This is a genomic window from Methylotenera sp. (assembly GCF_029945705.1).
Lineage (GTDB): Bacteria > Pseudomonadota > Gammaproteobacteria > Burkholderiales > Methylophilaceae > Methylotenera.
Genome location: NZ_JAQSDC010000058.1, coordinates 1 through 57,671, shown reverse-complemented (window position 1 = coordinate 57,671; position 57,671 = coordinate 1). Strand labels below are relative to the sequence as shown.

Below are 57,671 nucleotides of genomic sequence, written 5' to 3'. Positions count from 1 at the left end.
ATTGCGATAGCTTTAATGGGAATGCCATACGCTTTTCTACACTTAGAAATTGCCCTACTCTGTCACCAAACTGTTCATGAAATTGCGTTAAGAACTCTTCATCACTCAGTTCCAGCAATGCATTTACGTATTCTTTTTTACCTGTCCAAACTAATGAGAAGTCATGCTCTCCATTAGGCAATAAAGCCATGGGGCCATTAGCAGTAAAGCGCTCATAAGCAATATTGTTGTGTGGCAATTCCGCCCTTATCTTAGAAATCAGCGCATCATGGCCATACTCTTTGGTTTCTTTCACTAGCCCTGCAATTTCGTCTAAGCTGCGACCGCCATCTGCCAATACTACTAAGCGACTATTTAATGCACGTGACTCACCTTGATAGGAATAACTCACACTGGCATGAGTACCTGTATGAGCGATATTCTCAGCTAAAGCTTCAAATACAAAATTCACTAAAGGTTGACTTGCAAGTGACGCATCCAGCGCCTCACTTAACTTACCATAAGACAGTACATAGCCCAGCGCCTCTTGCTTATAATCACGCGCTTGTAATTTTGAGCGACCAAGGCTACCTTTTTGTGACACATGGATAGTATTAATAGCGGTAGCGCTTGCAGCTAAACTACCCCAAACACCTAGCTTTTCCAGAATGCGCTTACTACCATATGACAAAGCCAGTGCTCGACTCTCACTATAAGCTGCACCTTGTTTGCGCGCCTCAAGCACCGTCACAGCCAAGCCTTGCTTTGCTAGCAATAACGCTAACGTTGCACCTACTGGGCCGCCACCAACGATGACAATGCTCTTTAAAATATCGCTCATTTAGTCCTTCACGCCTACTTAATTAGCCATTAAGGCTTCAATATCAGCCACTGATTTAAGCGCATTTTTAGTCAAAACTTCACACCCGTCTTTGGTCACCAATACATCATCCTCAATACGAATGCCAATATTCCAGAAGGCTTCTGGTACATTTTCCGCAGGGCGAATATAGCAGCCAGGCTCAACAGTCAGCGTCATATTTGGCATTAGCATGCGCCAATTGCTAGCTTTATCTTTATATTCACCTGCATCATGCACATCCAAACCCAACCAGTGCCCAGTGCGATGCATGTAAAACTGGCGATAATCCCCATTCTCTAGCACTGCCTCTTTGCTGCCTTTGCAAAGTTTCAAATCAATAAAGCCTTGCACCAAAACCTCTAATGCCGCTTCATGCGGCGCGTTCCAATGGTTGCTTGTATTAACCTTTGCAATTGCCGCAGCTTGCGAAGCCAGCACTAACTCATAAACATCTTTTTGCGCAGCGCTAAACTTACCGTTCACAGGAAAAGTGCGCGTAATATCTGAGGCGTATCCATCTAACTCGCAACCCGCATCAATCAACAATAAATCACCATCATTCAACTTTGCGTTATTCGCGTTGTAATGCAGCGTGCAAGCATTGGCGCCGCCTGCGACGATGCTTGTATAAGCTGGCGCTTGCGCGCCATTACGGTAGAACTCGTGCAAAAATTCCGCTTCTACTTCATATTCCATGATATTAGGTCTAGTAAAATTAGACCCGACAAACTGCATTGCACGGTTATGTGCGGCGGCGGCAATATTGGCTGAACGACGCATTAAATCAATCTCGAATGGTGATTTAATCAAACGCATTTCATCCACTAATTGACGTATATCACTCACATCGTCAGGCACATGAACACCGCTGCGAGCTTGCGTACGCAAGGTGTTCATCCAGCCCATTACACGTACATCCCAGCTTGTGCTTTCACCTAAACTAAAAAATAGCTTAGGTTGATTCGCCAACAACTTCAGAACAACTGCATCTAACTCGTTAATTGAGTAGGCTTCATCAAAACTGAATTCAGTTTTAGCGGCCTCCGCACCATAACGAAAGCCATCCCAAATCTCTCGCTCCATGTCTTTATCGCGGCAAAACAATATTGTTTTGGGCATCGCACCAGCCACTAGCACCACGACAGATTCAGGCTCTTTGAAACCTGTTAAGTAGTAAAAATAACTATCAAAACGGTATGGATAATGACTATCGCGATTGCGAATGGTTTCTGGCGCGGTGGGAATAATGGCAATGCCTTCGCCCATTACACTCAGTAATTTAGATCTACGTTGTTGAAATTCAACTATATGACTCATTGAGTCTGTTCCTTTTTCATTCGTTAACTCGCTCGCAGCTTTAACGCTTCATCAAGCATATTCAAGCGTTCAGGCGTACCAATATCATGCCATACCCCTGGATAATGTTCAGCAGTCGCCTGATTCCCAGCAATCGCTTGCCTTAACAAAGGCGCAAGTTTTGCTGGTTCACCTCGTGTCACACTGGCAAATAAATCTGGGTGATAAACACCGACGCCTGAAAATGTCAGCATCTGCGGACCTGTATCTTTTAACTTACCAGCTTCAATTGCAAAATCACCATTTGGATGTTGCGGCGGATTATTCACCAATACAAGATGCGCATGGTTATTGGCCTGTAAGGCATGCGTTAAAACACCAAAGTCAATCTCGGTAAACGTATCACCATTGACTACTAAGAATGGTTCAGATCCTAGCAGAGGCAGAGCATTGGCAATACCGCCCGCTGTTTCTAGCGCTGTTTTTTCAGGGCTGTATTGAATATGCAAGTCCCACTCACTGCCATCACCTAGCGCTTGCTCAATCTGCTCACCCAAATGCGCATGGTTAATCACCACCTCTTTGAAACCAGCTTTCGCTAATCGTTCCAAATGCCAAACAATCAGTGGCTTTCCACCTACTTTTAGCAATGGCTTAGGGGTATGGTCGGTCAGCGGACGCATACGTTCGCCACGTCCTGCGGCTAATATCATGGCTTTCATGGCTTATTTTCCAACAAGTTAAACCACGTATTTAGGACGCGGTACTCGGCCTTCAAGCGCATCTAAGAGTCGTAACATTGGGCGCAATTCCACATAACGCTCGCAAACTTTACGCAGATAATGCATGACCAGTGGCATGTCTTTTAGGTAGCCATCTTTGCCGTCACGATGGTAAAGCCTTGCAAATATACCCAGCACTTTAATGTGACGCTGCGCACCCATCCATTCAAAATCGCGATAGAACTCGCTAAAATCACTGGCTACAGGTAAGCCTGCTTTTTTAGCAGGCTCCCAATAACGCACCGCCATATCGATAATCTGCTCTTCATCCCACTGAATATAAGCATCTTTAAGCAAAGAGACTAAATCGTAAGTAATCGCACCATGGACGGCATCTTGAAAATCTAATATGCCAGGTGTATTTTCATGCGTCACCATCAGGTTGCGTGAATGATAATCACGATGTACTGTGACTTGCCCTTGTGACAAGATGTTTCTATTTAACGACGCAAAGGTTTGTTGCAGCCAACCTTGCTGCTCGGCGTTAAGCGTTTGACCTAAGTGCTTATTCACATACCAATCAGGAAATAACTGCATCTCGCGCGTTAATAGTGCTTCATCATAGGCAGGTAAATCATGGTTTTTGCTCGCTAATTGCAATTTGATGAGTGCATTCGTAGCATCGCCATAAAGCATTTGTGCCGTTTCATTATTCAAATGCTGCAAATAAGTGTCATTGCCTAAGTCACTCAATAACAAAAAGCCATTGGCTAAATCTTGCGCAATCACCTTCGGCACATTCAAACCTGCATCTAGAAACTGCTTAGCCACTTTTACAAATGGCGTGCAATCCTCTTGTGGTGGCGGTGCATCCATGGCGATTAAGGTTTGATTTCCTAAATGCGGGCTGGCTAAATTCACCCTAAAATAACGCCTGAAGCTAGCATCTGCCGATGCGGTTGTTAGCTTGAAATTTGCATCTGGTAAGGTCTGACTTAACCAAACGTTGAGTTGTTGTTGTCTATCATCCACAGCTATCTATCCAATGTTATATAATGTTGCTTTATTGCGCTTTGTACACTAAAAATACAAAAATCATTAAAGGGGCAAAACGATTTATTGATTGCCAAAAAGTCCAATTTATGAGATTTTATCACTGATAAAATAAAACCGTCTGCCTATATACTCGTGCCATACATTCCAACCCTATTCAATATGTTAACTTCATGCTAAAAAGCCGTTTTTTAAGTGGCTTAACAGCGGCTTTATTACTTTGCAGCTTACGCTCACATGCCGAAAGTGAAGTCATTCCTGTTGAATCAGCCTCTATCGGTGACTCACTGGGTTTAGCTGACACAGCTGACGAATCAAATGCTGTAGAAGCCAATGCAGATGCACTTGTTATTGAAGGCGATAAACTAGAATTGCATCTTGATAGAGAAATGCGAGCAATTGGTAACGCTAAAATCAGCCGTGGTAAGCAAAATATCACAGGTGATTTAATAGATTACAACGTCCAAAATGACGAGTTAAGCGTCACTGGTAATGCCAGCATCAATGTTGGCAATGCACAAATTACAGGCCCTGAGCTACACATGCACTTGTCTGAAAGCATAGGGCAAATGAAAGACGCATCAATCAGCATTTTAGGCGATACAAAAGATGAGTCTAAAAAAATCCAATCTAACGTTAAAAGCTCTGAAAAATTTTCTAAAAGCTTAGGTAGTTTGCAAAGCCAACAAATAGGTGGACCTAGTGCATATTCGTCAGTAACAGAAGTATCTGAAGGTAACTCTTCTCAAAGCACTTTAGGGCTTGATTCTGATGAAAGTAGCTCATCTCGCGCATCCAACGCCAGAGCGGATGCTAAAACCATTATTTTTGAAGGTCAAGACAGAAAAACGCTAAAAAACGCGAGATTTACTACTTGCGCTGCGGATGTCGATGATTGGTATATTAAAGCTAATGAATTAAATTTGAATGATTATAGTAAAGCTGGCGTAGCTAAAAATGCTTATATTGAATTTAAAGGTGTGCCGCTAATTTACACGCCTTGGATTAGCTTTTCATTTAGCAATCAACGTAAAAGTGGCTTGCTTGCTCCGGCCTTTGGCACGACGTCTAAAAGTGGTTTTGAATTAACTACACCGTTTTATTGGAACATCTCCCCCAATATGGATGCAACATTTGCAACTCGAGTTTTAAGCAAACGCGGCGTTCAATTACAAGGAGAATTTAGATATTTGGAAGATAGTTTTTCTGGTATTGATAACATTGAATACCTGCCAAGTGATGATCTGTCTGGTCAAAATCGTTACTATGCCAACTTTAAACACCAACAGAGCTTTGGCAATGGCTGGTCCGCTGGTTATAGTTTGGAAAAGGTATCTGATAACGAATATTTTGCAGATATGTCAACGCGAATCGTCACTACTAGCCAGGTTACTTTGCCGCAGCAATTTAATATAGATTATGCCGATGATGTTTGGCGCTTTAATGCGCTTGCACAAAAATTTCAAACTTTAGATAACTTGTCATACCCCTATGAACGCTTGCCGCAATTAACACTTAATGGCAACAAAGATTATGGCAGTTTTAATGCAAATTTATACACTCAACTAGTTGCATTTGACACTAATAAAAACGCACCCGCCACGGTCACTGGCTCGCGTTTTACAATATACCCAAGCATTAGCTTACCAATGACTCAATCATATGGCTACATTACGCCTAAAATTGGTATTCATCATACTAGTTACAGTCTCAGTAACGACCCTAACAGCAATAACTCTCAAGAACGAACACTACCGATTGTGAGCGTTGATGGTGGCTTATTTTTTGATCGTGACTTCAAAGTTGCCAACCGCGACTACACACAAACCATAGAGCCAAGAATGTTTTACGTCTACATTCCTAAAGTAAATCAATCAGGCATTCCTATTTTTGACACAAGTGACACTGACTTAAATTTCAGCTCTTTGTTTAGTGAAAATCAGTACACTGGTAACGACCGCATTAATAACGCTAATCAATTAAGTCTTGCTTTAACTTCTCGCTTAATTGAGTCTGATACTGGCATAGAACGCCTATCTGCATCCGTTGGCCAACGCTATTACTTCGCAGATCAAACTGCCTCTCTACCTGGCGCCACTTTACGCAGCAGTAATAGTTCAGACATTATTGTAGGCCTAAGCTCTTATCTAAAAACCAGCTGGAATATCGATGCATTTTGGCAATACAATACTGACGACTCTAGATCAGCACGCACCACAATCTCTAGCCACTACAGCCCAGAACCTGGCAAAGCACTTAATCTAAGCTATAGCTATAGGCGTGATACTCCAGGTGCACTAACAAGCGATGGCTTGGATCAGTTTGACATTTCAACTCAATGGCCTTTAGGCAAGGGCTGGTTCGGTGTTGGTCGATTCAATTACTCACTGAAAGACAGCAGTATCATCGAAACACTGGCTGGGTTAGAGTATGATGCAGGTTGCTGGCAAGCTAGATCCGTAATTCAACGCGTTAGCACGGCAACTGCTAATGCCAACTATGCATTATTTTTCCAACTTGAGCTTGGTGGATTAGCCTCAATTGGCACCAATCCTCTATCGGTCATCAAACGTAATGTTCCAGGCTATGTGAATTCAAGTCGCATCCCTGAAACCAACCAACAACCTTATTACGAGTAACTATTTTGCGCACATTGATTAAACATACAGCGATTAAACATACAGTGAATAAATATTCAGCGACTGTCCGTGCAATTCAATTTATATTGCTTGCTAGCGTGCTTTTTATCGCCAATCAATTTAACGCGCAGGCAGCAGATATTGTTAAATTGGATCGTATTGTCGCAATTGTCGATCAAACGGTGATTACTGAACAAGAGCTGGAAAACCGCATTGCCACTGTCACCGCGCAATTTAAAAAACAAGGCACAGAGTTACCTGAAGAAAGTGTCTTGCGTAAACAAATTTTAGAACGTTTAATTACAGATACCCTACAAATTCAGTATGCTGCACAAATTGGCCTTAAAGTTGATGACAATCAACTAGATAAAACAGTTGAGAGAATTGCAGAGCAAAACAACTTAACACTGACTGAGTTTAGCGAGGCATTAGCCAGAGACGGCGTCAGCATGCGTAAATTTAGGTCTGATATTCGCAATGAAATAACAATTGCACGATTACGTGATCGCGAAGTAGACGGCCGCGTGAATGTTAGCGAATCTGAAATTGACAATTACTTAACCTCACAAGCCTCGCTTAACGAAAACACTGATGAGTTCGAGATTTCGCATATTTTGATTCGTACGCCTGAAGAAGGCGCTACGGAAGACATTCAAAAAGCTAAAGCCAAAGCCGATGAGGCTTTGAGCCAATTAAACTCTGGCGTCAGTTTTGCTAAAGTATCAGCCAGTTTTTCTGATGCGCCTAACGCCTTAGAAGGCGGTAGTTTGGGCTGGAAAAAAGGCTCACAAATGCCTGCATTGTTCTTAGACGCATTAAAAAACATGCAAGCAGGCGAAGTTTCAGCACCTCTTCGTAGTCCAAATGGCTTTCACTTGCTCAAACTGACTAATAAGCGCGGTGGCAACTCTCCGCTTGTGATACAGCAAACGCATGCACGTCATATTCTTATCAAAATTACCGAGGTAATGTCTGATAAAGAAGCCGAGACCAAAATTAATACGATTAAAGAGCGTCTTGATAATGGCGAAAAGTTTGAAGTATTGGCTCGCCAATTTTCAGAAGACTCCACAGCCTCAAACGGCGGTGATTTAAACTGGGTAAATCCTGGCGACACTGTTCCTCCTTTTGAAGCTGCCATGAACGCACTTAAAGATGGACAAATAAGCGCGCCTGTACGCAGTCAGTTTGGTTGGCATATTATTCAAGTCATAGAGCGCCGCTCACAAGACATGAGTAAAGAATCTGCACGCTTAAAAGCACGTCAAGAAATTCGTACGCGTAAAGCAGACGAAGCTTATCAGGATTGGATTCGTGAGTTGCGCGACCGCGCTTTCGTTGAGCTTAGACTTGAAGATAAGTTTTAAGTCGCCCTAATTACACGTACATTTTGCTGCTTAACTTAACGTGACAAAACCACTTCCACGCATTGCCATCACTGCTGGCGAACCTGCTGGCATTGGCCCAGACCTTTGCGTATTGCTAGCACATCAGCCACTTAACGCCGAAGTGGTCATGATTGCGGATGCCAATATGCTACGAGAACGAGCTAAAGCGCTTAATGTAGATATTCAAATCCAAGCGTATTCTGCTGAGTCGCACACGGCACATCTCGGCAACGGCATTATTACTGTGTTACATCAAACTATCAGCAAGCCTGCGGTGGCTGGGCAATTAGATGCACGCAATAGTCAATATGTATTGCAAACGCTAAAAACTGCCGCGCTAGGATGCGTAAACCAAGAATTTGATGCCATGGTCACGGCACCCGTGCACAAAGGCATTATCAATGATGCGGGCATTGCATTTAGCGGTCACACAGAGTTTTTAGCTGAGTTAACCCATACGCCACAAGTTGTGATGATGCTAGTTGGTAGCGGCTTGCGCGTTGCCCTTGCCACGACACACTTAGCGCTAAAAGATGTACCCTCTGCCATTACCAAAAGTGGCTTAGAAACTACTATTCGTATACTGCATCATGATTTAGTGCAGAAATTTGGCTTGAGCAACCCACGCATTTTGGTGGCAGGCTTAAATCCACACGCAGGTGAGGACGGCTATTTAGGCCGTGAAGAAATCGACATTATCAACCCTGTGCTAGAAAAATTACGCTCCGAAGGCATGCAGCTAATAGGCGCACTGCCAGCAGACACCCTATTCGCAAAACACCACCTCAGCAAAGCTGATGCTGTGCTTGCCATGTACCACGACCAAGGCTTGCCAGTGCTCAAGCATGCGAGCTTTGGCGAAGGCGTCAACGTTACGCTAGGCTTGCCCATTATCCGCACCTCGGTTGACCACGGCACAGCTCTCGATTTAGCTAGTACAGGCAATATTGAAATCGGCAGCATGCTAGCCGCCATTGAGTTGGCGATTACGCTAGCCAATAACCACTTAAAAAGTTAATTAACCACATGAAACACGTTGCAAAAAAGCGCTTCGGCCAAAACTTCCTGACTGACCAAGGCGTAATTTCTAGCTTAGTAGAAGCAATTTCACCCAAAGCGGATGACTTGATGGTGGAGATTGGTCCAGGTTTAGGCGCGCTAACCAAGCCATTACTACAAAGATTAAAACTTTTGCATGTAGTAGAAGTTGACCGTGACATTATCAGTTGGATGCAAACAGAATACGGCAAACCAGCCTACGCCAACAACGCCATCGACATTCACAATGCCGATGCGCTCAAATTTGACTTCACCAGCTTAGGTAAAAATCTGCGTGTCACAGGCAATCTGCCTTACAACATCTCGACGCCAATTCTATTTCACCTGCTCGATAACGTAAGTGCCATAACCGACATGCACTTTATGCTGCAAAAAGAAGTGGTTGAGCGCATGGTAGCTTCGCCGTCTACGGCAGCATACGGGCGGCTTAGCGTCATGTTGCAGTATCGCTTACAAATGGATTATTTAATCACCGTACCACCAGAAGCTTTTGAACCTGCACCTAAAGTAGAATCTGCTTTTGTGCGTTGTGTACCTCATGCCGTGCTGCCATTTGTGGCAAAAGATGAAGCCATGTTTGCAAAAGTTGTACTCTCTGCATTTGGGCAACGTCGTAAAACCTTACGCAATACGCTCAAAGAGCTATTAAATGACGAAGGCTTTACTGCCCTCAATATTGACTCACAACAACGCGCAGAAAATTTAGCCGTTTCAGACTTTGTCGCCATTGCAAATTATTTAAGCACCCTGTAGGAGCGACGTACCATCGCGAATGCAACGATGCAAATCGCGACGGGGCGTCGCTCCTACAATAAAATTTTGACAGCCTCCGAATCTTAGCTAAGTAGAGTGCTGTTATAATTTAAAAAATTCAAATAAACCTAACTACTCACGGGAGAGATATTTTGCGAATTATTCTTTTAGGCGCACCAGGCGCGGGCAAAGGCACACAAGCCACCTTTATTAAACAACACTTCAACATTCCACAAATTTCAACAGGCGACATGCTACGTGCCGCAGTTAAAGCAGGCACTCCATTAGGCTTAGAAGCAAAAAGCTTTATGGACAGCGGAGGTTTAGTGCCAGATGCAGTAATTATCGGCATGGTAAACGAGCGCATTAAAGAAGCAGATTGTGCAAACGGCTTCTTATTCGACGGCTTTCCACGCACCATTCCACAAGCTGAAGCGATGAAAAACGCAGGCGTCACAATTGATTACGTAGTAGAAATCGACGTACCAGACAGCGCGATTATGGAGAGAATGACAGGTCGTCGCAGCCACCCAGCCAGCGGCCGCACCTACCATGTAAAATTCAACCCACCAAAAGTAGAAGGCAAAGACGACATCACTGGCGAAGACCTAGTACAACGCGCAGATGAAGCACCAGACGTAGTGAATAAACGCTTAGTGGAATACCACGACCAAACAGAACCCTTAGTTGAATACTATGGCAGCTGGGCAAAAAGTGGTTCAGTTGGCGCACCGAAACATGTAAAAATTAATGGTTTGGGTGAGTTGGAAACGATTAAGGCTAATATTTTTGCGGCTTTGGTTTAGGCTAAATTTTATATTTCGTTTGTGGTCAAAACTGACTGTTAAAGGAGTTCTGAATTGGAAGGAGTAACTTTTAAAGTTCAGGGTTCAGGTATAGAACCCTATGAGGTAAAATTTCTCAGAAGCTCAAAAAGTGGACTATCCGCATACTGCTCCTGCCCTGCTGGTGAGAATGGAATGACGTGTAAGCATCGCCTTTCTATTCTTGATGGTAATCAAGAAAATATAGTTAGCTCCAATGGAGCTGATGTAAAAATCGTACAGTCTTGGCTATTTGGAACAGATATTGAAAAGATTTTGCTGAAAATGCGCCATCTTGAGGCTGAAGTTGAAAAGGTAAAGAATGAGCTATCTTCTACAAAAAAAGCGCTCGCAAAAGCAATGCGAGCCTAATCAGAGCAATTCAGGAGTTTTATGGACGAGCTGGAACATTTGAAATCTATGTGGGCAGTTAAAGCCAAAAGAAAAACAGATTTAATTGTACCCAAAATAACTCATCAAAATGGCGAAAACTCACTTAACAATGACTTTTGGGCTTTCAAAGTTCCGTATGCCTTTCGAGCCGCACTGGATATAAAATACGAAGAGCGAAAAAAGGATAAGAAATCATATCTAGTCTGGACACAGGGTGCCATTTTAGCGTTTAAAAATGGTGACTCCATTCACTCGAGAGACGGAAGTAGAACTGTGCAAGTTAACTTAGCTAACCCTATGGGTTGGGATGCTGAAAAAAAAGAAATGTATCAAGGAGGTGTAGCTTACACAGAGTATGCTGCATCCGACAACTCTTTTACTAAGCAAGGTGAACACTCATGTACACAAATGCAATTTCTGGAACTTCTAATACACGGCTCATATAAGCCTGTGTAGCCAAGTAGGGTGGGCAACTTGTTTGCCCACGTATCTCAATTACCTAAATCTGTACCGCGTGGGCAATAAAAACTTTGCCCACCCTACAAAATCTCGCATCAACCACCCAATCCCCTGCTGCCGCGCCTGAGTTGTTTAGGCTTAATGGGGGATTTCGTCTGGCGGCTGTCTGAGCGAAGCGAGTTTCCGCTTGACGCCCATTAAGACTAAACAACTCAGGAAACAAGCGGAAGGGGGTAGCCTTTTCTTTGGTTTCTTTCTTTTGGCTAAGCAAAAGAAAGAAACTCGCAAGTCGCGCGAAAGCGACAAGCCTCCAATACTCATAAACCCAAAATTCAAAATGGATTCCCGCGTGCGCGAGAATGACGACAAGCCCGCTTGAGGCGGAATTACTGAAAGGCATTGTGCCTTATGGGAATTCACTTAGGTGCAATGCCCTTCGCTTATTGCCCCCCCGCAATGTATAATTACGCATCCAAATAAACACTTAAGCTACCCTCATGCAACAGCAATATCCTTTCAAAGAAGTCGAACAATCTGCCCAAACTTACTGGGAGGCAAACCAAACCTTCGCCGCTACAGAACAATCTGATAAACCAAAATATTACTGTTTGTCTATGTTTCCTTACCCTAGCGGCCGCCTGCACATGGGACATGTTCGTAACTACACGATTGGCGATGTATTAAGCCGTTTTCATAAAATGAAAGGCTTTAACGTGATGCAACCAATGGGTTGGGACGCGTTTGGCTTGCCTGCTGAAAATGCTGCGATTAAAAACAATACTGCCCCTGCAAAATGGACGTATGAAAACATAGAACACATGAAAACCCAGCTTAAACAGTTGGGTTTAGGTGTGGATTGGAACCGTGAAATCGCTACTTGTAAGCCTGAATATTACAAATGGGAACAATGGTTATTTACTGAGTTGTTCAAAAAAGGGCTTATCTACAAAAAAACTTCTACCGTAAACTGGGATCCAGTGGATGGCACTGTTCTTGCGAATGAACAAGTGATTGATGGTCGCGGCTGGCGCAGTGGCGCGATGGTTGAAAAGCGCGATATTCCTCAATACTTTATGAAGATTACGGCTTACGCTGAAGAGTTGCTAAACGATTTAGATAAGCTGGATGGCTGGCCTGAGCAAGTAAAAACCATGCAACGCAACTGGATTGGTAAAAGCTTTGGTTGCGAAGTGGAGTTCCCTCTAACTACCCCCTCTCCCTCTCAGGGAGAGGGCTGGGGTGAGGGTGCAACGCTAAAAGTGTACACCACACGCCCAGATACCTTAATGGGCGCGACTTACGTGGCTGTTGCGGCAGAACATGCTTTAGCAACACAAGCCGCGCAAAACAATCCTGTATTAGCTGACTTTATCGCAGAGTGTAAACGCGGTAGCGTGGCAGAAGCCGACGTTGCAACTGCCGAGAAAAAAGGCATGGCCACAGGTTTATTTGTAACACACCCATTGAATGGCGAGCAGTTGCCAGTGTGGGTGGCTAACTATGTATTAGCGAGCTATGGTGAAGGCGCTGTGATGGCGGTACCAGCACATGATGAACGCGATTTTGAGTTTGCGGGTAAATACAACTTGCCGATTAAAGCTGTGATTAAAAATACTGACGCTGATGTTTTACCTATGACAGAACACGGCGTGTTATTTGATTCATCTGAATTTGACGGCTTAGATTTTGATGCGGCGAGTGCAGCGATTGCTACTGCCTTATCTGCAAAAAACCTTGGTAAACGTCGCACGCAATATCGCCTTCGCGATTGGGGCGTTTCACGCCAACGCTATTGGGGCTGCCCTATTCCTATCGTTCACTGCGAAAAATGCGGTGAAGTACCAGTACCTGCTGAACAACTGCCAGTGGTGTTACCTGAAGATGTGGTAATGGATGGCGTTGGCTCACCAATTAAAAAAGATCCAAGTTTTTATGAAACTACTTGCCCTACTTGTAATGGTAAAGCCACGCGTGAGACTGATACTTTAGATACGTTTTTTGAATCTTCATGGTACTTCGCGCGTTATGCGAGCTTTGATAGCACAACTGCGATGGCTGATGAACGCGCGAACTATTGGTTGCCTGTAGACCAATATGTAGGCGGTATTGAACATGCGATTTTGCATTTACTTTACGCACGCTTCTTTAACAAGTTGATGCGTGATGTTGGTTTGATTAAGAACGATGAGCCTTTCACAAACTTACTCACACAAGGTATGGTGCTGAAAGACGGCACAAAAATGAGTAAATCTAAAGGCAACACGGTTGATCCGCAAGAGTTGATTGATACTTACGGTGCAGATACTGCTCGTTTATTCATGATGTTTGCTGCGCCACCTGAGCAAAGCTTAGAGTGGGCTGACAGCGGTGTGGAAGGTGCAAATCGCTTTTTACGCAGATTATGGAAAGCGGTATACGATCACAAGCATGACCACCTTGAATTAGGTCAAGTCGCGGCTTACACAACAGGTGATTTATCGGCTGAACTTAAAGCGATTCGCTTGCAATTGCATAGCACCATTGAAAAAGTGGCTGATGATTATGGTCGTCGCCATAGCTTTAACACGGCGATTTCATCGGTGATGGAAATGATGAATGCTTTAGCGAAGCTTGAAGGCACGGATGATGTCACTCGTAGCGTGCGTCAAGAAGTATTGCAAAATGTGGCGTTATTGCTATCGCCTATCGTGCCGCATATTTGCCAAGCGATTTGGGCTGAGTTGTGTCCACAAAGTCATATTTTGGAAGCTGGTTGGCCAGTGGCAGATCAATCTGCTATGGTGCAAGATAGCGTAGAATACGTGATTCAGGTGAATGGTAAGTTGCGTGGCAGCATCCAAGTCGCGAAAACTGAAACGAAAGATGCACTAGAGAAATTAGCTTTGCTGCAGCCTTTCGTGCAAAAATTCATTGAAGAAAACATGTCAGTTCGCAAAGTGATTGTCGTGCCAAATAAACTCATTAACGTGGTTGTGGGGTAAGTTATGCAAAGCATCGTACGCCGTTTCAGTGTTGTATTTTTATTTGCGCTAGCACTTTCTGCCTGTGGCTACCAGCTGCGTGGCGTGGCCGATTTATCTTTCAAGAAATTGTATATTCAAGGTGCGCCTTTGAGCATTTCAAAGGATTTGAAAAAATCTCTAAAGACTAACGGTATTCAAGTGGTGGGTAGCGCAGAGGAAGCCGATCTGCTACTTGAATTATTGAGTGAAACCAACGAAAAACGGATTCTATCCTTGAGTGGAACGGGTGTAGTGCGCGAATACGAACTAAACTATCGCGCCAGCTTTAGAACGCGTGCGCCAGCTAGCCCAACTTGGAGCCAGCCACAAACCGTGCAAACGCGCCGCAACTATTCATATAACGATAGTGCCTTGCTTGGTAAAGCTGAAGAAGAAGCTAGGCTGAATCTTGATATGCACAATGATGCAGTGCGCGAAATGTTGCGTCGATTAACGGCCATTAGGCCAACCGCCAAATAAAAACTTCACATGCAATTAGCATTAGCGCACTTAGAAAAACACCTCGCACAAAGCTTAAAGCCGCTTTACATTTTAGTGGGCGATGAGCCACTTGCGCAACGTGAAAGCCTAGATGCGATTAGAGCCGCCGCCCGCGCGCAAGGTTATGATGAGCGGACCAGTTTAACGGTTGAGCGCTATTTTAAGTGGGAGCAAATTCAATCTTATGGGCAATCCATCTCACTGTTTGCTAGTCAGCGTTTATTAGAAATCAATATCCCTTCTGGCAAACCTGGTGTGGATGGCGGCAAAGCAATACAAGCTTTAGCCAACAAAGCGATTCCCGACACTTGCGTGGTGATTATTCTGCCAAAATTAGAGCGCGATGCTGCTAATAGTGCATGGTATAGCGCACTAGAGAAAAACGCGGTCACCCTCTCTTTAAACGAAGTTGACGCGGCGAACCTGCCAAAATGGATTGCCAACAGGCTGGCATTGCAAGGTCAGCACACCAGCCAGCAAACCTTAGAGTTTTTAGCGCATCAGGTAGAAGGTAATTTGCTAGCCGCTAATCAAGAAGTGCAAAAGCTAGGCTTGCTATATCCGCAAGGCGAATTAAGCGATGCGACTGTGCGCGAGGCTGTGCTAAACGTTTCGCGATACGATGCATTTCAATTAGGTGAAGCGGTGTTAGCAGGTGACGCGGCAAGAACTGTGCGCATACTGCAAGGTCTACAAGACGAAGGCGAAAATGCCGTTGCTGTGATGAGTCCACTCATGTGGGTGCTGCGTCCTCTAGTACGCATCAAGCAAGCCGAAATGCGTGGTGAAAATATCATGAACGCCATGACCAACGCCCGTATTTATGGCGATAAGCAAGCTTTAGTGAAACGCGCCTTGGCTAGATTAAACCTGAAGCAACTGGAAGCTGCTTTGCAAAAACTGGCCGATATTGATAAAACTGCCAAAGGTGTGATGCTGGGTGATGCTTGGCTGGAAATTTCACGACTTTGTTTTGGGCTAGCGCGCGTGCGCTCACGTTAGTACATCATCACAATAAAAAAGTATAATCGCTTATGGACATTAAAAATTACATGCAAAACATGGGTGTTGAAGCCCGCAAAGCCTCTCGTTTAATGGCGAGTGCCGATACCAATGTTAAAAATCTAGCCCTTACGCATATTGCCAAGGCAATTTTGCGTGAAAAAACAGCCCTGCTCGCTGCGAACAAGCTAGATTTAGATGCAGCACGTGCTGCTGGTCTTGATGACGCCATGTTGGATAGGCTTGCCATCACTGAGAAATCGATCAATACCATGGTGGAAGGCCTAAACCAAATCGCCAGCTTGGCAGATCCAATCGGCGAAATGACCGACTTTAAATATCGCCCGAGTGGAATACAAATTGGCAAAATGCGCGTGCCCCTTGGCGTGATTGGTATTATTTACGAAGCCCGCCCCAATGTAACTGTGGATGCTGCTGGGCTTTGCATTAAATCTGGCAATGCAGCAATTTTACGTGGTGGCTCTGAAGCGATTCATTGTAACCAAGCTTTGGCAAAACTGGTACATGAAGGCTTGGCTGCGGCTGGCTTGCCAACGTCTGCCGTGCAAGTAGTGAAAACAACTGACCGCGCTGCCGTAGGCGAATTGATCACCATGAAGCAATATGTAGATGTGATTGTGCCTCGTGGTGGCAAAGGTCTAATTGAGCGAATTTCTAACGATGCGCGTATTCCAGTGATTAAGCATTTAGATGGTAATTGCCATGTGTATGTGGATGATGATGCCGATTTTGATAAAGCGCTACGCATTCTTGAAAACAGCAAAACGCAACGTTTAGGCACTTGTAACACGGCTGAATCACTATTAGTTGCGCGCTCTGTGGCTAAAGAAATGTTGCCAAAACTGGCTGATATGTTGACTTCACACGGTGTTGAAATTCGAGGTTGTGCGGAAACTTGTGCTCTTGTTAATAAAGCAATAGCAGCGACAGAAGAAGACTATTACACTGAATATTTAGCAGCCATTATCTCTTGTAAAGTGGTCGACGGTTTAGATGAAGCGATTGCACACATTAACCAGCATTCAAGCCAACATACCGAAGTGATTGTGACGGAAAACTACACCAAAGCACGTCGATTCCTGCGTGAAGTAGATTCTAGCAGCGTGATGGTGAACGCATCCACTCGCTTTGCAGATGGTTTTGAATATGGCTTGGGTGCTGAAATTGGCATATCCACAGACAAACTACACGCACGTGGCCCTGTTGGTTTAGATGGCTTAACCTCGCTTAAGTATGTGGTGTTTGGCGACGGTCACGTAAGAGCTTAAAAGGTCTAAAAGTGCAAACGATAGGCTTGTTGGGGGGCACGTTTAACCCCATTCATTTCGGTCATTTGCGTATGGCGCAAGAGCTGGCTGAATTACTAAGTTTGAACACCGTAAAATTCATACCATCAGCCAATCCCCCTCACAAACCACTACCGCTAGTTTCTGCAGAACACCGCACCGCCATGGTGCAATTGGCCATTGCTGATAACCCACAATTTCAATTTGATGGTCGAGAGTTAAGTAGACTTGGCGCCTCATACACAATATACACTTTAGAAAGCTTGCGCAGTGAACTTGGCAATGATGTAAGCTTGATATTAATCATGGGTAGCGATGCTTTTACCAAGTTTAATACATGGCATCGCTGGCAAGAGATTATCAAACTATGCCACATTGCCTTGGTGCAGAGACCTGCGCCTACCAATAAAGATGTGTTAACCAAAGAGTTAGAAACTTTCTTGCACAATCATTACACAGAACATGCGGACGATTTGCATGATACTAGCGCTGGCCTAATCACGATGCAAGCGATTACCCCACTGGAAATATCTTCTACGGCCATACGCCAAGCCTTACAACTCAAGCATTCTGCGCGTTATTTAATGCCAGAAAACGTATTGAATTATATTGCTGCTAAGCAACTATATAGCACGGTTTCAGCTTAATCATATTTTACCAACCGCCTGATAAGCACTATTAACGCACTTACATTTTTACGCTTTGCTTCGAATAGTGTTAAAAGTCATCATCTCAAGGGAACTCTCATGTTGAAACAGTCACGCTCTAAATGCTTAAGACTAATGTTAGTAGCAGCAATCAGCTTGCTCGTCACTGCCTGCGGCACTAACCCAGTAACGCATAAAAAAGAGTTTCAACTAGTTTCAGAATCGCAAGAAATCTCAATGGGCGCGCAAAACTACGGCCCTGCAAGACAATCTCAAGGCGGCGATTACATCATAGACCCTGAACTGACTGCTTATGTGCAAAGCGTAGGCAATAAGCTTGCTGCCGTTTCCGACCGAAAGCTGCCTTATGAATACACAGTGTTAAATGATTCCGTACCCAATGCTTGGGCGATGCCTGGTGGCAAAATCGCGTTTAATCGTGGCTTGCTTTATGAGTTAAATAGCGAGGCCGAACTCGCCGCTGTGATGGGGCATGAAATGGTGCATGCCGCTGCACGTCACGGTGCAAAAAGTATGGAGCGCGGCATTTTCATGCAAGGTGCGATGATTGCCGTTGGCATAGGCGCGCAAAATACTGATTATGCGAATTTAATTGTAGGTGGCGCTCAAGTTGGCGCGCAACTTGCCACCAGTAAGTACGGACGCGATGCCGAAAGTGAGGCGGATTTATACGGCATGGAGTATATGAAAAGAGCGGGCTACGACCCTACCGCAGCAGTCACATTGCAAGAAACGTTTGTGCGATTAAGCGCTGACCGTAAAAGTAGCTTTATTGATGGTTTATTTGCCAGCCATCCGCCATCAGAAATTCGCGTGAATGACAACAAAGCCACACTGGCAAGAATTGGTGCTGGCGGCGATTGGGGTAGAGAAATCTACGCGCAAAAAGTAAACAAGTTAAAGTCAACGCAAGCAGCTTATAAAGCTTATGATGAAGGTGTAAAAGCGCTCGCTGCAAAAGATACAGTAAAAGCCACTACAATGGCTAAGCAGGCAATTGCTGGCGAGCCTCGTGAAGCACGCTTTCAAGAGTTGCTTGGTGACATTGCCTTATCCCAAAAGAAACCTGCCGAAGCCTTAACTTACTACAACAAAGCTATTCAAATGCAGCCCGACTACTTTAAACCGCATGTGCAAGGCGGCATTGCCTTGTTCGACTTGGGACGCAAAGCTGAGGCTGAACAATATCTCGCAAAAAGCAATACCTTATTACCCACAGCGCCTAGCCACTTTCTGCTAGGTAAAATGGCAGAAGAGCGCGGCGATATGCAAGGCGCACTTAAAAACTATGCGGTTGCAGCAGACTCTAACTCTGAAATTGGCAAACAATCTAGTGCAGAATATGTACGTTTAGATTTACCGCAACACCCTGCAAAATATCTACAAGCAGCAGCGCAAGCGGATAACTACGGGAATCTATTCGCCGTAGTCGCCAACCCAACACCACTCGCCGTTAACCACGTACAAGTGAGAGTGGTTCAATACGATGCAAAAACTGGTCGCGCCATTGCCCAAAGTCAGCCTATGTTGGTTAGTGGTGGAATTGCTTCGAACAAGCGTGGGCAAGTAGCTGTAAATGGCGTGCGCATTACAACTCAACAAGAACTGCAGCTATATAAAGTAGTGGTTGAAGCGGCGGAGTTGGCTCAATGATTAAGCGCATTGAGTTAAGTCAGCCTACTAGCAAAGTAGGGTGGGCAATTCGTTGCCCACGCGTTACAACTTCGGAAACCCCAGTATCCGCGTGGGCAGAAATCTGCCCACGCTACTTGGCTATTGTGCATTGAGGTTGTAAATTTAACATGTGTCATAAAAAGGAAATAAAATGCTAAAAAAAACATATACGAAAGCCATTATTTTATGCTTGGCTTTATCACTCTCAGCAATAGCAACTGCCGGAAATAAAAAAACAGCAGAAAAAGCAGATGACCCAACACCATTAGGTCTCGTATTTGGTAAAACAACGATAGAAGAAGCCTTAATTATCTTAAAAAAAGAAGGTGGTACAATTACTAATAGTGGAAACCGAAGAATATGTGGCGACACTTTAAACCCTTATGTTGAAGGCTACTTTCTCAATGGTGTTAACATTCAAGGTGTGACCGCAACAAAAGTATGGTTCTTAAATGGTGTTCTCATGGAATTAACCTATGAATTATCAGGAAATTTTGAACAATTTAATGACCAGTTAAAAACCAAGTATGGTGACCCCTCGAAATCCTTGGAAATTGGTGGTATGTCACGCTATTCATGGTTATTTAAGAACATGGAGTTAGCTTTTGAAATTACATTCAGCAGTATTACAATGGACTATTCTAACCTTCAACTTTTGCAAGAGTCACAATCGATTGATGGAAAAGTGTGTGCCGAAGCACATAATAAAGCAATGAGGCAAATACAAAAGGGGTTTTAGCCAAGTAGGGTGGGCAACTTGTTTGCCCACGTATCTTAATTATCAAAATCTGTAACCGCGTGGGCAATAAAAACTTTGCCCACCCTACCAAATTACGTATCAACCACCCAATCCCCTGCTACCGCGCCTGAGTTGTTTAGGTTTAATGGGGGATTTCGTCAAGCGTCTGTTTGAGCGGAGCGAGTTTCTGCTTGATGCCCATTAAGGCTAAACAACTCAGGAAACAAGCGGGAGGGGGTAGCTTTTTCTTTGGTTTCTTTCTTTTGGCTAAGCAAAAGAAAGAATCTCGTCAGTCGCGCGAAAGCGACAAGCCACCAATATGCTACAACCTAAAATTCGAAGTCACTAGATTCCGACCTACGTCGGAATGACGAATAATGACGGAAGCTACTCTTGGTTAGGTTTGCAAAGACACGAGATTTCTCAAATGCTTTTTGCGCTTTCAAAACTTAAATTGCGCGCTACTTTCCCACTTCACAACACTCAAACATGGCGCCGTAATACGTTGCTGTAAGCTAACTAAATTCTCTTCAAACATCGAAAAGTTAGGTTCTATCTCGTTCGCAACCCAACCTGCTAATTTCAAACCACGCGCTTGAATAGCTTCTACTGTTAATAGTGCATGGTTAATGCATCCCAACCGCATGCCCACCACTAAAATCATTGGGATATTGAGTTGTACAGCTAAGTCCGCCAAGGTTTCTGTCTTGTTTAAAGGTACGCAAAAGCCACCCGCGCCTTCAATAATCACAACTTCGGCTAAGTCTTTTAACTTCTCATAAGCTCGGGCTATCACTGCTAGGTCAATTTCAACACCTGCCTGTTCGGCGGCAATATGCGGTGCGATAGCAGGTGAAAAACGATAGGGATTCACTAAATTTAACTCAGCATTAATATTGCTCGCTGAAATTAAAGCAGTGACATCTTCGTTAATAAGCTCGTTTTTATCGTTCAACTCACACCCAGAAGCAACAGGCTTCATACCAACCGTTTTTAGACCCTGCGCCACAAAGTGTTTCACTAAAGCACTTGCCACATAAGTTTTACCTACGTTGGTATCCGTACCAATGACAAAGTAACTTTTCATGGTGATATTGTTTTTGTAGGAGCGGCTTTCAGCCGCGAAATGATGGTAAGTGTACGCACGATTCGCGGCTAAAAGCCGCTCCTACTCTTAAAGATGATGGGTGAAACGCCATCATCAAATTTCGGTTTATCTGCGCCACGCCAAGCATGCCCGTAGACGACTTCAAATGTAGCCGGCAGTTTCCCATCTACTCGAAATTGCTCGTAGTTCGCTTCTAAGTTCTGTAGGAAGCCGCGACCAAGTAGGCCACGCGCACGCCCATCCGTGGCGTTATGCGCGCCTATGCTTTTTAAATCACGCATGACGCTTTTAACATCATCGTAAGTCAGGGTGAATCGCTCTACATCTAGCACAGGCGCACTAAAACCAGCACGTACCATTGCATCACCAATGTCGTGCATATCGAGAAATCTACTCACACTGGTCGTGCCATTTTGCCCGCTAGTGGCAACGCGTAGCTCTTTGAGCGTATCGGGCCCAAAGGTGCTAAACATCAATAAGCTTTCTGGCTGCAATACGCGATGAAACTCTTGCAAAGCCGCATCTAAATCATTGCACCATTGAATCGCCAAATTTGACCATACCAAACCAACACTGGCGTTGGCCAAAGGCAGTGCTTCAATATCCGCACACAATAGATTTTGTGTAGCACCACCGAGCATGCTCTTCACTTGACCGATTAAGCCATTATTTGGATTGGTACTGCGCGTTTTTTGCAGCATAGGTAACGCAAAATCCAGTGAAATCACTTGGGATTTTGCAAAACGTTTTTGCAACGCATGGCTAGCCAACCCTGTGCCACAACCCGCGTCTAATATGGTGTGTGGGGTTAACTTTACTAAATCTAGCCGGCTGAGCATTTCTTCTCGCACTTGTTTCTGCAATATTGCAGCGGCATCATAAGTATTGGCGGCACGGCCAAATGAAGCGCGCGCGCGCGCTTTATCAATGTGGTAACTATCGTTTACTTTTGCATCCATATAATTAAGCGCTTGCAGGTTCTAGAAATTGAACAACAGCATCTATGAACTGCTCTTGATGCGATAGGAATGGAGCATGCGAGGCGCCAGAAATCACGCGTAAGTAGCCCACTGGTAGGTTTTGCATCATCCAATGCGCGGCTTGCACAGGCGCTAGCGTATCTCTATCACCATGAATCAATAGGGTTGGCTTTCTTAGGTGGTCAATTTCTGAACGTAAGTCGGTTTCCAGCAATATGCCCAAGGCGCGCTGTAATGTTTGTGTCGTTGGTGCTGGGCGTTCTTCAAGTTTTCTACGCAATAACCTTACTGTTAACCTTGCACTTTTATCGCCCATGCATTGCAGTGTTAAAAATTGCGTCAGCGTTTTATGGTAATCAGCATCCATACTGTCTGCAAAGCGCTCAAATACTTCTGGCGCAATGCCTGATGTCCATTTGGCTTGCGTCATGAACTCTTCTTTATTTACAAAACATGGCGTAGATCCAACCAGTACTAATCTGCGAACCGCATCAGGCTGATCTAGCGCGATGCGCATGGCGACTTGGCCGCCCCACGACCAGCCAATCATATCCGCATTCGCAGGCAGCATTTCTGCTACTTTTTCTGCAATGATGTGTAAGTGGTACGGCTCAGTTGGGCGACTTAAACCCATACCTGGTAAATCAACAATATGTAGCGTAAATAGCTTACTCAAGTTCTTTATAATCGGCTGCCACACCGCGCCACTCATACCCCAACCGTGCAACAGTACTAGGTTTGGCCCACTGCCGGTTGTTTCCATATAGATGTTAGCGGGAACAATTTTCATAGGACTTGCTCTGCTTGTTGGATTGCCGAGATTAGTTGCTTAATATCATCTAGCGAATGGGCGGCTGATAAAGAGATGCGCAACCTTGCGGTGCCAATAGGCACCGTTGGCGGGCGAATGGCGGGCACTAATATGCCTAAGCTTTGTAAGTGCTCACTTAACGCCAATGCCTCAAGATTATCGCCAACCACTAATGGTTGAATCGAGGTTTCAGACGGCATCAGTTGCCATTTTTTGCATTGCAGATGATCTTTAAAATATTGAATCAAGCTGCGTAAGTGTGTGCGTAAGTCATCACCCTGCTCAATCAATCTGACCGAGGCGGATAGGGTCGCAGAGAGTGCTGGCGGCGCTGGTGTTGAATACACATAACTTTTAGCGGTTTGAATCAAATAGTCAATCACCACACTTTCACCCGCAACAAAAGACCCTGCCACACCCGCTGCTTTACCTAAAGTTGCCATCATAATGATGCGTGGAGATTTCAGTTTTAAATGATTCAGCGAGCCTTGACCATGCTCGCCCAGCACACCAAAACCGTGTGCATCATCAATATATAAATATGCATCGTATTTCTCGCAAAGCGCTAAATATTCAGCCAATGGCGCAATATCGCCATCCATACTAAATACCGCATCAACGGCAATGAGCTTATGTCGTGCGCTGCTAGCTTTAAGTAAGTTTTCAAGTGCAACCACGTCGTTATGCGCAAAGCGATTGAACTCGGCAAGCGAATAATAACTGCCATCATTCAAACAAGCGTGATTCAACTTGTCGGCAAAAATCGCATCACCACGCCCTACTAATGCGCCTAATGCGCCGATATTCGCCATATAGCCTGCGGAAAATAACAATGCGGCCGGCATATTTACAAATTTGGCTAACTGCTTTTCTAAGTCATCATGGTAACGATGGTGGCCTGTCACCAAACCAGACGCGCCGCTACCAACACCTGAATCACCAGCCGCTTTTTGCATAGCAGCAATTAGAGTTGGGTGGTTCGCTAAGCCCAAATAGTCATTACTACAGAATGACAGATACGGCTTACTATTCGCAACAATATGCTCAGCCTGTGGCGAGTCGAGCAAACGCCGTTGGCGCAGTAAGCCATCCGCTTTGCGTTTATCTAACGCGATTTGTAAAGAAGCCAGCATGTTTAATGGTTACCCTAAATTTTATTAATGCCTAATTTTTCGAATAATTTTTTATCAGTCGAAGCTTCTGGATTTGCTGTGGTCAGTAATTTTTCGCCGTAGAAAATACTGTTTGCACCCGCTAAAAAGCACATACTTTGTATACCTTCACTCATGCTTTGGCGACCTGCTGACAAACGCACAAAGCTATTAGGCATAGTGATACGCGCCGCGGCAATGGTACGTACAAACTCAAATGGATCTAACTCTTCGGTGCCGTGTAATGGCGTACCTTCAACTTGCGTGAGTAAATTGATTGGCACGCTTTCTGGTGGACGCTCCATATTCGCCAATTGCGCTAACAAACCAGCGCGCTGGTTACGCGTTTCACCCATGCCGATAATACCACCGCTACACACGTGAATATCTTGGCTACGCACGCGATCCAATGTGTCTAAACGGTCTTGATAAGTACGTGTGGTAATCACATCGCCATAGAATTCTGGCGCTGTATCCAAATTGTGATTGTAATAATCCAAACCTGCTTCTTTTAACTGCTCAGCTTGACCATCTTTTAACATGCCCAAAGTCGCACAGGTTTCTAAACCCATGGCTTTAACTTCGGCAATCATTTTCAACACAGGCTCTAAATCGCGCTGTTTAGGGCCGCGCCATGCCGCGCCCATGCAGAAACGGCTGGCACCATTGTCTTTAGCTTCTTGTGCGGCTGCGACCACATCTTCTAGCTTCATCAAAGGCTCATTTTCCACCTCAGTGTGGTAACGCGCCGCTTGTGGGCAATAGCCGCAATCTTCAGAACAGCCGCCTGTTTTAATCGAAAGCAAAGTACTCACCTGAACCGCATTCGGATTAAAATTCGCACGATGTACAGTTTGCGCCTGGTACATTAGATCGCTGAAAGGCAGCTCAAACAATGCGACAATATCCGCTACACTCCAACGGTTAACTGTGTTGGTTTCAGAGGAAGAGTTAAGATTGGCTTTTAGACCATCCGTATTAATCACGGCATGTGTAAGGCCTTGTTGAGAGGTTTCGAGCATGTGCAGTTCCTTTTAAGAAGCTATAATTTATAGCAAGATTATACCTTGTCAATGAAAAGTGACGCAAATATTGAACATGCGATTAAAATTTAAGCAGCTTCTACATAACGGTGTTTCGGCTAAGCTGTTTGATCGCTTACTCAAACAGCGTTGCCTGTTATGTACTACCGATGAAGGCGGGGAATTTGGTTTATGCGACGCTTGCTACAAAGACTTGCCATGGCACACCGCGCCACAATGCCCACAGTGCGGTTTGTCTTCAAATGGCTTGGTATGTGGCAGTTGCTTACACTCACCGCCTGACTTTGATGCTACACACAGCTTATTCACTTACGACTTTCCGCTAGATGTCATGATGCAACGTTACAAATACGGCAGCATGCTCAATTTAGGACACATTTTCGGCAAGATGTTGAGCAATAAAACCAATTTAGCCAATGTAGACTTAGTAATAGCCATGCCTATGCACCCTGCGCGCCTTAAAGAACGTGGCTTTAATCAAGCACTAGAAATCGCTAAAATTATCACTAACAACAACCCTGAAAAATTAGATTACCTTTCAGTACAACGCCAAAAACTCACGCCGCCACAAGCTAACCTGCCTTTGAAAGAGCGTGTTAGAAATATCAAAGGTGCATTTACAGCCAGTAATCATTTAAACGGTAAACGCATCGCCATTATCGATGACGTGATGACCACAGGTGCTAGCCTAAACGAGTTAGCTAAAACATTAAAACAAGCTGGTGCTAGCCATGTAGAATGCTGGGTTGTAGCAAGAACGCTGCCAAAGTAACTAACTTGCTGTCATGCTAATGCAGGTGACAATGAATAAAGAAAGTGCCATTTTAAATGTTCCACATCGTATTATTTGAGCCAGAAATTCCACCAAACACAGGCAACATTATCAGACTATGTGCCAATACTGGTGCGGCTTTACACTTAGTTAAGCCTTTGGGATTTAGCCTTGATGATAAGCAGCTCAAACGTGCGGGCTTGGACTATCATGAATATTCAACCTTGCAAGTGCATGAAAATTGGGATGCCTGCAAAGCGGTACTGGCTGGCAAGCGCTTATTTGCCATCACCACAAAAGGTAGTACACGACATAGTGAGATTCAATTTCAAGCGGATGACGTATTTGTATTTGGCCCAGAAACACGCGGATTGCCTGAAGAAATTCGTGCGGAATTTACCCCTGAGCATCGTGTGCGTTTGCCGATGTTGCCAGAAAGCCGTAGCTTGAATTTATCCAACTCTGCCGCGGTGTTATTGTATGAAGCTTGGCGGCAAATTGGCTTTACGAATGGCGTTTAAAATACTTTGATTTTTAATAGCTAATTGTTTAATCTATAGCTTCCAGTGAATGGGAGTTAACTATTATGAAAGTCACTCTTTTTTTCCTGCTAATTATCACAATTAGTGCCTATCTGTTTTACGTTAAAGTAATAGCGAATAAACAAGCTAAAGCGCCGCAAAAAAAAGTTAAATCCGCAGAACCTAAACCGCAGTACAGATGCGTATTCATCACCACCAGCCTGAGTGCTTGTAAAGCTGCACAGGCCTTGTCATTGCAACCAATATTAGTGAACGTAGCGCCTGTATTGCCACTTCAGGCGTGTGACTCGATGAAGTGTGACTGTAAATTCACAAGGTATAGTGACCGCCGCTTGGATAAGCGTAGAGACTTTTTGAATGTGGCTAGACAAATCACTGGCGATGCCAATAACCGCCGTGAAAAGAGAGAGTGCCGCAAAGTGCAATACAATTACGAGCTATAAAACTTAGCCTTAAAACAACAACTTTACTTATTTTCGACGCATACCACGCAAGGTAAATAGTAGAATAATTGATGGCAACCACACCCATAGGAACTCTGACTTCATCACAGTAAAGCCACGCTCGGTAAAGAAGCGACTAACGCCTATCGGCGAAACTGCAATCGGCCGAAAATCAAAGAATACGCGTTCATTAGAATAAGGCCAGTATAGCGCCACACCTAAACCACCATTGGTGCACATATCTAATAAGGGATGCGAAACAGTGGCTAGAAAAACCATTAACCCAACCAGCCACGCTTTACTTTTGAGTTGGCGGCTAAAGCACGTAGCAACAATGGCAACAAACAAGGCAAAGGCAATCGAGTGTGCAAAGCCTCTGTGACCCCATTGTGATGAATATGGAATGCCGAATTTAAAGGCTAACGTATCGAAGTCTGGCAATATGGCGCAAAACGCCGTCAATACTAATAAGCGACGATTAATGGCCTTACCTAAGCCTAAGCTTGCGGCAATGGGAACAACTGCGTGGGAAAAGATGGATGGCACTAAAATGCCTCTTGTTTTTGCCCACGTCCGAGTAAGTCTGTCACTGCATCCTTTGCACTTTTACCGTTAGAAAGCGCTTGATTGACTTCGTATGTAATAGGCATATCAACGCCTATGGTGTTGGCACGACGCATCACCTCACGCGCTGTATTCACGCCTTCAGCCACATGACCTAAACCTTGCAGAATATCTGCCAATGACTTACCACTCGCTAATTGCAAGCCAACTTCACGGTTTCTGGAATATTGACCAGTACAGGTTAAAATCAAATCACCAGCACCTGCCAGCCCCATAAAGGTTTCAGTGGAAGCGCCTAGCGCCACACCAAAACGCGTCATTTCAGCCAAACCGCGCGTAATCATGGCGGCGCGGGCGTTATTGCCAAAACCCATGCCGTCAGAAATACCGGCGGCAATTGCCATCACGTTCTTCACCGCTCCGCCAACGGAAACGCCAATCACATCGGTGGTATGGTAAACGCGCAAGTTAGCGCCATGAATCAGCAATGCCGCCTCATTAGCAAACGCTTCATTGTTAGCTGCAAGTGTCACCGCTGTAGGCAAACCTCGTACCAACTCTGCAGCAAAACTTGGGCCTGAAAGCGCACCCCATTTTTGCTCACTGCCAAGCTCCTCTAAAGCCACTTCATAAGGGAGTTTGGCCGATAATGGCTCTAAACCTTTATGCGCCCAAATAATCGGTAGCTTACATCCAAGCGCTTTGATGTCTTGAAGGATGCCTCTGAAGCCAGCAGTTGGCACTACAGACAAAATTAAATCAGCACCTTGCAGTGCAGTGGCTAAATCATCTTCAACCTGAAGTTGATCGTTAAATTTAAAATCGCCTAAATACAGCGGATTAGCACGTGCCTTACGCATACCAGAAACATGGCCTGCATTTCGTGCCCAAAGTGATACTTGATGCCGCTGGCTAATATTCATTGCCAGCGCTGTTCCCCACGCGCCAGCGCCTAAGACTGCAATTTTAGCCATTTATTCAAAACCCCATGTTGCCGACAGCAAAATATAACCTGTAACACCATCGCGATGTTTGACTTTAAGCCAGCCATTATTAAGTTTGCTATCAGCCACTTCTAGCACCACATCTTTTTCTACGGTAGCCACTAAATTCGAAGTGGCATCAGCAGACTGTCTGATTTCAGCTTTACTTGCAGTGACCATTACCGTGCGTTTATTAGAAAGCTGCTTAGCTTCTACCCAGTTAAATGCACCTTGGGCATCACGCACTTTAAGCCAATCACCCAAATTAACAATCACTTCTACGGGATAATTTTGGCTTAACAACAAAACTTTTTTAGCAGCATTAGATGGCGCATCATAAAGCACAGCTTTAGAAACAGCGACTGAACGAAAATCTAGCGCTGATGCAGTTGCTGGCATGAGCGCTAGAATAGATAAAACAATCAGTAAATTTTTGCTGCTTCTAAACATAGAAAATATCATAGAGTAAAGCAGCGATTAAACTATTGTTTAGTTGCAGATTGAGCCGCTTCTGCTTGTTGTTGTTTTTGCTGCGCGAATAATGCTTCAAAATTGATTGGATTTAATAATACTGGTTGAAAACCAGCACGTACCACTAAATCAGAAACGGCTTCGCGTGCATATGGAAACAAAATGTTTGGGCAAGTAATGCCTACAATCATCTCGATATTTTCTTCTGGCACGTTGCGAATTTGGAAAATACCCGCTTGTGTGACTTCAACCAAAAATACAGTTTTATCTTCGATTTTTGAAGTAACAGTCACCTTAATAGCTACTTCAAACACGCCCTCTTCAAGCACTTGCGCGAAGTTGCCTAGTTCAATGCTTACTTGTGGTTGCGTACGATCAGTAAAAATTTGTGGTGCATTTGGAATTTCTAACGAAGCATCTTTCACATAGATTTTTTCGATGCTGAAGCCTGGTTGAGCTTGTTCTTGTGCTGCGATATCTTCTTGAGCCATGATTTTCTTAGTTTCTAATTAAATAAAAGGTTAAATGAATAGTTTTTGTATTTTAACAGAGTTTAGACAATAGTCTTTATATCGCCAATAGCGGATCTAATCCACCGGCCAAATCTAGCGCGCGTAAATCATCAAAACCACCAATGTGACGGTCATCAATATAAATCTGCGGCACAGTGCGGCGACCTGTTTTTTGCATCATTTCATCGCGTTTTTCAGGTTGCAAATCAATGCGAACCTTATTGATGTCAGTGACACCTTTGCTAGTTAACAATCGCTCTGCATTGATGCAATAAGGGCATACAGCGGTTGAATACATAGTCACTTTAGCCATTAACTTACCTCTTTTTCAGTATCATCATTTGCTGCTTTTTTACTGCTCGCAGCCTTACTAACGGTTGATTTCTTTGCAACAGCTTTAGTCACAACCGGCAACTTAGCCTCAAGCCAAGCCGACAAGCCGCCCTGTAAATTATTCACCTGCGTAAATTCCGCTTTGCGTAAAATGTCACAGGCTTTAGCTGAACGCATGCCTTTCTGGCAGTTCACCAACACTGTTTTATTTTGATATTTTTTAAGCTCGCCAATTCTAGCTTCTAAACTGGCAAGCGGAATATTTGTTGCATCTGCAATGTGCCCACTGGCGAACTCCGCCTCATCACGCACATCCAACACAAATGCATTAGAACGATTAATTAACGTCACCGCTTCTGCTGGACTTAAATTTGGCACGCCACCTGCGCTTTTTCTGAACGATGGCAATAACAACATAAAGCCTGAACCAATAGCCAAACCAATTAATAAGATATTACTTTTAAAAAATTCCACGAACTTCCTCTCAATTATTTACCCATATATTAGCACTCAAAATATGGGGCTAATGACCGCCAAATTCAATGTCATTAGAACACTATATTTATGGACTAACTTTTACTGACATTTATACTCACAGTGATAAAGTAATTTTACGTGTAATTGCGCTAAAATAGTGACATTCTATGCACATTATTCAAACAAATATTTAGGTTTAATATATATGTCAGCACCACAAAATATCACCCCAGTATGCTTACTCATTTTAGATGGCTTTGGCTATCGTGAAGAGTCTTCAGACAATGCCATAGCGCAAGCCAACAAATCCAATTGGGATAGCTTATGGTCGCAGTTTCCCCACACTTTAATAGATGCTTCTGAGCATTATGTGGGTTTGCCAGATGGCCAAATGGGCAACTCAGAAGTGGGTCACCTGAATATTGGTGCGGGTCGCGTGGTATTTCAGGACTTTGAACGCATTAACAATAGCATCGCCAGTGGCGAGTTTTTTAATCATCCTGAGTTATCTGCGGCTTTAGAAAATATCAAGCAAAATGATAAAGCGCTGCATATATTTGGCTTGCTTTCTGATGGCGGTGTGCACAGCCATCAAGAGCATATTCATGCCATGATAGAGATGGCGGCAAAACATGGTTTAAACAAAGTTTATATTCACGCATTTTTAGATGGCAGAGATACGCCGCCGATAAGCGCCACGCCTTTTATTGAGGCTTTAGAAAACAAATGTACAGCGCTTGGCGTAGGTAAAATTGCCTCTATTAGCGGCCGCTTTTACGGCATGGATAGAGATAAGCGTTGGCCTCGGGTTGAAGCGGCTTATCAATTATTTACTGAAGGTGTTGGTGGGTTTACTGCTGAATCCGCCATGATTGGATTGAATGATGCCTATGCACGCGGCGAAAATGATGAGTTTGTAAAAACGACAGCTATTCATCAAGCTGGCGAAAAGCCGATTCATTTAGAAGATGGCGATTTAGTGGTTTTCATGAACTTCCGATCTGACCGCGCACGTCAATTAACACATGCGTTGTTAGCCGAAAATTTTGATGGCTTTCATAGACGCCACGTGCCTAAGTTATCAGGTTATTTCACGCTCACCATGTACGATAAAAATGAAACTAATGCGACCGTCATTTTTCCACCAGTTGATGTTAATAATACCTTTGGTGAATATATTTCCAACCAAGGTTTAACGCAATTGCGCATTGCCGAAACTGAAAAATATCCGCATGTGACTTTCTTTTTTAACGGTGGCGAAGAAAAAGTGTTTGCTGGTGAAGACCGCATTTTAGTGCCTTCACCAAAGGTAGAAACTTACGATTTACAGCCTGAAATGAGCGCTTTTGAAGTCACTGAAAAGCTTGAAGAGGCGATTTTAAGCAAAAAATACAATGCCATTATTTGTAACTATGCCAACGGCGATATGGTGGGGCATTCTGGCAATTTAGCTGCCGCCATCAAAGCAATTGAAACTTTAGACACCTGCATAGGACGCGTGGTGAATGCCATGCAAAGCATAGGCGGCGAAGTGATTATTACTGCTGACCATGGCAATGCAGAAACCATGTTTGACGTTGAAAATAACCAACCGCACACGCAACATACGCTCAACAAAGTGCCACTGATTTATATTGGACGTAAGGCCGCGCTTTCTGCCAATGGCGCACTATCAGACCTTGCGCCAACATTGCTCACCATGATGGGCGTTGCTCAGCCTAGTGAAATGACAGGTAAAAATATCATTACTTTTACCGCTTAACATGAAGTACAGGCATACTAAAGCTAGGTTAGCTTGCGCCTCACTGTTGGTGTTGATGCTTGCTTGCGTGCCCTATGCATACGCGAGTAAAAAAGAGCAGTCAAAACAAAATTTGAACGATGTGCAGCAGCGGTTAGAAGCGCTGAAAAAGGAATTAGATAACTCGCAAGAGGCGCATAAAGACGCGGCTGATGCGCTAAAAGAAAGTGAAGTGGCGATTAGCGCAGCCAACAAAAAACTGTTCGAAATCAACCAGAAACAGCAACAAAATAAAAAAACACTGTCGCAGTTAAAGTCTGAATCTATCAGCACCAATCAAGCGCTTACGCAGCAACAAAACTTGTTAAGCTCACAGCTATATCAGCAATACATTCACGGCCAGCAAAGCTACCTACAAATGATTTTGCAAAGTGAGAACCCAAGCGACATCGCGCGCGATGTGCAATATTTCTCATACGTTGCCAAAGCGCGTGCTTCACTCATCAGCAAAATGCAAGGCAACCTGAATAAAATCAGCAAGCTCAATGATGCAACAGCTTCGGCTCTAAAAGAAGTTGCAGATTTAAAGCAAAAGCAAGTCGATGAGAAACGTGCTTTAGAAAGTCAAAAACAAGAAAAATCTAAAGTGGTGAGTAATCTGTCTCAACAAATTGCGTCGCAACGAAGTGAGATTAAAAAATTAACGCGCGATGAGAAACGACTTTCTGAATTGGTAGAACGCTTGGCGAGAATTATTCCGCCTACTCCCAAAAAGGTTCGCCCTAAACGCGAACCTGCAAGAACAGCCACTTCGGTTGAAACCCCAACAAGCAATAAGCCACCTAAAGAAGTCTTGGCGAACAATACAGAACCTAGCTTGGAATTCTCTGGTATAAGCTTTGCGGCACTTAAAGGCAAGTTGCGTTTACCCGTGCGTGGTGATGTGACCAATCGCTTCGGCTCAAGTCGCGAAGATAGCGGCATTTCTTGGAAAGGCTTATTCATTAAAGCGAATGAGGGCGCAGAAGTGAAATCTGTTGCCACTGGCCGTGTCGTGTTTGCTGACTGGTTGCGCGGATTTGGTAATTTGATTATTTTGGACCATGGTAATGGTTACATGAGCCTATACGGCAATAACCAAGCAGTACTAAAACAAGTAGGAGACAATGTGCGGGCGGGCGATGTCATTGCATCGGTTGGCAATAGTGGCGGCAATCAAACCAATGGGCTTTATTACGAGCTGCGCAGCCAGAGCCGGCCGTTTGATCCACTTAGTTGGAGCCGAGTAAATTAGAACAACTTAAATTAGAAACTAATAATACTAATTCAATAAAAAAGCACGCCTAAGCGTGCTTTTTTATTGAATAGCGATATTGCTGCTACTTAAAAATTTATTACTTAGCAGCTTCAGGAGCTGCTGGTGCCGCTTCAGTAGTCGTTGCAGCTGCTGCCGCAGCATCAACCGCTGCCGCGTCTAGAGTAATGCCTGGAACGCGCTCTTCGGCAGTTGGCTCATAGCCGCCTGGGCCTGATGATGCTTCTGCAGCTGGCGCTACTGGAGCTGGTGCTTCAACAGCTGGGTTTGATACAGGTGCTGGAGCTTCAACTGGCGCAGCCGCTTTTTCACCACAAGCTACCAACAATAAACTTGTAACACTTGCTACCAACAAAGAACGTAAAAGTACTGACATAGTATTTCCTTTTTTTATATTTTAAAAAATCAAAAATCCTTGAACGAAACAAGCTTCAAGGATTTAAATAGCCTGCAGAATTCGCAAGCGTTCATTCTAACTCAACTTTAATTCTTTGTAATTAAATAGTTAACTCCACTATTTTTCAAAGTTTCTTATGATTTTTCAAAGTTACTTATGATAGTTACCAAAGTTATTTATGCTGGAATGCGTAAAGATTGACCTGGATAAATTTTATCTGGGCTGCTTAACATCGGCTTATTAGCTTCAAATATTTTCATGTAATCATTGGCATTACCATATTGCGCTTTAGCAATATGCGACAGCGTATCACCACTTACCACCGTATAAAATACTGGCTCACTAGCCGCTGCCACTACACCCAATTGATCTTGCACATTCTCTACACCTGCAACATTACCGCAGCAAAGCAAGATTTTCTCTTTATCTTCTTGTGTTGCGGCCATGCCTTGCACAATCACCGTGGCTGATGCGCCATCAAAGCCAATCGCCAAGTCTTGCGCATTTAAATTCATTTTTGTTACGTAAGCCGCAATAGCATCGGCCGCAGCCTTATTTGCGGCATCAACATTGACTGGTGTTGGGTCTGCTTTTGCAACAACTTCAGCGGCTTTTGCATCACCAATACCTAATAATTTTTCACCTGCATTTTTAATAAATGAAAACATGCCCATTTTGTTTCTCCTCAAGTTAAGTGACATCTAAGTATAAGTGCCATCTAGTAAAAATAAATCAATTTAACAATCTATACCCCAATATATGCATGGTCAACTGTAGCCCAATGAATTCACACTTATTTACAATTAGCCTAAGTTCATTTAAATAGATGTTTGAGCCAGCTCTATTTGCGCCTTCACAGCAGCGCCTTTGGCGTAAGCCTCAACTTCATATAGATTTTGCCGATATCCTCTGCGCGCTGCCCATAGATACTTAAATAGGCTCATGCCAGACAAATATTGCTCAACATGAGTTAGCTCATGCGCCAATAGCTCAATACCTTGCGGCGTATTGCATTGATAAGCATGCTCACGAAAATAAATACGATGCCCTAACACCACTGCACACATGCTTTTACGTAACCAAAAAGGTGTGCGACCTTCAATAAGACGCGCCTTTTGTAAGGTGCAGGTCTGGAAATAAGGCTGATATAACTGAAACTCAGCTGCGCTTAATGGTCGCCCTTGTTGCAACATCAACCTTACTCGCCAATCAAATGTAAAATCACTCTGCGCGTACTTGCCACATGCCTGTGCTCATATAAAAAAATGCCTTGCCACTGCCCTAACGCGGCTTTCCCATCAATAAGCGGTATCGATAAACTGGTTTGTGTCAGCGCCGTGCGCACATGCGCAGGCATGTCATCTGGCCCTTCAACCGTATGAATAAACAAGGGATCACCATCGGGTACTAAGCGCTTAAAGAACGCCTCCATATCAACCAGCACATCATGATCATAATTTTCATTAATCAAAAGACTGGCGGAAGTATGTTGAATATAAAGCGTGATTAGGCCTGTATGAAAACCACTTTGCGCAACCCAAGAAGTTATTTCTTGGGTAATGTCGTAGAGTTTTCTACCTTGCGTACTGATGCTGATTTGATCTGTAATTTGCTGCATAGAAACTCAATTAAATTTTCATTTAGATTGTTAATTATCACTTAATTTATTTTACCAACAACCCACAGGAAAACCAAAATTGGCGCCAAACCCAGAGCGATGACCAAAATGTGATCCAAATGCTCCGTAGCCATAAGGGCGCCCATAGTAGCCGTAACCACAGAATGGGTCATACATGCGCTGCTGCCTGTCTTGCCATTGCTGTTGTTTAAGTTTTTCTAGCTCCACACGTTTAGCTTTTTCACGTTGATTGATTTCTTCAGCAACATTATTCTTAAGCGCGAGCTCTCGACTGGTGTGAATGTAATCTAGCACTTTGTTATCAACGCCTTGTTTATTTAGGTCGACAACTTGGCTTGGTGTTAAGTCATATGAAGAATTGCTGGCGCGAATTTTCTCTATCAGATCATCGGCAGTCACGCCACTTTTTGTCAGGTTGATCAAATCATCTAAACTCAAGGTCGCGATTGGCTTGGGCATAATTCTGGCGAGCTCTTCTTCTGAGATTCTGTCTATTTTTTGCGGGTTGGCACTTGAATATTGGTTATTGCTTGCGCAGGCGGTCAGCGCCAAACATGCTGCAAAAATAAAAATTGGTTTATAGCGAAAGATAAGTTTAGTCATCATGAATCTCCTTCACGTCATAGACGACGTTTTGCATTAATAGCGTTTAAAGCTGGTGAAGGTGCAGTAATCTGAGCGTCATAAGCATGCGTTTTAAACGGGTAACGTGCTTGTACTTTTTTCACATACAGCCTAGTTTCAGCAAAAGGTGGAATGCCTTTATATTTATTCACAGCACCCTCACCTGCGTTATAGGCCGCCACAGTGAGCGCAACATCACCTTTAAAATAAGCTAATAACCAGCGTAAATAAGCAACGCCACCTTTAATATTTTGTGTGGCATTGTAAGCATTTTTAACATTAAACCGCTCGGCGGTATCGGGTATTAACTGCATCAAACCTTGCGCTTCTTTGTTGGACGTAGCCACATTCTCGAAGTTCGACTCTACGGAAATAATCGATAGCACTAGCTTTTCATCGACTTTGTACCATTTAGAAATCGTATTGACCAAGCGCAACACCCAACGTTTGTTTTTTGGCAAATTGGCAATGTATTGATCGATTTCTGGCGTTTCTTTTGTAAGCGTTATGCCAGTGAGTCCTTTCTCTGGCGTAACATCATCGAGTACGCAGGGCGGCGTTGCAGAGGTTTTAATCTCGATGGTTTCAAGCATTTTTTGTGCTTCGTAATGCCCATGAGTGGAGGCAATACCAAATAAATTAGCCGCATAATCACGATTTTCTGGCACGCCGCGCCCAAATGCATAAAGCATACCTAATCTGTAGACTGCCTCTGCACTGCCATAGCGCGCTGCTTTACAATACATATCCGCAGCTTTCCAAGCACCATCAGGGTCGACCTCATCGCTGACCAGCACATTAGCGCGCATTAACAAATCTTTGATAATTGGCGGCTCGTTGTCAAAAACTTCTTGTTCTTGCGAGCTAAGTTCAGCATGTGCAAAGCCTGCTGTCATGAAACAAACAGCAAGCATTGCACAGATAAAACTAGGTTTCTGCCACTTTTTTAACAAATGTAGTCCTTAACCATTGAGCTATCAACCCGCAGATTTTGAAAACACAATCTTACCCGCTTTAACGTCTACCTTAATAGTATCTTTAGCCGCAAAGTGTCCAGAGAGTATTTCACGAGAGAGTGGATTTTCAATCTCAGACTGAATTGCACGTTTAAGCGGTCGCGCGCCATAGACTGGATCAAAACCTGCATTGGCAATTTCAGCAATGGCCGCATCTGTAAGCTCCAGTTGCATATCCATCGCAGCTAAACGTTTTGCCAAATATTGCAACTGAATTTCTGCAATCGCTTTAATATTATCTTCACCTAATGCATGGAAAACGACTACTTCATCGATACGGTTGACGAACTCTGGTCTGAAGTGCGCTTTAACTTCACCCATGACTGCAAGTTTCACCACTTGATAATCTTGATCAGCCATACTTTGTATCATCTGAGAACCTAAATTCGACGTCATGATAATCACGGTATTTTTAAAGTCCACTGTACGGCCTTGGCCATCCGTTAAGCGCCCATCATCCAACACTTGCAGCAACACATTGAACACATCTGGGTGAGCTTTTTCAACCTCATCCAACAGAATTACGCTATACGGTTTGCGACGTACAGCCTCAGTTAACGTACCGCCTTCTTCATAGCCCACATAACCAGGAGGCGCACCGATCATGCGTGCTACGGAATGCTTCTCCATAAACTCACTCATGTCGATACGAATTAAGTGATCTTCTGAATCAAATAAGAATCCAGCCAAAGCTTTGCAAAGTTCGGTTTTACCAACGCCTGTTGGACCCAAGAATAAGAAGCTACCGTAAGGACGGTTAGGATCACCCAAGCCAGAACGTGAGCGGCGAATCGCATCTGAGACCAAGCGCACTGCTTCATCTTGCCCGACGACACGCTCATGCAGTTTGGTTTCCATGGTCAATAGCTTGCCGCGTTCACCTTGCATCATTTTAGAAACAGGGATGCCTGTCGCACGGCTCACAACTTCAGCGATTTCATCTGCACCCACTTCGGTACGCAACATCTTGTGCTTAGTTTGAGTTGAAGTCGCTTCAGAACTAGAAGCTTGTTTTAACTGAGCTTCTAACGCAGGTAGTTTGCCGTATTGCAATTCAGAAACTTTTTGCCATTCACCGTTGCGCGTAGCTTCTTCCATCTCAAATTTGATTTTTTCAATCGCCTCTTTAATATGTGCCGAACCTTGTACTTGGGCTTTCTCAGCTTTCCAAATTTCCTCTAAATCATTGTATTCGCGCTGAATCCTTACTAGCTCTTCCTCTATCAAACTAAAGCGCCTTTTACTACCTTCATCTTTTTCGCGACGTACCGCTTCACGCTCAATTTTGAGCTGAATCATGCGGCGTTCAAGTTTATCCATGACTTCAGGCTTGGAGTCGATTTCCATCTTAATGCGCGAAGCCGCCTCATCAATCAAATCAATGGCTTTATCAGGTAGAAATCGGTCTGTAATGTAACGATGGCTGAGTTCAGCTGCCGCCACAATTGCAGGGTCAGTAATATCTACGCCATGATGCAGCTCATAACGCTCTTTCAGGCCGCGTAAAATAGCAATGGTGGCTTCAACTGTAGGTTCATCCACTAATACTTTTTGGAAGCGGCGTTCTAACGCGGCGTCTTTTTCAATATATTTACGGTATTCATCTAAAGTAGTCGCCCCTACGCAATGCAATTCACCACGTGCCAAAGCGGGTTTTAGCATATTGCCCGCATCCATCGCGCCTTCTGCCTTACCTGCGCCTACCATAGTATGAATTTCATCGATAAAGACTATTGTTTGGCCTTCATCTTGTGCTAACTCTTTTAACACTGATTTCAAGCGCTCTTCAAAGTCACCACGATACTTAGCGCCCGCTAATAAAGCTGCCATATCTAGAGACAAGACTTTTTTGCCTTTGAGGGAATCTGGCACTTCGCCATTCACAATACGCTGCGCTAAACCTTCTACAATTGCGGTTTTACCCACACCAGGTTCCCCTATCAATACAGGGTTGTTTTTTGTACGGCGCCCAAGAATTTGAATCGTACGGCGAATTTCATCATCACGACCAATGACTGGATCTAGTTTGCCCATTCGGGCGCGCTCAGTTAAATCCAATGTGTATTTTTTTAGCGCTTCGCGATTAGACTCCGCATCAGATTCATTCACTTGCTCTCCGCCACGTACCTCATTAATCGCCTGATCCAACGCAGATTTCGACAAGCCATTGGCTTTAAGTAATTTGCCCGCTGCGCCTTTATCTTCGGTTAAGGCCAATAAAAACATCTCACTTGCGATAAAACTATCACTACGTTTTAAGGCTAGCTTATCGGTCACATTCAGCAAGTTATTCAAGTCACGCGAAATCGCCACCTCGCCTGAACTATCAGTTGATTTTGCTAAATTGCCTATAGCCGCCGTGAGTGCGGTTTTGAGTGGCGCCAAATGGACGCCTGCGTGCGCCAGCAACGAAGAAGTGCCTCCATCTTCTTGCATGACTAACGCAGAAAGTAGGTGTAAGGCCTCTATGGTTGGGCTATCATTAGCGACTGCTAGACTTTGTGCATCGTTAAGCGCCTGTTGAAATTTTGTTGTTAGTTTATCAAAACGCATTTTTAACTCCGTTTCAGTTGATATAAGTCTAATATGGGGCTTAACGGCTGATTTACAATGCAAACCAAGCTTTACGACACAATTAAATATCTTAAACTTCTTAGTAAAAAAGCTCTCTAAGTGCTGAATTAATTTTAATTAGCATTTAGTTAATTATTTGGAAAAATTTTGCTTATTAGCTCCCCCACTACCGACATCTTTAACAGTGAGTCAAACTCGCCAAATCCATCTTGGGTGATTTTAGATACTCAAGATCAATGGCAAGCGTTTAGTCAGCCTGCAGGTAATGACCCTACTCACTCACTTGTAGAATCTAGCCTATTGCTAGATGGCTTACGTTGTGCAGCATGCTCTGGCACCATAGAGCGCGGCTTGGGCGAGTTATCTGGCGTGGTGAGTGCAAGAGTAAGCATGTCCAAAAAACGCGCCTCTGTGATTTGGTCGCCTGCTTTAACTAAACCGTCAACGATACTCAGCGCCATTCAGGCAATGGGCTACAGCGCGAATCCGGCATCACATAATGAAAATCAACTTAACGCGACTAAAAAAAGTCGAGCAGCATTTTGGCGTTGGTTAGTAGCAGGCTTTTGCATGATGCAAGTGATGATGTACGCCAGCCCAAGCTACTTTACCAAAGCTGGTGACATTACGCCTGACATTGCCATTTTGCTCAACTGGGCATCATGGATACTCAGCCTGCCAGTATTAGTCTTCTCCAGCAGTACGTTCTTTGCAAATGCTTTTAGAGATTTAAAGCATAGACAAATCAGCATGGATTTGCCTGTGGCTTTGGGAATAGGCATTACTTTTATCGTGAGTTCTGCTGCTACATTTGCCCCTCACGGCTGGTGGGGGGATAAAATCTATTTCGACTCGCTCACCATGTTTGTGTTCTTTTTGCTTTCCGCAAGACTCATTGAAGTGAAGCTGCACAGCAAAACACTCGGTTCGATGGAAGCTTTAGTTAGCCGCATTCCGGAAAATATCGAACGTCTAAACCTTGATGGCTCATATACTCGCGTCTTAAACAGCCAACTTAAAGTGGGTGATATCGCTCGCGTGCATATTGGCGAGGCTTTTCCAGCCGATGGCAAACTGGTGTTAGGTGATACCCGCGTGGATGAATCGCTACTCACGGGTGAATCCACGCCCATACAAAAAAATCTGCATGATAAGGTGGTTGCTGGCAGTTACAACTTAGGTCAAACCGTGAATATTGTGCTGGAAACTATCGGGGAATCCACACAATACGGGCAGATTGTTAACTTAATCAATCAAGCCGCAATTGAAAAACCAAGACTTTCACAACTGGCTGATCGCGTTGCTAGACCATTTCTGCTGTTCGTCATTTTAAGCGCGGTACTCGCCGCAGCCTTGTTATGGAATGTAGACCACGCTCGTGCATTAATGACCGCCGCAGCTGTGTTAATTGTCACCTGCCCTTGTGCGCTATCTTTAGCCACACCTGCCGCCATGCTTGCCAGCGCTAGCGCCTTTGTAAAACGTGGCATTTTAATTAGGCGTTTGCAGGCTATAGAAAGTATTGCGAATATCGATACGGTTATTTTCGATAAAACGGGCACATTGACTGAAGATCACATTGAAGTGCAATCAATTTCGTATAAACAAGGCTTTACAGAAAACGGCGTGCTAGCTTTGGCCGCAGCCGTGGCGCAACACTCTATGCACCCTGTTTCACGGGCTTTGGTCAGTGCAAGTCAGCAAGTTGGGGCGCAAGAGTCGCCAATAATATTAAACAACATCCAAGAGGTGGTTGGTGCTGGCATTAGTGCGACGCTAAAAGCTAACGCGAGCAATGCAGACTTAATCAATGCGCACTTGAAGCTCGGCTCAGCCAAGTTTTGCGGCGTTTCGGAGCCTAGCGAACTATCTCAACAAGTATTTCTTGCTGATGCTAATGGCTGGTTAGCGACGTTTAGCTTGCATGAAGCGGTTAAACATAATGCAGCACTAGCCGTTCAACAGTTAAAAGACGCTCATCTCAATGTTGAGCTTTTATCAGGTGACCAAGCACACACTGTTATTAACACCGCTAAAGAAATCGGCATTACACAATTTCAAGCAGCATGTAGCCCGCAAGACAAACTATCACGATTACAAACACTCAAACAACAAGGTAAGCACATACTGATGGTGGGTGACGGCTTAAATGATGGGCCAATTTTAGCCAGTGCTCATGTTTCTATCGCCATGGGTAAAGGTGTACCACTCACACTGGCTCATGCTGACTATGTTTTATTGAATGGTGATATTAGTCAAATTCCACAATTGATTCGCCATGCGCGCAAAACCATGACCATCATCAAACAAAATATCGCTTGGGCCATTGTTTACAATCTAGTGTGTATTCCACTGGCATTTTTTGGCGTATTATCCGCTTGGCTAGCGGGTTTAGGGATGGCAGTGAGTTCTATTATCGTGGTACTAAATGCATTGCGTTTAACTACTTTTTCGGAAACTTTGGAAACGAAAGCCAAATAACATGGACATTCTATTTATACTCGTTCCACTGTCAGTTGTAATGGGCTTAGTAGTACTTGGCGGCCTTTGGTGGGCGGTTTATCGCGGTCAATTTGAAGACATTGAAGAAGAGGGTCGACGGATTTTTGAGACCGAGGAAGATAAAGAATAGTCATACTGGCTTTTCAATCAAGTCCCATCAACTAAACTTCGTTCTAACTCGCCAGTACTTACTTACCTTTCTAGTCATTAAACTCAAATATGCAAACAGCACTTATTTATAGCGCACTAGTCATGGGCTTAGCAGGCGGGCCTCACTGTGTCGCCATGTGCGGAGCGGCTTGCACCTCATTCACGCAATCATCAGATAAGCCCTTTGCCATCTATTTTTACCATGTAGGCCGGGTATGCGGCTATGCTTTATTAGGCGCAATCGCCACATTTGCCATTCAAAGCATCGCATGGCTTTCTAGCTATAGCGCTATTTTGCATCCGCTGTGGACATTTTTTCATGTGCTGGTTTTTTTCTGGGGCGTGATACTCATCATTTATGCGCGCCAACCGATATGGATAGACCAAGCGGGTCGGCGCATTTGGCAGCATGTTAAAAAACTCAGCCAAATAAGCGGCGGCTATTTTTATATTGGTATGCTTTGGGCGTTAATGCCTTGCGGCTTACTTTACTCTGCGCTGATTATTGCCTCATTCAATGGCAACCCCTTAGGCGGCGCACTTAGCATGGCGGCATTTGCTATAGGGTCGGCTATTTCATTATTTTTTGCGCCGTGGCTATGGCTTAAACTTAAAACAAATCTGGTAGAGCCTTATGGCATGCGACTTGCAGGCTTATTACTCAGTAGCGCCAGTGCTTGGGCTATTTGGATGTCGCTCACGCATGATGCAAAAGTCTGGTGTATGTAACTTGATTCTGTCTAGCATTCGACACTGCCTTTGTTGCCTTCGCTACGCTGTGCAATAGCACTGTCTTCAGCTCGTCGCATAGGCACTCTCGAATGCTTGGCAGCAGTCTAAACTAAAACGATAAACCCTGTAAAATCAAACCGTCTTTCTCCGTATTCCAAGCTAAGTAAGCTTGATTATCTTTCGCCAGCAAAATAGGATAGTCCGTTTTACCTGCACTAGTTGCAAGCTCTTTTGGCGCACCCCAACTTCTGCCACCATCATCAGAAAACATGCTTATTATTTTATGGTTTTTATTTTCAATCTCGCGCCAAACCAACCAAACATTTTCACCAATACTCAATAAAGCTGGATGACCTGCCTGATTACTATGCTTACCAAATTTTTTCGGCGGTGAAGAAACCCAAGCTTCGCCATCCATACGCGCATAAAACAAGCTAGCCTCTTTACCAGAATCGTCATTGCCACCGTCAAACCACGCCATATGGTAGCCCCACCAATCTTTGCCTTCGCCGCCAGTGGCAAGCGCAGCACCGTGATGCGGGCAACCATCAATTTTCCAACGGCCAAAAGTAGCACGCTTAGGCGCTGGCGCTTGATTTGGCTGTGTAGGAATTTCTGCGATCATGTGATCGCGCTCACTGCCTTCAAACACATGGCGCCACATCGCCACCACGGTGCCATCGGGCTTATTTGTTAACGCAATACGACAACATTCACAGCTGCTGTCAGCCAACTTTTGCTCGGGCAGAAAACTTGCGCCTTGATTGCTGGAAGTTGCATAATAAATCGCTGCACCTTCATAAGGCTTACCTGCTGATTTAGCAGCGATTAAATCGCGTTTATCAATCCAAGTCACGGTCACTTTACCTTTAGCACCACCACTCTTCACTACATTTAGCTCATCGAATCGATGTGTAATCTCTGCACGGTCAGTATGCACAATGACTGGTTTTTCAAAGCTTTTACCGCCGTTAATTGAACGTGAAAACCAAATGTACCCTGTAAATGGCTTCTTTAATGCCTCTGTCCAAGTAAGATAAATATTGCCTTCTGGGCCAATCGCGATTTTAGGTCGCGCTTCGCCATCTGCGCCTATTTTTTGTGCATTTGGTGTGACTTGCATAGGGTGAGAGAACGTTTTTCCCAAGTCACGACTTGAGCTTACAAGTATCAATCCGCTTTTCTCTACTACACGCCATAAACTGCCTTGCGCATCAAACGCCATGCTAATGGCTAAAGAGTTGTCTTGAGATTGTTCATGCCCTGCATGCGCCATTAATTGTTGAGAACTGAGGCTCACACACACCATCAAAATACATAAAAATAATTGAAGCCTCTTCATGCTCTGCTAACCACATAGTTGTTGTATGCCTAAATCATACACCGCGACTAAAGTTTTAGCACATAAGCATCCTTGTAAACACCAATAAATCTTAACCGTGAATTTATAAATTAAGCCCTCTACACCCTCTTAATTAAGAGATTGTTATTTTTGTCAAAGCGTATATTTACATTCAAGCTTTAGTCATTATTGTCGATAAAAAACATAGCACTCGTGCAGAACATTTTAGCTTTATTTTAAAACTATTTGCTCGTTGATATGTTTTAAGCAAACCTAAATAGACATTTTCTAGAAATGTAAAAGTAATTGGAAAATTTAAACAAATTAGATCAGTTGCAGTCTTTACCAGATAGCGAAAGCCATCTGAGTAGATTCATGTCTAAAGAACTTGCACTCGCTTGGCATTTACTTGGCGCATTGCAAGGCGTTGCTATTCTCGCTGTGGATGAAAAATGTAATGTTAGCTATGCAAACCCCTATGCCAGAGATATTTTTAACTTAAATGTAAAACATGTGGCGGCAAGAACGGGCCAATTGCCTAAAGCCGTCCATAAACGCATCATTACAGAGTTAAAAAAATCCAGCACCAGCTTTGTATTGCAATACGCTGCAGGGAATGAGCTACGCACCTTGCAAGTATTCACCTCACATAACAAATACTTTGAAGATTTGGACTCTGGTTATGTGCTGCACATGCATGATGTTACTGAACGCATCAGTACAGAGTTACAGTTAAGACACACCGAGAAACTACTGCGTAATTTGATTGATGCCAGCCCTGATTTAATTTTTTTTAAAGATGAAAAAAACCGCTGGTTAGAAGCCAACACAAGCAGCATAGAGCTTTTTCAGCTCGATCAACTGGACTATCAACACAAAACGGATATGGAGCTTGCTGCTCAATCTAACCCAGCATTTAAAGAGGCTTTCCGCCATTCAAAAATATCTGACGATCAAGCTTGGAAATTAGGTCGCGCAATCCGAAATGAAGAAGTCATTGCATTGCCACACGGTGGCGCAAAAGTATTGGATGTGATTAAAGTACCCTTGTTTAACGATGATGGCAGCCGCCACGGCCTAGTCACGCTTGGACGTGATATTACTGAACGCAAAATGGCTGAAAGTCACTTGCGCGACCGCAGCGCCATTCTGGATGCGCTTATTTCATGCGATTGGCTATTACATTCCGCTGAATCTTGGCAAACCGTTGCAGTGACGGTTTTGCAACAACTGTGTCTTGCCTTACGCTTTACGCGTGCGACCATACTTAAAAATATAGAGACTAGTCACAAAGAAACTGCAAAGTCTGGGCATTCAAAAATACTTTACAGATGGGCTGTACCTGGCTTTAGTAGTGAAGACAAAGCACTTGAAACCATCAATTTTCATGATGTACGTCTAAGTCGCTGGAAAGATGCGCTTCAACTCGGCGACCCCGTTTTTGGTGATATTCGCGATTTGCCAAGTTCAGAGCGCCAAATACTTGAGCAGCATGACACGCAATCTATTGCTATCGTCCCGTTATTTTCAGACAAAGTGTGGTGGGGCAATATCATTATTGAACGTTGCCATGATTTGATTAAAACCACGCCACAAGAGCTTGGCTCTCTAATGGCGATAGGTAGATCTTTAGGTGTCGCAATACAAAGAGAGAGTGCAGGCAAACGACTACACCAAGCTAAAATTGCCTTTGATAGCGCCAGTGAAGGCATCATGATTACTGATGACAAAGTACGCATTGTTGCTATTAACAAAGGGTTTACTGAAATTACCGGCTACTCTGAAGATGATGTATTAGGAAAATCACCAAAAATTTTGCAATCTGGCAATCTAAATGAACGCTTTTATAAAGATATGTGGACCATCTTAAAAAAAGAAGAGCGATGGCATGGTGAGGTTTTTAATCAACGTAAGTCTGGCGAAAATTATTATGAGTGGTTAACCATTACTGCGGTAAAAGATAGTGCAGGTCAAGTTGTTAATTATGTTGGTGTTTTTTCAGACATGACTGATATTAAGCGCTCACAAAATAGATTGCATGAGCTAGTGAATCATGACCCCCTCACAGGCTTACCTAATCGCCGCCTGTTAAATGAGTTACTAGAACATTCCATTAAACGCGCGGAACGCGAGAATCATAAAATCGCTTTATTGTTTATTGACTTAGATAGATTTAAAGCGGTTAACGACACACTTGGTCACCAAGTAGGCGATAAATTATTGCTAGAAGCCTCTAGGCGCATTAGCCTGTCTATGCGCGAAAGCGACGTAGTAGCAAGGCTAGGTGGCGACGAGTTTGTAGTGATGATGGATATGATTAGCAGAACTAGCGACGCTGCACTCGTGGCTAAAAAAATCATTCATGCGCTACAAATTGAATTTAATATTGATGGACACGAAATTTACATTAGCGCGAGTATTGGTATCTCTGTATTCCCAAAAGATTGCGCGGATGTAGAGGGCTTAATTAAAGCCGCTGATATTGCTATGTATCAAGTGAAAAATAAAGGCAAAAACAATCACTGTTTCTACTCTGATGATCTGAGTAAGAATGCGGTTGAGCGTTTCACTTTGGAAGGTCAGCTACGCCACGCCTTAGTGCGTGAACAGTTTGAGGTTTATTATCAACCACAAGTTTCGCTGACCACTGGCAAGATTATAGGCGCTGAAGCACTGATACGCTGGAACCATCCTAAATTAGGCTTAGTATCGCCAGCAACGTTTATTCCAATGGCTGAAGATACTGGGTTAATTGTACAAATTGGCGAGTGGGTACTTCGTGAAGCTGCACGTCAAATGGTGCGCTGGCATAAAGCTGGCCATGCGATTCAATGGATTTCAGTCAACGTGTCTGGTGTGCAAATTATGCGTAGCAATTTCGCCGATACCGTTTACGGTATTTTGGTAGAAACCGATTGCCACCCAAACATGCTGGAACTGGAAATTACCGAAAGTACGGTGATGCAAAATACTGAGCATGTGATTGATACATTTAATCGTATCAAACAGTTAGGTCTTAAATTAGCGATTGACGATTTTGGCACAGGTTACTCATCGCTCTCTAATCTCAAACGATTACCACTCGATAAAATAAAAATAGACCAATCTTTTGTACGCGACCTACCAGATGATTTAGATGATGCTGCCATTGCCAATGCTATTTATGCAATGGCTGGCAGCTTAGGCTTTAGCGTCATTGCCGAAGGCGTAGAAACCCAAGCGCAGGCAGATTTTTTAAGCGCAATGGGTTGCAAAGAAGCACAGGGTTATCTTTATAGTAAACCAGTGACAGCCACAGAATTCTCAACACTACTAACCAAATAAAAACTAAAACATTGAGGTAAAGCAATGCATAACGATCATCATTTTATTAACGTTTCACAATTACAAGTGGGTATCTATGTGCACCTAGACTTAGGTTGGATGGACCACCCATTCACGCTAAGTAACTTTAAGGTGAAAGATGAAGAGCAAATTTCCATTATCAAAAAAACGGGCCTGACAAGATTGCGCTACGACCCAAAACGTAGCGATTGTCAGCCCTTACCTTTAAAAGTAGATGCGCCTAGTGCTGAGGCAATTGTTGATGAGGACGAAGATGAACCATTAGAAGAAGCTACAGCAATCAATGAGGACAACACGGCTCTGCGCCTGAAAGAGCTACACCAAGCTATTAATGTGTGTGAAAGAAAATTCATCAATACCAGCAATATTGCTCGACAAGTTACACGTAATATTTTAACGGACTCTAAAGCCTCCATTGAACAAGCGGCATTGATTGTCAATGATATGGTTGACACAGCACTCATGGAAGGTGATGTTGCCGTTCACGCACTCAATGGCAATCGCTCTAGTGATGCTAATTTTGTACATCCACTGAATGTGACTGTACTGGCGTTGCTTGTTGCAAAATCTATTAATATATCTAAAGAGGATGCGCGTATATTAGGCATGGCTGCTTTATTTCATGACATTGGCAAAGCTGAAATATCAGACAAAATTTTGCTTAAAAAAGATCCACTCACTAAGTCAGAACAATCTCACTTTGAACAGCATAGTGAAATAGGCGCACGCATGGCGCAAGAGGTTGGCCTGCCAGTGCGTATTGGCAAAATTATTATGCAACATCATGAATATGCTGATGGCTCTGGGTACCCAAAACATCTACGTAGCGAGCAAACCGACCCATTCGCAAGATTAATTGCGATAGTAAACGGTTATGATAACTTATGTAACCCAAGCAATGTTGCTCTTGCCAAAACACCTTATGAGGCGTTAGCGCACATGTACGCCAGCCAGCGTGCTAAATACGATGAGTCATTACTCAAACGCTTAATTAAATCATTGGGTATTTATCCACCTGGTAGCATCGTACAGCTTTCTACAGGTAGCTATGCCACGGTTATTTCTGTGAACCCAAACAAACCACTCAGGCCTTTTGTGATGTTGCATGATCCGCTAGTCTTCAGACACGAACCTCTGGTCATCGACTTACGCGAAGAGCCTAGCATCACCATCAACGCTTGTTTACGCCCCAGCCAACTACCTGCGGATGTGCTTGAGTCATTGAATCCACGCAAGCGAGTTAGCTACTTTATAGATGTAGACTTATCTATAAGTGAAGATTAAGCAATCCTGATAACATTGACATGACCAACTGAGCCGTCACCCACTCGGATTAAATTACTAAATCACATAAAAAAATGTCTCAATTTAATCCAAGAAAATTTTTGGCTGGTGGAATGTAACACAGCACCCAACGTTCAACCAACAGTAGCACAATTAAACTAATACCAAGAAACGGTAGCAATACGCCAAGTAAAATAATAGATGCTACCAGTAACGGTGCATAACTAGGTTCGGTTCTAGCTTGCGGGGCACCTAGTAAACCTGGTGATCGCCTGCGCCACCAGAGAATAATTGCGCTTACGGAGAGCAAAACCAAGCCTATCGCTGTGATCAAACCTAATAGCTGGTTAAACCAACCAAAAAGCTGTCCCTCATGGATGGCAACACCCGTGCCAATAATACGGTCGAGTAATGGTCTATCTGCAAAGTCTTTTCTTGATTTCACACTACCACTAACACCATCTAATATAAGGTCAGCACGCAAGGGTCGGTTCTGCGCCTTTGAGCTCGCAGTCCACTCTGGTGACTTTTTGGAGGGCGGTGAAATCAATACTGGCGGAGCTAAATTTAGGGATTTAACTGTTGTGACTAAGCGGTCTAATGGACGATAGTCTATTTGCGGCATCATCACTTGATGCATACCAACCTTATCTGCCATATGCTCATGTCTAATATGGTCTATATGCTCTGAATCAGCCTTAGAAACCATATTAATTTTTGAAAAAATCGTGTTTCTATGACTATTAATGTCTGCTGAACGCCCTGTTGTCCAATCCTGTTGAACTACATTACCAGTACCAATATGACGAATCTCTTTTAGCAGACCACCCCAAGACTTAGCCCACGGCAAACCAGATAGCAATAAAAATAATGTGAAAAATGAAATCCAAAAACCTGTGACTGCATGCAGATCTCGCCAGAGTAATCGATTATTTTTACCCACATTACCTTTACTCAGCCTTGGGTAAACAATACCTGCTATCCCCTTCATATGCCTAGGCCACCATAAATATAGCCCCGTTATTAGCATCACGATTGTCCAAGAAGCGGCTAACTCAACAAGATTAGACCCAATACTCCCTATAAGTAACTCGCCATGTAGGCGATGTACAACCTGCATAAGCTTATTATCTTCCTGTTCTATTTTGAGAATTTGCAGAGTTTTAGGGTGTACGTAAATACGAGTTAACTCTCCGCTTTCACTCACCAACACCTGCACGGCAGATTGTGGCGTGAGTGGTAACTCATAAGCATTCAATGTAGCGTTAGGAGCGGCAGCCAAGGCCGCATTCACTTGTGCAGAAGCAATTTGCGGTAGACCTGCGATGTTTAGCTGGTTGTATGGTTGATTTAGCGCAGCCTCAACCTGAGGCTTAAATAGATATACACCTCCAGTAATTGCCAGTACTAAAACAAAGGGGATACAAAATAAACCTGCATAAAAATGCCAACGCCAAATGGTATTATAAGCTGGCCATTGGCGCGTGGGTTGAGCTTGCCTCATTACGCACTCAGTTAATAATCAAACTTCAATTGCGCGTAACCAGTGCGCTGTGGGTAAGGGTGAAATACATAAGCTTTGTAATTATTCAAATTATCAATGCCTAGGCTTGCGGTCATTCGATCTGCGAACTTGTAGTTAACTTTCACATCCATTACAAAAAATTTGCTCGCTGCACCGTAAGTATCAGGATTACTGTCACTATTATCTAAAGCATTATATTGCCTGCCACTGTAACGTGCAGCCAAGCTATAGCTTAAATGACTACCTTGATGGTATGTTCCCACCGCTTTAAACATACTTCTGGGAATGCGAGTCGGCTTGTTGCCCACTGTACTAGGTGCATTATCGTTGCGTAACACTTCGGCATCAGTGAAGGTTGCGCTACCTAGCAAATCTAAACCAGACACCAGTACATCTTGCCATTGTGTTGCTAGCTCAAGACCACGCGTGCGAATGTGCTCGACGTTTTGCGTATAACTACAACCAGCTGTTCTGGTACAGGTGCCAGTATCGTAGGGAATCGCACTGCCCACGGCAAGAAATTGTGTAATAAGGGCATCAAATTTATTCTCGTTAAATAAGCTCGCGCGTACAAGGCCGTTATCAAAACGACGCTCTGCAGAAAGCTCACCTGCAATGACTTCTTCTGGTTTCAAGTTTGGATTGCTCTGAACAAAGTAGGAAACAGCGCCATTTTGTAAAGGTTGAAACAACTCACCGACTGTAGGAAAGCGGAATGCCTGCCCAAATGAAGCACGGAAACCCCATTCTGGCTGGGGCTCGAAGCTCAATGAAATTTTTGGTGAAAATTTATTCTCTGATACATCTTTATAATTGGCTGTGCTTAGTACACTGCCAATTGTAATTTTATTTTGCCCATCATTGGCCTCCCAATGCTCGACACGACCTCCGAAAGTCAACGCCCATTGTGGATTAATCTGCCATTTATCTTGTGCATAAAGAGCTTGAGTACGAGTATCGCCACGCGCTGCAGAATACAGGCTTCCTTTAACACCCGTTGACCAGTCTGCAGTATTATTGGTTTCACTGCGTAACTCGTATTGATCCACATGGTAACCAATATCAACCGTATGCTGACCTGAATAGTTCACTTGTGGACGTAAAGTGGCACGCGCATCAAGCACCGTCCAACCTGTACCAGCTTGATCTGTCACGCGGCCAACACGATTAAGATAAGGATTACCCTCCGTGGTCGTTCCATTTGCAGGTGCGTTTGAAGAACTATTTTTATCTTGATGAAAGTCATAATCTGATAAAGTCAGCTGCCAATCAAAAAAGCCTTTATTGCTTGACTTTACATCAAGTGCCTGCATGATGTGCAAGGAGTTGGCCTCCGCAGGGCTCATGCCTGATATATCATAGCGCAGACCGTTAAAGTTAACCCTGCCGTTATACACCGCATTTCCAGCGGCGTCTTTAACATAGCTTTTCACCTCTGTCTGACTATCCAAATTCCATACACCCAAGGTGTAAGCTGCCTTAATGGTAGGCGTAATGTCATAAGCCACTTTGAATTTAATGTTGGTTTGCTCAGAGTCATCAATACTATTCGCACCAAAAATAACTCTGTCTTTGCTCACTTCATTTTTGTCTTGATATGCACCTGTCACTATTGGGCTTGCTCCAGCAGCTGTTGTAGAAAGATTGGCTGTTGAAAACCCCATAGGATGACTTCGATTTTCCAGCCTATCCACACCAAACCAAAAAGATAAGTCATTCACTTTATTGCCAAACGATGCTGTTAAATGATTGCCATTAAAGCTCTCATTCGTACCATAAAGCTCATAATTCTGCGTAAAGGCCTGTGCGCTAGCGTGCGCCTCAAATTTATCTGGCATGCGTGTAACTAAGGTAATCACACCGCCAAACGAGTTACCCGCATACAATGCAGAAAACGGCCCATACATCATACTAATGCTTTCAATTTCCTCTGGTGTCACCAGACCCCAGCGCGGTGAACCAAAATTTCCTTGTAAAAAATTAGACAACAGTACGCCATCCGCATAAAGCATGTTTTGCGCGCTAGCCAGTGAACCAACAGTACGGGTAGCAATGTTACCGTTGCGATCTCCAATAAAACGCTCACGTACTTGCATGCTAGGCATATATTTCAGCGTTTGTGAGGATGTTGCCGCATTGAGATTTTCTTCGATTTGTTTTTTATCGAAAGTTTCAACCGTGGCTGGATGTTTAAGAATTCGACTATCAATCATAGGTGCACGCACCTTCACTGCATCTAGCTCCATTATAGTTTCAGCTTCTACCTGCGGTTGTTCAGAGTTATTTTCAACTCCAGCCTCTTCAGCCATCAATAAGCCACCGTTACACGCCAAAACTACTGCTAATGTCAATTTCTTAAACATAGTCTTTCCCCTAATTTTTTTATAGCCGAATTGTATTAGAGAAATTCTTACAGCGGAATGTGGCATATTGCCGCGCGACAATTTGTCGCAGGTGAATTATCAACAGGCTTAAGGTATTATTTTCATTACCGTTTTATAATGAAACCCACTTTGGTTAAACCTCCTTAAACGCATGCATACAGCAAAACAATCCATCAGCAACGCAACACGCCTCAATATGCAACGTTTAATGATGGTACGTGGCGTGGTGATGGCTTGCCTAAGCTTAGTGATATTAGCTTTATATCAAGCGTCCATCCCCATGCCTTATGCGCCACTTATCTCTGCGATAGCTTCATTAGGGCTGTTTAGCTTAATTGCATGGTGGCGCTTAAGAACCAGCACACAAACCTCACAACGTGAATTAGTCATGCAGTTATTAGGCGATATTGCAGCACTCTCGTGGCTGTTTTATTTTAGTGGTGGCTATAGCAACCCTTTTATTTGGATGTATTTGCTGCCGATAACGGTTGCCGCAGTTGCTTTAAGGACAACATACGCATGGCTGATTGCAGGCTTGAGCATTGCTTGCTATACCTTGCTGATGTTTTATCATGTACCGCTTTCACATCTGCACATGCATACACATGGCGATGCAAAACTGGATATTCACTTGGTCGGCATGTGGATAGGTTTCGTTGTAAGCTCGGTGATTGTGGCTATATTCATTGCGCGTATTGGGCAAAACTTACGTGACTATGATAAAAAAATTGCAGAAGTCCGCGAGAAAGCACTAGAAAGCGAACGCATGTTAGCCCTTGGCACACTTGCAACCAGCGCCGCACACGAACTAGGCACCCCACTAGCCACCATGGCGGTGGTCAGCAAAGAACTCACGCAAGAATATGCCAACCAGCCTGAGCTATTAGCGCAACTCAACATATTGCAAAAACAGGTATCGCGCTGCAAAGAAATCTTATCAAGCATCACGCGTAATGCAGGGCAAACACGTGCCGATGCAGGGCAAGGTTTACCATTGCGAGAATTCTTACAAGATGCTATTCAACGCTGGCGCGATACCCGCCCTGCGACAGAATTGGTTGTGAGCATGCCAAATAATCCAATTGACCCCATAATTGCGATGGATAGAACGTTGACGCAAGCTATTCAAAACATGCTGGATAACGCCGCGGATGAATCCCCCGAACGCGTGCTATTTAACGCTGAATGGAACGAAAAAACACTGAGCATTCAAATTAGAGATTTTGGCAAAGGCTTGAGTACTGAAACTAAAAAGCAGCTAGGTACGCCATTTTTCACCTCTAAAAATGAACTAGGTATGGGACTGGGGGTGTACCTTACACAAACCACACTAGCGCGTTACGATGGTGAGTTAAACCTAAACAATCATGTCGAAGGTGGTGTATTGACGATGCTTAATTTACCACTTAAAAAATTACGCCTAGAAAAACCTTAGAAAAAAACTACGAGCCACTCAATGACCTCTTTAAAGACAAAAAATACCGCTAAAAATGATACGGTTGAGAATGATATGGCTGAAAATAATATGACTGAGAAAGCCACCTTACTGCTGGTCGATGACGACCAAGATTTTTTAAATGCGCTGCAACCCGCCATGTGCAAACGTGGCTTTTTAGTCAGCTTAGCCAATAGTGCAGAAAGCGCTTTTGAGTTGGCTAAGAATGACCCTCCAGAATTTGCTGTCGTTGATTTAAAAATGTCAGGCAACTCAGGTTTAGTATTAGTACGACAACTCGCTAGCCTGAATGCTGGCACACGCATTGTTGTGCTTACAGGTTTTGCCAGCGTCACCACGGCGGTAGAGGCCATCAAACTGGGCGCGACGCATTATCTGGCTAAACCAGTCGATGCTGATGAAATTGTCGCCGCTTTTGAGAAACAAACAGGCGATGATGAGGTAGAATTAGCCTCTAACCCATTGCCAATAGAACGTTTAGAGTGGGAGCATATACAGCGTGTTTTAGCCGAGCATGATGGCAATATATCAGCCACCGCACGCAGTTTGAATATGCACAGACGCACTTTGCAAAGAAAGCTAAATAAGCATCCCAGCAGTTATACTAAATAACACACTCAGCTAGAAATCTTAAGTAAAAATCAAAAAAGAATTTAAGGAAAATGTATGGCGGCAGGCAGCTTACTCGCACTTTTAGATGACATCGCAACCATCTTGGATGATGTTTCAGTCATGACACAAATGGCCGCAAAAAAAACGGCTGGCGTATTAGGTGATGATCTTGCACTGAACGCTCAACAAGTGAATGGCGTTGCAGCTGAGCGTGAACTACCAGTCGTGTGGGCTGTGGCAAAAGGCTCACTCATCAATAAACTTATATTAGTACCCACTGCGCTCGCTATTAGCTATTTTGCACCGTGGGCAATTACGCCCTTACTCATGCTTGGTGGCGCATATTTATGCTTTGAAGGGTTTGAAAAGTTAGCCCATAAATTTCTACACGGCTCAGAAGCTGAAGATGCGCATGATGTCGCACTAGAGCAAGCAGTCGCCGACTCTAAAGCTGACCTTGTTGCGCTAGAAAAAGACAAAATCAAAGGTGCCATTCGTACCGACTTCGTATTGTCCGCAGAAATCATCGTCATCGCATTAGGCACAGTAGCAACAGCCGACTTTACTAAGCAAGTCATTGTGGTTTCAGCCATCGCAATTATCATGACATTTGGCGTGTATGGCTTAGTGGCGGGCATAGTGAAACTCGATGACCTTGGCTTACATTTAATGCTTAAAAAAGGCAGTAGTTTTTATAAACAACTTTTGCGTAAAGTAGGCGCAAAGCTACTAGCCGCAGCCCCTTATTTAATGCGCATTCTAACGGTATTAGGCACAGCGGCGATGTTTGTTGTCGGGGGTAGTATTATTGGCCACGGCATTCCAGCTTTACATCACTTTAGTGAACATTATGCTGAAAGCTTGCGCGCATTGCCTTTTATTGGCAGTTTCTCAGCAATAGTTTTACCCATGCTGATAGATGCAATAGTCGGTTTAACGGTGGGTGCAATTTGCGTAGCGCTCTTTGAAATGGTCAATAAAATCTTACCAAAAAAACACTAAGAGAAACTTACTTATTTAGCATTGCCAACATTTAGCGCTTGCAACTTTAACTCTAGCACTCTGATACGCTCTAGAAAAACGAGCGTTAAAGCAAAAGCATTTGGCTCTAACTCAAAATCCTGCTTGAGACGTGACAATGTTCGTATAGAGATAACGCAATGCCCACTGAAATTTAGGCTCGCCTCGTCAGGATTTGTTGGCATAAGTGCCCCACTATCCACCAATTGTTGCAGCTCTACTTCAGAGAGTCCAGACAGCTCTGCAAGCTCATCTAACGTCACTTCATGATGATGGTCTAACCATACTAACTCGGTGAAATCAATACTCATGGCATTACTCCTCATCAAAATGCGCGCGCGGATTAAATGTTGAAATTGCCGCTAACTCTCTAAATAACTCGCGTTCTTTATCGCTAGGCTTTGCTGGTACTACAATTTGTGCAATTGCATAAAGATCCCCATTCCCTTGGCCTTTCCTAGGCAAACCACGCTTGCCGATGCGCAACTTTTGTCCACTTGCAATACCCTCTGGCACCTTAAGATTCACTGCGCCGTCTAGAGTCGGTATTTTAACTGTGGCGCCTAAAGCAGCTTCTGATACGGTGAGCGGTAAATCAATAAACAGGTCATGATCAATCACACGGAATAGTCGGTGTGGCGTGAAACTAATATTTAAATACAAGTTACCGTCAGGCCCTCCATTTGCGCCTTTTCCACCCTTTCCTCGTAATAGCATTTTTTGACCATCAGTCACACCTTGTGGAATACGTGCTTTAAAGGTATGTGGCATACGCTTTAGTTGACCTTGTGCATCATATTCTGGCACGGTGAAATTTAAATCTACTGTGGTGCCATTAAAAGCATCTTCAAGTGAAATTTGAGTTGCCAACTCATAATCTTGCCCAGAAATTGGCATACTGCGGCCTTGATGTGCGCCGCCCGACCGGCCTTTAGAAAAACTGGCGAACAAATCCGATAAATCTACATCATCAAAAGAATAGCCTTGCTGCCCACCTTGGTTTGCGCCCCAATTTGGTGGTGGTCTAAACTCTTCGCCTGCTGGATGGCGCCCGAGCTCATCATAAGCCGCGCGCTTTTCAACATCTTTAAGTGTGGCATAAGCCTCACCTATTTCTTTAAATTTTTCTTCGCCTGCTGGGTCTTTTGAGACATCTGGATGATATTGATGCGCTAGCTTACGGTAAGCCTTTTTGATTTCGTCTTGAGTTGCAGTGCGTGCAACGCCTAACGCTTCATAATAATCTTTAAATTTCATGATGATGTAAGTTGATTAGACTAGTTACGGGTACAGCATGAATAATGAATTCACTTTTTCTAGACCATTGCGCCATATTAATCACGACAACCTTTGTACATAGCTATAAGAAAATACACATCTAACGCAGCTTGACTTGCTACTGGTATAAGTTAGCCTAATCAAGACATGATACTACTAATTAGATGGGTATGACCCCTGTTGAATAAAGTGGACACTACCACTTCAGACAAGCTCTTCCTGTTT

The 57,671-nt window shown here is 43.9% G+C and carries 56 protein-coding genes (1 of these 56 running past the window's edge); 28 read left to right on the top strand and 28 right to left on the bottom strand.

What is annotated here, in order from left to right:
- The 4 genes in view from PSU78_RS13325 to PSU78_RS13310 are tightly spaced (at most 23 nt apart) and all read right to left on the bottom strand, a layout consistent with a single transcriptional unit that may run on beyond the window.
- On the bottom strand, positions 1–820 hold the 5' portion of the coding sequence (locus tag PSU78_RS13325) for an FAD-dependent oxidoreductase (protein ID WP_300388802.1). 350 nt of this gene lie to the left of the window's left edge; 820 of the gene's 1,170 nt are visible here — the first part of the coding sequence; the start codon lies at positions 818–820; its stop codon lies beyond the left edge, outside the window.
- 18 nt (positions 821–838) lie between these two features.
- Positions 839–2,158 carry an aminopeptidase P N-terminal domain-containing protein gene (locus PSU78_RS13320; RefSeq protein ID WP_300388801.1) on the bottom strand — a complete coding sequence of 440 codons (1,320 nt, stop codon included), beginning with the start codon at positions 2,156–2,158 and terminating at the stop codon, positions 839–841.
- Between the two features lie 23 nt (positions 2,159–2,181).
- On the bottom strand, positions 2,182–2,859 hold the full coding sequence (gene murU / locus PSU78_RS13315) for an N-acetylmuramate alpha-1-phosphate uridylyltransferase MurU (protein WP_300388799.1): 678 nt from the start codon (positions 2,857–2,859) through the stop codon (positions 2,182–2,184).
- A gap of 18 nt (positions 2,860–2,877) precedes the next feature.
- Entirely contained in the window at positions 2,878–3,891 is a 1,014-nt protein-coding gene (locus tag PSU78_RS13310) for a phosphotransferase (RefSeq protein WP_300388796.1), read from the bottom strand.
- Between the two features lie 194 nt (positions 3,892–4,085).
- On the opposite strand from PSU78_RS13310, the gene PSU78_RS13305 reads away from it, so the two are divergent.
- The 7 genes from PSU78_RS13305 (at position 4,086) to PSU78_RS13275 (ending at position 11,424) form a co-directional block, all read left to right on the top strand.
- Positions 4,086–6,551: an LPS-assembly protein LptD gene (locus PSU78_RS13305; RefSeq protein ID WP_300388795.1), complete on the top strand. Its 2,466-nt coding sequence runs from the start codon at positions 4,086–4,088 to the stop codon at positions 6,549–6,551.
- Between the two features lie 83 nt (positions 6,552–6,634).
- Positions 6,635–7,918: a peptidylprolyl isomerase gene (locus PSU78_RS13300; RefSeq protein ID WP_367186366.1), complete on the top strand. Its 1,284-nt coding sequence runs from the start codon at positions 6,635–6,637 to the stop codon at positions 7,916–7,918.
- Positions 7,919–7,958: 40 nt separating this feature from the next.
- Positions 7,959–8,957 carry a 4-hydroxythreonine-4-phosphate dehydrogenase PdxA gene (pdxA, locus tag PSU78_RS13295; RefSeq protein WP_300388791.1) on the top strand — a complete coding sequence of 333 codons (999 nt, stop codon included), beginning with the start codon at positions 7,959–7,961 and terminating at the stop codon, positions 8,955–8,957.
- An 8-nt stretch (positions 8,958–8,965) separates the two neighbouring features.
- Positions 8,966–9,751, top strand: coding sequence for a 16S rRNA (adenine(1518)-N(6)/adenine(1519)-N(6))-dimethyltransferase RsmA (gene rsmA / locus PSU78_RS13290; RefSeq protein ID WP_300388789.1), 786 nt, complete (start codon positions 8,966–8,968; stop codon positions 9,749–9,751).
- 152 nt (positions 9,752–9,903) lie between these two features.
- Positions 9,904–10,557: an adenylate kinase gene (gene adk, locus PSU78_RS13285; RefSeq protein ID WP_300388788.1), complete on the top strand. Its 654-nt coding sequence runs from the start codon at positions 9,904–9,906 to the stop codon at positions 10,555–10,557.
- A gap of 54 nt (positions 10,558–10,611) precedes the next feature.
- Positions 10,612–10,947, top strand: a complete 336-nt coding sequence (locus PSU78_RS13280; protein WP_300388786.1) for an SWIM zinc finger domain-containing protein — start codon at positions 10,612–10,614, stop codon at positions 10,945–10,947.
- Between the two features lie 21 nt (positions 10,948–10,968).
- Positions 10,969–11,424 carry a hypothetical protein gene (locus tag PSU78_RS13275; RefSeq protein WP_300388784.1) on the top strand — a complete coding sequence of 152 codons (456 nt, stop codon included), beginning with the start codon at positions 10,969–10,971 and terminating at the stop codon, positions 11,422–11,424.
- Between the two features lie 43 nt (positions 11,425–11,467).
- Here the strand turns inward: PSU78_RS13275 and PSU78_RS13270 are convergent, their stop codons facing one another.
- Positions 11,468–11,698: a hypothetical protein gene (locus PSU78_RS13270; RefSeq protein WP_300388782.1), complete on the bottom strand. Its 231-nt coding sequence runs from the start codon at positions 11,696–11,698 to the stop codon at positions 11,468–11,470.
- 226 nt (positions 11,699–11,924) lie between these two features.
- Here PSU78_RS13270 and leuS point away from each other — a divergent pair, with 226 nt between their 5' ends.
- The 8 genes from leuS (at position 11,925) to PSU78_RS13230 (ending at position 20,320) form a co-directional block, all read left to right on the top strand.
- Positions 11,925–14,408, top strand: coding sequence for a leucine--tRNA ligase (leuS, locus tag PSU78_RS13265; RefSeq protein ID WP_300388780.1), 2,484 nt, complete (start codon positions 11,925–11,927; stop codon positions 14,406–14,408).
- 3 nt (positions 14,409–14,411) lie between these two features.
- Positions 14,412–14,909 (top strand): LPS assembly lipoprotein LptE, encoded by a 498-nt coding sequence (gene lptE, locus PSU78_RS13260; RefSeq protein ID WP_300388778.1) that lies wholly within the window; start codon positions 14,412–14,414, stop codon positions 14,907–14,909.
- Between the two features lie 9 nt (positions 14,910–14,918).
- Positions 14,919–15,932 (top strand): DNA polymerase III subunit delta, encoded by a 1,014-nt coding sequence (gene holA / locus PSU78_RS13255; RefSeq protein WP_300388776.1) that lies wholly within the window; start codon positions 14,919–14,921, stop codon positions 15,930–15,932.
- Positions 15,933–15,964: 32 nt separating this feature from the next.
- Positions 15,965–17,221 (top strand): glutamate-5-semialdehyde dehydrogenase, encoded by a 1,257-nt coding sequence (locus PSU78_RS13250; RefSeq protein WP_300388774.1) that lies wholly within the window; start codon positions 15,965–15,967, stop codon positions 17,219–17,221.
- 11 nt (positions 17,222–17,232) lie between these two features.
- Entirely contained in the window at positions 17,233–17,886 is a 654-nt protein-coding gene (nadD, locus tag PSU78_RS13245) for a nicotinate-nucleotide adenylyltransferase (RefSeq protein WP_300388773.1), read from the top strand.
- Between the two features lie 99 nt (positions 17,887–17,985).
- Positions 17,986–19,560: a M48 family metalloprotease gene (locus tag PSU78_RS13240; RefSeq protein ID WP_300388771.1), complete on the top strand. Its 1,575-nt coding sequence runs from the start codon at positions 17,986–17,988 to the stop codon at positions 19,558–19,560.
- The gene (locus PSU78_RS13235) at positions 19,557–19,694 is read left to right on the top strand and encodes a hypothetical protein (RefSeq protein WP_300388769.1); all 138 of its coding nucleotides are present in this window, start codon (positions 19,557–19,559) and stop codon (positions 19,692–19,694) included. The genes PSU78_RS13240 and PSU78_RS13235 overlap by 4 nt, the downstream gene beginning before the upstream one ends.
- Positions 19,695–19,732: 38 nt before the next feature.
- Positions 19,733–20,320 (top strand): hypothetical protein, encoded by a 588-nt coding sequence (locus PSU78_RS13230; RefSeq protein ID WP_300388767.1) that lies wholly within the window; start codon positions 19,733–19,735, stop codon positions 20,318–20,320.
- 442 nt (positions 20,321–20,762) lie between these two features.
- On the opposite strand, the gene bioD is transcribed toward PSU78_RS13230, so the two are convergent.
- The 5 genes from bioD to bioB all read right to left on the bottom strand — a co-directional run bounded on the left by bioD (position 20,763) and on the right by bioB (position 25,392).
- Entirely contained in the window at positions 20,763–21,407 is a 645-nt protein-coding gene (gene bioD / locus PSU78_RS13225; RefSeq protein ID WP_300388765.1) for a dethiobiotin synthase, read from the bottom strand.
- Between the two features lie 68 nt (positions 21,408–21,475).
- On the bottom strand, positions 21,476–22,387 hold the full coding sequence (bioC, locus tag PSU78_RS13220; protein WP_300388763.1) for a malonyl-ACP O-methyltransferase BioC: 912 nt from the start codon (positions 22,385–22,387) through the stop codon (positions 21,476–21,478).
- A 4-nt stretch (positions 22,388–22,391) separates the two neighbouring features.
- Positions 22,392–23,198: a pimeloyl-ACP methyl ester esterase BioH gene (gene bioH / locus PSU78_RS13215; protein WP_300388761.1), complete on the bottom strand. Its 807-nt coding sequence runs from the start codon at positions 23,196–23,198 to the stop codon at positions 22,392–22,394.
- The gene (bioF, locus tag PSU78_RS13210) at positions 23,195–24,352 is read right to left on the bottom strand and encodes an 8-amino-7-oxononanoate synthase (protein WP_300388759.1); all 1,158 of its coding nucleotides are present in this window, start codon (positions 24,350–24,352) and stop codon (positions 23,195–23,197) included. Before bioF ends, bioH begins: the two co-directional genes overlap by 4 nt.
- A 14-nt stretch (positions 24,353–24,366) precedes the next feature.
- Positions 24,367–25,392 carry a biotin synthase BioB gene (bioB, locus tag PSU78_RS13205; RefSeq protein ID WP_300388757.1) on the bottom strand — a complete coding sequence of 342 codons (1,026 nt, stop codon included), beginning with the start codon at positions 25,390–25,392 and terminating at the stop codon, positions 24,367–24,369.
- Positions 25,393–25,468: 76 nt separating this feature from the next.
- On the opposite strand from bioB, the gene PSU78_RS13200 reads away from it, so the two are divergent.
- From PSU78_RS13200 to PSU78_RS13190, 3 genes are all read left to right on the top strand, one after another.
- A complete protein-coding gene (locus tag PSU78_RS13200; RefSeq protein WP_300388755.1) occupies positions 25,469–26,185 on the top strand; it encodes a ComF family protein in 717 nt (238 codons plus the stop codon).
- 56 nt (positions 26,186–26,241) lie between these two features.
- Positions 26,242–26,706: a tRNA (uridine(34)/cytosine(34)/5-carboxymethylaminomethyluridine(34)-2'-O)-methyltransferase TrmL gene (gene trmL, locus PSU78_RS13195; RefSeq protein ID WP_300388753.1), complete on the top strand. Its 465-nt coding sequence runs from the start codon at positions 26,242–26,244 to the stop codon at positions 26,704–26,706.
- Positions 26,707–26,771: 65 nt separating this feature from the next.
- Positions 26,772–27,170, top strand: a complete 399-nt coding sequence (locus PSU78_RS13190) for a hypothetical protein (RefSeq protein WP_300388751.1) — start codon at positions 26,772–26,774, stop codon at positions 27,168–27,170.
- 27 nt (positions 27,171–27,197) lie between these two features.
- Here PSU78_RS13190 and PSU78_RS13185 read toward each other — a convergent pair whose 3' ends face one another.
- From PSU78_RS13185 to PSU78_RS13160, 6 genes are all read right to left on the bottom strand, one after another.
- Positions 27,198–27,716, bottom strand: coding sequence for a metal-dependent hydrolase (locus PSU78_RS13185; protein WP_300388749.1), 519 nt, complete (start codon positions 27,714–27,716; stop codon positions 27,198–27,200).
- Complete coding sequence (locus PSU78_RS13180; protein WP_300388747.1) at positions 27,716–28,708, bottom strand: NAD(P)H-dependent glycerol-3-phosphate dehydrogenase; 993 nt, start codon at positions 28,706–28,708, stop codon at positions 27,716–27,718. The genes PSU78_RS13185 and PSU78_RS13180 overlap by 1 nt, the downstream gene beginning before the upstream one ends.
- A complete protein-coding gene (locus PSU78_RS13175; protein WP_300388745.1) occupies positions 28,709–29,167 on the bottom strand; it encodes an SH3 domain-containing protein in 459 nt (152 codons plus the stop codon). It abuts the gene before it with no gap.
- Positions 29,168–29,199: 32 nt separating this feature from the next.
- Entirely contained in the window at positions 29,200–29,679 is a 480-nt protein-coding gene (secB, locus tag PSU78_RS13170; protein WP_300388743.1) for a protein-export chaperone SecB, read from the bottom strand.
- Positions 29,680–29,755: 76 nt separating this feature from the next.
- A complete protein-coding gene (gene grxC, locus PSU78_RS13165) occupies positions 29,756–30,013 on the bottom strand; it encodes a glutaredoxin 3 (protein ID WP_300388741.1) in 258 nt (85 codons plus the stop codon).
- The gene (locus PSU78_RS13160; protein ID WP_300388739.1) at positions 30,013–30,507 is read right to left on the bottom strand and encodes a rhodanese-like domain-containing protein; all 495 of its coding nucleotides are present in this window, start codon (positions 30,505–30,507) and stop codon (positions 30,013–30,015) included. Before PSU78_RS13160 ends, grxC begins: the two co-directional genes overlap by 1 nt.
- Before the next feature lie 208 nt (positions 30,508–30,715).
- On the opposite strand from PSU78_RS13160, the gene gpmI reads away from it, so the two are divergent.
- Together gpmI and PSU78_RS13150 are read left to right on the top strand one after the other, a co-directional pair.
- Positions 30,716–32,272 carry a 2,3-bisphosphoglycerate-independent phosphoglycerate mutase gene (gpmI, locus tag PSU78_RS13155; protein WP_300388738.1) on the top strand — a complete coding sequence of 519 codons (1,557 nt, stop codon included), beginning with the start codon at positions 30,716–30,718 and terminating at the stop codon, positions 32,270–32,272.
- Between the two features lies 1 nt (position 32,273).
- Complete coding sequence (locus PSU78_RS13150) at positions 32,274–33,545, top strand: peptidoglycan DD-metalloendopeptidase family protein (RefSeq protein WP_300388737.1); 1,272 nt, start codon at positions 32,274–32,276, stop codon at positions 33,543–33,545.
- Between the two features lie 100 nt (positions 33,546–33,645).
- Here the strand turns inward: PSU78_RS13150 and PSU78_RS13145 are convergent, their stop codons facing one another.
- From PSU78_RS13145 to clpB, 7 genes are all read right to left on the bottom strand, one after another.
- Positions 33,646–33,942 (bottom strand): hypothetical protein, encoded by a 297-nt coding sequence (locus tag PSU78_RS13145; RefSeq protein WP_300388735.1) that lies wholly within the window; start codon positions 33,940–33,942, stop codon positions 33,646–33,648.
- Between the two features lie 197 nt (positions 33,943–34,139).
- Positions 34,140–34,637 carry a peptidoglycan-binding protein LysM gene (lysM, locus tag PSU78_RS13140; RefSeq protein WP_300388733.1) on the bottom strand — a complete coding sequence of 166 codons (498 nt, stop codon included), beginning with the start codon at positions 34,635–34,637 and terminating at the stop codon, positions 34,140–34,142.
- A gap of 144 nt (positions 34,638–34,781) precedes the next feature.
- Positions 34,782–35,156: a DUF4157 domain-containing protein gene (locus PSU78_RS13135; protein ID WP_300388821.1), complete on the bottom strand. Its 375-nt coding sequence runs from the start codon at positions 35,154–35,156 to the stop codon at positions 34,782–34,784.
- 5 nt (positions 35,157–35,161) lie between these two features.
- Entirely contained in the window at positions 35,162–35,581 is a 420-nt protein-coding gene (locus PSU78_RS13130; protein ID WP_300388731.1) for a secondary thiamine-phosphate synthase enzyme YjbQ, read from the bottom strand.
- 51 nt (positions 35,582–35,632) lie between these two features.
- Positions 35,633–36,205 (bottom strand): hypothetical protein, encoded by a 573-nt coding sequence (locus PSU78_RS13125; RefSeq protein ID WP_300388730.1) that lies wholly within the window; start codon positions 36,203–36,205, stop codon positions 35,633–35,635.
- A 17-nt stretch (positions 36,206–36,222) separates the two neighbouring features.
- Positions 36,223–37,179, bottom strand: coding sequence for a transglycosylase SLT domain-containing protein (locus PSU78_RS13120; RefSeq protein ID WP_300388728.1), 957 nt, complete (start codon positions 37,177–37,179; stop codon positions 36,223–36,225).
- A gap of 24 nt (positions 37,180–37,203) precedes the next feature.
- Positions 37,204–39,795 (bottom strand): ATP-dependent chaperone ClpB, encoded by a 2,592-nt coding sequence (gene clpB / locus PSU78_RS13115; protein WP_300388726.1) that lies wholly within the window; start codon positions 39,793–39,795, stop codon positions 37,204–37,206.
- Between the two features lie 168 nt (positions 39,796–39,963).
- Here clpB and PSU78_RS13110 point away from each other — a divergent pair, with 168 nt between their 5' ends.
- The 3 genes from PSU78_RS13110 (at position 39,964) to PSU78_RS13100 (ending at position 43,197) form a co-directional block, all read left to right on the top strand.
- Positions 39,964–42,297: a cation-translocating P-type ATPase gene (locus PSU78_RS13110; protein ID WP_300388724.1), complete on the top strand. Its 2,334-nt coding sequence runs from the start codon at positions 39,964–39,966 to the stop codon at positions 42,295–42,297.
- 1 nt (position 42,298) lies between these two features.
- Positions 42,299–42,448 carry a cbb3-type cytochrome oxidase assembly protein CcoS gene (ccoS, locus tag PSU78_RS13105; protein ID WP_300388723.1) on the top strand — a complete coding sequence of 50 codons (150 nt, stop codon included), beginning with the start codon at positions 42,299–42,301 and terminating at the stop codon, positions 42,446–42,448.
- A gap of 89 nt (positions 42,449–42,537) precedes the next feature.
- Positions 42,538–43,197 (top strand): sulfite exporter TauE/SafE family protein, encoded by a 660-nt coding sequence (locus PSU78_RS13100; RefSeq protein WP_300388721.1) that lies wholly within the window; start codon positions 42,538–42,540, stop codon positions 43,195–43,197.
- A gap of 112 nt (positions 43,198–43,309) precedes the next feature.
- On the opposite strand, the gene PSU78_RS13095 is transcribed toward PSU78_RS13100, so the two are convergent.
- Positions 43,310–44,542, bottom strand: coding sequence for an exo-alpha-sialidase (locus PSU78_RS13095; RefSeq protein WP_300388719.1), 1,233 nt, complete (start codon positions 44,540–44,542; stop codon positions 43,310–43,312).
- Between the two features lie 375 nt (positions 44,543–44,917).
- Between PSU78_RS13095 and PSU78_RS13090 the strand changes: the two genes are divergently transcribed.
- Positions 44,918–47,866 (top strand): EAL domain-containing protein, encoded by a 2,949-nt coding sequence (locus PSU78_RS13090; RefSeq protein WP_300388717.1) that lies wholly within the window; start codon positions 44,918–44,920, stop codon positions 47,864–47,866.
- Positions 47,867–47,890: 24 nt separating this feature from the next.
- The gene (locus tag PSU78_RS13085; RefSeq protein WP_300388715.1) at positions 47,891–49,171 is read left to right on the top strand and encodes an HD domain-containing phosphohydrolase; all 1,281 of its coding nucleotides are present in this window, start codon (positions 47,891–47,893) and stop codon (positions 49,169–49,171) included.
- A gap of 79 nt (positions 49,172–49,250) precedes the next feature.
- Here the strand turns inward: PSU78_RS13085 and PSU78_RS13080 are convergent, their stop codons facing one another.
- Both PSU78_RS13080 and PSU78_RS13075 read right to left on the bottom strand, forming a co-directional pair.
- Positions 49,251–50,675 (bottom strand): PepSY domain-containing protein, encoded by a 1,425-nt coding sequence (locus PSU78_RS13080; RefSeq protein WP_300388713.1) that lies wholly within the window; start codon positions 50,673–50,675, stop codon positions 49,251–49,253.
- 11 nt (positions 50,676–50,686) lie between these two features.
- On the bottom strand, positions 50,687–53,059 hold the full coding sequence (locus tag PSU78_RS13075) for a TonB-dependent receptor (protein ID WP_300388711.1): 2,373 nt from the start codon (positions 53,057–53,059) through the stop codon (positions 50,687–50,689).
- Positions 53,060–53,231: 172 nt separating this feature from the next.
- Between PSU78_RS13075 and PSU78_RS13070 the strand changes: the two genes are divergently transcribed.
- The 3 genes from PSU78_RS13070 (at position 53,232) to PSU78_RS13060 (ending at position 56,150) form a co-directional block, all read left to right on the top strand.
- Positions 53,232–54,515 carry an ATP-binding protein gene (locus PSU78_RS13070; RefSeq protein ID WP_300388709.1) on the top strand — a complete coding sequence of 428 codons (1,284 nt, stop codon included), beginning with the start codon at positions 53,232–53,234 and terminating at the stop codon, positions 54,513–54,515.
- A 75-nt stretch (positions 54,516–54,590) separates the two neighbouring features.
- The gene (locus tag PSU78_RS13065; RefSeq protein ID WP_300388819.1) at positions 54,591–55,148 is read left to right on the top strand and encodes a response regulator transcription factor; all 558 of its coding nucleotides are present in this window, start codon (positions 54,591–54,593) and stop codon (positions 55,146–55,148) included.
- A gap of 54 nt (positions 55,149–55,202) precedes the next feature.
- Positions 55,203–56,150, top strand: a complete 948-nt coding sequence (locus PSU78_RS13060) for a DUF808 domain-containing protein (protein ID WP_300388707.1) — start codon at positions 55,203–55,205, stop codon at positions 56,148–56,150.
- An 11-nt stretch (positions 56,151–56,161) separates the two neighbouring features.
- Here PSU78_RS13060 and PSU78_RS13055 read toward each other — a convergent pair whose 3' ends face one another.
- Positions 56,162–56,479: a chaperone modulator CbpM gene (locus PSU78_RS13055; RefSeq protein WP_300388705.1), complete on the bottom strand. Its 318-nt coding sequence runs from the start codon at positions 56,477–56,479 to the stop codon at positions 56,162–56,164.
- A gap of 4 nt (positions 56,480–56,483) precedes the next feature.
- Positions 56,484–57,425 (bottom strand): DnaJ C-terminal domain-containing protein, encoded by a 942-nt coding sequence (locus PSU78_RS13050; protein WP_300388703.1) that lies wholly within the window; start codon positions 57,423–57,425, stop codon positions 56,484–56,486.
- Positions 57,426–57,671: the final 246 nt, after the last annotated feature.

What these genes read in the sequence shown, in the direction of transcription:
- rsmA (WP_300388789.1), top strand. Translation starts at nt 8,966, where the DNA reads ATGAAACACGTTGCAAAAAAGCGCTTCGGCCAAAACTTCCTGACTGAC.
- PSU78_RS13305 (WP_300388795.1), top strand. Translation starts at nt 4,086, where the DNA reads ATGCTAAAAAGCCGTTTTTTAAGTGGCTTAACAGCGGCTTTATTACTT.
- PSU78_RS13085 (WP_300388715.1), top strand. Translation starts at nt 47,891, where the DNA reads ATGCATAACGATCATCATTTTATTAACGTTTCACAATTACAAGTGGGT.
- holA (WP_300388776.1), top strand. Translation starts at nt 14,919, where the DNA reads ATGCAATTAGCATTAGCGCACTTAGAAAAACACCTCGCACAAAGCTTA.
- PSU78_RS13050 (WP_300388703.1), bottom strand. Translation starts at nt 57,425, where the DNA reads ATGAAATTTAAAGATTATTATGAAGCGTTAGGCGTTGCACGCACTGCA.
- bioF (WP_300388759.1), bottom strand. Translation starts at nt 24,352, where the DNA reads ATGCTGGCTTCTTTACAAATCGCGTTAGATAAACGCAAAGCGGATGGC.
- PSU78_RS13080 (WP_300388713.1), bottom strand. Translation starts at nt 50,675, where the DNA reads ATGAGGCAAGCTCAACCCACGCGCCAATGGCCAGCTTATAATACCATT.
- PSU78_RS13055 (WP_300388705.1), bottom strand. Translation starts at nt 56,479, where the DNA reads ATGAGTATTGATTTCACCGAGTTAGTATGGTTAGACCATCATCATGAA.
- bioH (WP_300388761.1), bottom strand. Translation starts at nt 23,198, where the DNA reads ATGAAAATTGTTCCCGCTAACATCTATATGGAAACAACCGGCAGTGGG.
- PSU78_RS13180 (WP_300388747.1), bottom strand. Translation starts at nt 28,708, where the DNA reads ATGGCTAAAATTGCAGTCTTAGGCGCTGGCGCGTGGGGAACAGCGCTG.
- bioB (WP_300388757.1), bottom strand. Translation starts at nt 25,392, where the DNA reads ATGCTCGAAACCTCTCAACAAGGCCTTACACATGCCGTGATTAATACG.
- PSU78_RS13130 (WP_300388731.1), bottom strand. Translation starts at nt 35,581, where the DNA reads ATGCAGCAAATTACAGATCAAATCAGCATCAGTACGCAAGGTAGAAAA.
- PSU78_RS13060 (WP_300388707.1), top strand. Translation starts at nt 55,203, where the DNA reads ATGGCGGCAGGCAGCTTACTCGCACTTTTAGATGACATCGCAACCATC.
- gpmI (WP_300388738.1), top strand. Translation starts at nt 30,716, where the DNA reads ATGTCAGCACCACAAAATATCACCCCAGTATGCTTACTCATTTTAGAT.
- PSU78_RS13090 (WP_300388717.1), top strand. Translation starts at nt 44,918, where the DNA reads ATGTCTAAAGAACTTGCACTCGCTTGGCATTTACTTGGCGCATTGCAA.
- PSU78_RS13135 (WP_300388821.1), bottom strand. Translation starts at nt 35,156, where the DNA reads ATGTTGCAACAAGGGCGACCATTAAGCGCAGCTGAGTTTCAGTTATAT.
- PSU78_RS13190 (WP_300388751.1), top strand. Translation starts at nt 26,772, where the DNA reads ATGAAAGTCACTCTTTTTTTCCTGCTAATTATCACAATTAGTGCCTAT.
- PSU78_RS13095 (WP_300388719.1), bottom strand. Translation starts at nt 44,542, where the DNA reads ATGAAGAGGCTTCAATTATTTTTATGTATTTTGATGGTGTGTGTGAGC.
- PSU78_RS13065 (WP_300388819.1), top strand. Translation starts at nt 54,591, where the DNA reads ATGGCTGAAAATAATATGACTGAGAAAGCCACCTTACTGCTGGTCGAT.
- PSU78_RS13230 (WP_300388767.1), top strand. Translation starts at nt 19,733, where the DNA reads ATGCTAAAAAAAACATATACGAAAGCCATTATTTTATGCTTGGCTTTA.
- PSU78_RS13145 (WP_300388735.1), bottom strand. Translation starts at nt 33,942, where the DNA reads ATGTCAGTACTTTTACGTTCTTTGTTGGTAGCAAGTGTTACAAGTTTA.
- PSU78_RS13240 (WP_300388771.1), top strand. Translation starts at nt 17,986, where the DNA reads ATGTTGAAACAGTCACGCTCTAAATGCTTAAGACTAATGTTAGTAGCA.
- PSU78_RS13275 (WP_300388784.1), top strand. Translation starts at nt 10,969, where the DNA reads ATGGACGAGCTGGAACATTTGAAATCTATGTGGGCAGTTAAAGCCAAA.
- PSU78_RS13075 (WP_300388711.1), bottom strand. Translation starts at nt 53,059, where the DNA reads ATGTTTAAGAAATTGACATTAGCAGTAGTTTTGGCGTGTAACGGTGGC.
- bioD (WP_300388765.1), bottom strand. Translation starts at nt 21,407, where the DNA reads ATGAAAAGTTACTTTGTCATTGGTACGGATACCAACGTAGGTAAAACT.
- murU (WP_300388799.1), bottom strand. Translation starts at nt 2,859, where the DNA reads ATGAAAGCCATGATATTAGCCGCAGGACGTGGCGAACGTATGCGTCCG.
- PSU78_RS13250 (WP_300388774.1), top strand. Translation starts at nt 15,965, where the DNA reads ATGGACATTAAAAATTACATGCAAAACATGGGTGTTGAAGCCCGCAAA.
- PSU78_RS13125 (WP_300388730.1), bottom strand. Translation starts at nt 36,205, where the DNA reads ATGACTAAACTTATCTTTCGCTATAAACCAATTTTTATTTTTGCAGCA.
- PSU78_RS13175 (WP_300388745.1), bottom strand. Translation starts at nt 29,167, where the DNA reads ATGTTTAGAAGCAGCAAAAATTTACTGATTGTTTTATCTATTCTAGCG.
- clpB (WP_300388726.1), bottom strand. Translation starts at nt 39,795, where the DNA reads ATGCGTTTTGATAAACTAACAACAAAATTTCAACAGGCGCTTAACGAT.
- lptE (WP_300388778.1), top strand. Translation starts at nt 14,412, where the DNA reads ATGCAAAGCATCGTACGCCGTTTCAGTGTTGTATTTTTATTTGCGCTA.
- PSU78_RS13320 (WP_300388801.1), bottom strand. Translation starts at nt 2,158, where the DNA reads ATGAGTCATATAGTTGAATTTCAACAACGTAGATCTAAATTACTGAGT.
- ccoS (WP_300388723.1), top strand. Translation starts at nt 42,299, where the DNA reads ATGGACATTCTATTTATACTCGTTCCACTGTCAGTTGTAATGGGCTTA.
- leuS (WP_300388780.1), top strand. Translation starts at nt 11,925, where the DNA reads ATGCAACAGCAATATCCTTTCAAAGAAGTCGAACAATCTGCCCAAACT.
- PSU78_RS13070 (WP_300388709.1), top strand. Translation starts at nt 53,232, where the DNA reads ATGCATACAGCAAAACAATCCATCAGCAACGCAACACGCCTCAATATG.
- lysM (WP_300388733.1), bottom strand. Translation starts at nt 34,637, where the DNA reads ATGGGCATGTTTTCATTTATTAAAAATGCAGGTGAAAAATTATTAGGT.
- PSU78_RS13235 (WP_300388769.1), top strand. Translation starts at nt 19,557, where the DNA reads ATGATTAAGCGCATTGAGTTAAGTCAGCCTACTAGCAAAGTAGGGTGG.
- grxC (WP_300388741.1), bottom strand. Translation starts at nt 30,013, where the DNA reads ATGGCTAAAGTGACTATGTATTCAACCGCTGTATGCCCTTATTGCATC.
- PSU78_RS13150 (WP_300388737.1), top strand. Translation starts at nt 32,274, where the DNA reads ATGAAGTACAGGCATACTAAAGCTAGGTTAGCTTGCGCCTCACTGTTG.
- PSU78_RS13100 (WP_300388721.1), top strand. Translation starts at nt 42,538, where the DNA reads ATGCAAACAGCACTTATTTATAGCGCACTAGTCATGGGCTTAGCAGGC.
- secB (WP_300388743.1), bottom strand. Translation starts at nt 29,679, where the DNA reads ATGGCTCAAGAAGATATCGCAGCACAAGAACAAGCTCAACCAGGCTTC.
- bioC (WP_300388763.1), bottom strand. Translation starts at nt 22,387, where the DNA reads ATGGATGCAAAAGTAAACGATAGTTACCACATTGATAAAGCGCGCGCG.
- PSU78_RS13200 (WP_300388755.1), top strand. Translation starts at nt 25,469, where the DNA reads ATGCGATTAAAATTTAAGCAGCTTCTACATAACGGTGTTTCGGCTAAG.
- trmL (WP_300388753.1), top strand. Translation starts at nt 26,242, where the DNA reads ATGTTCCACATCGTATTATTTGAGCCAGAAATTCCACCAAACACAGGC.